Origin of the sequence: Ruminococcus sp. AF20-12LB (genome assembly GCF_003478985.1) — a bacterium.
Lineage (GTDB): Bacteria > Bacillota > Clostridia > Lachnospirales > Lachnospiraceae > Blautia_A.
Window position 1 is genome coordinate 133,392 of the sequence record NZ_QUGH01000004.1, and the last position, 57,671, is coordinate 191,062.

At 44.2% G+C, this 57,671-nt stretch carries 45 protein-coding genes and 1 riboswitch (1 of these 46 only partly in view); of the genes, 38 read left to right on the forward strand and 7 right to left on the reverse strand.

From position 1 onward, the window contains the following. Nucleotides 1-142: 142 nt before the first annotated feature. The 14 genes from DWX61_RS06735 to DWX61_RS06800 all read left to right on the forward strand — a co-directional run bounded on the left by DWX61_RS06735 (nt 143) and on the right by DWX61_RS06800 (nt 21,377). Nucleotides 143-1,345 carry an IS110 family RNA-guided transposase gene (locus tag DWX61_RS06735; protein ID WP_330674874.1) on the forward strand — a complete coding sequence of 401 codons (1,203 nt, stop codon included), beginning with the start codon at nt 143-145 and terminating at the stop codon, nt 1,343-1,345. 575 nt (nt 1,346-1,920) lie between these two features. After that, nucleotides 1,921-2,011, forward strand: a riboswitch (cyclic di-GMP riboswitch). A gap of 232 nt (nt 2,012-2,243) precedes the next feature. Further along, a complete protein-coding gene (locus tag DWX61_RS06740; protein WP_118624427.1) occupies nt 2,244-5,450 on the forward strand; it encodes a hybrid sensor histidine kinase/response regulator in 3,207 nt (1,068 codons plus the stop codon). A gap of 484 nt (nt 5,451-5,934) precedes the next feature. After that, complete coding sequence (locus DWX61_RS06745; RefSeq protein ID WP_118624429.1) at nt 5,935-7,035, forward strand: glycerol dehydrogenase; 1,101 nt, start codon at nt 5,935-5,937, stop codon at nt 7,033-7,035. 160 nt (nt 7,036-7,195) lie between these two features. Next, nucleotides 7,196-8,131: a helix-turn-helix domain-containing protein gene (locus DWX61_RS19205; protein WP_270427095.1), complete on the forward strand. Its 936-nt coding sequence runs from the start codon at nt 7,196-7,198 to the stop codon at nt 8,129-8,131. A gap of 87 nt (nt 8,132-8,218) precedes the next feature. Beyond that, nucleotides 8,219-8,731, forward strand: coding sequence for a DUF6106 family protein (locus tag DWX61_RS06755; protein WP_118624431.1), 513 nt, complete (start codon nt 8,219-8,221; stop codon nt 8,729-8,731). A 319-nt stretch (nt 8,732-9,050) separates the two neighbouring features. After that, nucleotides 9,051-10,337: an ABC transporter substrate-binding protein gene (locus DWX61_RS06760; protein WP_118624433.1), complete on the forward strand. Its 1,287-nt coding sequence runs from the start codon at nt 9,051-9,053 to the stop codon at nt 10,335-10,337. A gap of 90 nt (nt 10,338-10,427) precedes the next feature. Continuing rightward, nucleotides 10,428-11,327 (forward strand): carbohydrate ABC transporter permease, encoded by a 900-nt coding sequence (locus DWX61_RS06765; RefSeq protein WP_022426329.1) that lies wholly within the window; start codon nt 10,428-10,430, stop codon nt 11,325-11,327. Next, nucleotides 11,320-12,150 (forward strand): carbohydrate ABC transporter permease, encoded by an 831-nt coding sequence (locus DWX61_RS06770; protein ID WP_182433958.1) that lies wholly within the window; start codon nt 11,320-11,322, stop codon nt 12,148-12,150. The genes DWX61_RS06765 and DWX61_RS06770 overlap by 8 nt, the downstream gene beginning before the upstream one ends. A gap of 201 nt (nt 12,151-12,351) precedes the next feature. After that, entirely contained in the window at nt 12,352-14,376 is a 2,025-nt protein-coding gene (locus tag DWX61_RS06775) for a beta-galactosidase (RefSeq protein ID WP_118624435.1), read from the forward strand. A 76-nt stretch (nt 14,377-14,452) separates the two neighbouring features. Then, entirely contained in the window at nt 14,453-15,568 is a 1,116-nt protein-coding gene (locus tag DWX61_RS06780) for a phosphotransferase enzyme family protein (protein ID WP_118624437.1), read from the forward strand. Nucleotides 15,569-15,600: 32 nt separating this feature from the next. Further along, nucleotides 15,601-17,763 (forward strand): 1,3-beta-galactosyl-N-acetylhexosamine phosphorylase, encoded by a 2,163-nt coding sequence (gene gnpA / locus DWX61_RS06785; protein WP_118624439.1) that lies wholly within the window; start codon nt 15,601-15,603, stop codon nt 17,761-17,763. Nucleotides 17,764-18,099: 336 nt separating this feature from the next. Continuing rightward, nucleotides 18,100-18,960 (forward strand): alpha/beta hydrolase, encoded by an 861-nt coding sequence (locus tag DWX61_RS06790; protein ID WP_118513351.1) that lies wholly within the window; start codon nt 18,100-18,102, stop codon nt 18,958-18,960. Nucleotides 18,961-19,044: 84 nt separating this feature from the next. After that, nucleotides 19,045-20,034 carry a RelA/SpoT-related domain-containing protein gene (locus DWX61_RS06795; RefSeq protein ID WP_118513350.1) on the forward strand — a complete coding sequence of 330 codons (990 nt, stop codon included), beginning with the start codon at nt 19,045-19,047 and terminating at the stop codon, nt 20,032-20,034. A gap of 11 nt (nt 20,035-20,045) precedes the next feature. Then, nucleotides 20,046-21,377, forward strand: coding sequence for an MATE family efflux transporter (locus DWX61_RS06800; protein WP_118513349.1), 1,332 nt, complete (start codon nt 20,046-20,048; stop codon nt 21,375-21,377). Between the two features lie 124 nt (nt 21,378-21,501). Here the strand turns inward: DWX61_RS06800 and DWX61_RS06805 are convergent, their stop codons facing one another. After that, the gene (locus DWX61_RS06805) at nt 21,502-21,993 is read right to left on the reverse strand and encodes a DUF2798 domain-containing protein (RefSeq protein WP_118513348.1); all 492 of its coding nucleotides are present in this window, start codon (nt 21,991-21,993) and stop codon (nt 21,502-21,504) included. A 409-nt stretch (nt 21,994-22,402) separates the two neighbouring features. Here DWX61_RS06805 and eno point away from each other — a divergent pair, with 409 nt between their 5' ends. The 19 genes from eno (at nt 22,403) to rlmD (ending at nt 46,413) form a co-directional block, all read left to right on the forward strand. After that, nucleotides 22,403-23,698, forward strand: coding sequence for a phosphopyruvate hydratase (eno, locus tag DWX61_RS06810; RefSeq protein ID WP_118624441.1), 1,296 nt, complete (start codon nt 22,403-22,405; stop codon nt 23,696-23,698). A 272-nt stretch (nt 23,699-23,970) separates the two neighbouring features. After that, nucleotides 23,971-24,747 (forward strand): ABC transporter permease, encoded by a 777-nt coding sequence (locus DWX61_RS06815; RefSeq protein ID WP_118513373.1) that lies wholly within the window; start codon nt 23,971-23,973, stop codon nt 24,745-24,747. A 12-nt stretch (nt 24,748-24,759) separates the two neighbouring features. Then, nucleotides 24,760-25,497 carry an ABC transporter ATP-binding protein gene (locus DWX61_RS06820; protein WP_092072899.1) on the forward strand — a complete coding sequence of 246 codons (738 nt, stop codon included), beginning with the start codon at nt 24,760-24,762 and terminating at the stop codon, nt 25,495-25,497. A 146-nt stretch (nt 25,498-25,643) separates the two neighbouring features. Further along, nucleotides 25,644-26,387 (forward strand): nickel pincer cofactor biosynthesis protein LarB, encoded by a 744-nt coding sequence (gene larB / locus DWX61_RS06825; protein ID WP_118513346.1) that lies wholly within the window; start codon nt 25,644-25,646, stop codon nt 26,385-26,387. Further along, nucleotides 26,388-27,686: a nickel pincer cofactor biosynthesis protein LarC gene (gene larC / locus DWX61_RS06830; protein WP_118513345.1), complete on the forward strand. Its 1,299-nt coding sequence runs from the start codon at nt 26,388-26,390 to the stop codon at nt 27,684-27,686. A 135-nt stretch (nt 27,687-27,821) separates the two neighbouring features. After that, entirely contained in the window at nt 27,822-28,850 is a 1,029-nt protein-coding gene (locus DWX61_RS06835; RefSeq protein WP_118513344.1) for a LacI family DNA-binding transcriptional regulator, read from the forward strand. A gap of 408 nt (nt 28,851-29,258) precedes the next feature. Next, nucleotides 29,259-30,293, forward strand: a complete 1,035-nt coding sequence (iolC, locus tag DWX61_RS06840; protein WP_015524405.1) for a 5-dehydro-2-deoxygluconokinase — start codon at nt 29,259-29,261, stop codon at nt 30,291-30,293. An 18-nt stretch (nt 30,294-30,311) separates the two neighbouring features. Continuing rightward, nucleotides 30,312-32,243, forward strand: a complete 1,932-nt coding sequence (gene iolD / locus DWX61_RS06845) for a 3D-(3,5/4)-trihydroxycyclohexane-1,2-dione acylhydrolase (decyclizing) (RefSeq protein WP_118513343.1) — start codon at nt 30,312-30,314, stop codon at nt 32,241-32,243. Nucleotides 32,244-32,259: 16 nt separating this feature from the next. Continuing rightward, the gene (locus DWX61_RS06850) at nt 32,260-33,045 is read left to right on the forward strand and encodes a 5-deoxy-glucuronate isomerase (RefSeq protein WP_118513342.1); all 786 of its coding nucleotides are present in this window, start codon (nt 32,260-32,262) and stop codon (nt 33,043-33,045) included. Between the two features lie 95 nt (nt 33,046-33,140). After that, the gene (locus tag DWX61_RS06855) at nt 33,141-34,292 is read left to right on the forward strand and encodes an iron-containing alcohol dehydrogenase (RefSeq protein ID WP_118513341.1); all 1,152 of its coding nucleotides are present in this window, start codon (nt 33,141-33,143) and stop codon (nt 34,290-34,292) included. A gap of 119 nt (nt 34,293-34,411) precedes the next feature. After that, nucleotides 34,412-35,359: a substrate-binding domain-containing protein gene (locus DWX61_RS06860; RefSeq protein WP_118513340.1), complete on the forward strand. Its 948-nt coding sequence runs from the start codon at nt 34,412-34,414 to the stop codon at nt 35,357-35,359. Between the two features lie 237 nt (nt 35,360-35,596). After that, entirely contained in the window at nt 35,597-36,964 is a 1,368-nt protein-coding gene (locus DWX61_RS06865; RefSeq protein WP_243101091.1) for an MFS transporter, read from the forward strand. Nucleotides 36,965-37,100: 136 nt separating this feature from the next. Next, nucleotides 37,101-38,840: a cache domain-containing sensor histidine kinase gene (locus DWX61_RS06870; protein ID WP_118513338.1), complete on the forward strand. Its 1,740-nt coding sequence runs from the start codon at nt 37,101-37,103 to the stop codon at nt 38,838-38,840. Beyond that, nucleotides 38,840-40,426 carry a response regulator transcription factor gene (locus tag DWX61_RS06875; protein WP_118624443.1) on the forward strand — a complete coding sequence of 529 codons (1,587 nt, stop codon included), beginning with the start codon at nt 38,840-38,842 and terminating at the stop codon, nt 40,424-40,426. The genes DWX61_RS06870 and DWX61_RS06875 overlap by 1 nt, the downstream gene beginning before the upstream one ends. Before the next feature lie 15 nt (nt 40,427-40,441). After that, nucleotides 40,442-41,485 (forward strand): LacI family DNA-binding transcriptional regulator, encoded by a 1,044-nt coding sequence (locus DWX61_RS06880; RefSeq protein WP_118624445.1) that lies wholly within the window; start codon nt 40,442-40,444, stop codon nt 41,483-41,485. A gap of 708 nt (nt 41,486-42,193) precedes the next feature. Continuing rightward, entirely contained in the window at nt 42,194-43,207 is a 1,014-nt protein-coding gene (gene iolG / locus DWX61_RS06885) for an inositol 2-dehydrogenase (RefSeq protein ID WP_118513335.1), read from the forward strand. A 25-nt stretch (nt 43,208-43,232) separates the two neighbouring features. Continuing rightward, the gene (gene iolE / locus DWX61_RS06890; protein ID WP_118513334.1) at nt 43,233-44,132 is read left to right on the forward strand and encodes a myo-inosose-2 dehydratase; all 900 of its coding nucleotides are present in this window, start codon (nt 43,233-43,235) and stop codon (nt 44,130-44,132) included. A 160-nt stretch (nt 44,133-44,292) separates the two neighbouring features. After that, complete coding sequence (locus DWX61_RS06895; RefSeq protein ID WP_015524416.1) at nt 44,293-45,138, forward strand: class II fructose-bisphosphate aldolase; 846 nt, start codon at nt 44,293-44,295, stop codon at nt 45,136-45,138. A gap of 102 nt (nt 45,139-45,240) precedes the next feature. After that, nucleotides 45,241-46,413, forward strand: a complete 1,173-nt coding sequence (rlmD, locus tag DWX61_RS06900) for a 23S rRNA (uracil(1939)-C(5))-methyltransferase RlmD (protein ID WP_118624447.1) — start codon at nt 45,241-45,243, stop codon at nt 46,411-46,413. Here the strand turns inward: rlmD and eutJ are convergent. Together eutJ and DWX61_RS06910 are read right to left on the reverse strand one after the other, a co-directional pair. Then, nucleotides 46,410-47,234 carry an ethanolamine utilization protein EutJ gene (gene eutJ, locus DWX61_RS06905; RefSeq protein WP_118624449.1) on the reverse strand — a complete coding sequence of 275 codons (825 nt, stop codon included), beginning with the start codon at nt 47,232-47,234 and terminating at the stop codon, nt 46,410-46,412. The genes rlmD and eutJ overlap by 4 nt on opposite strands. A 58-nt stretch (nt 47,235-47,292) precedes the next feature. Further along, a complete protein-coding gene (locus tag DWX61_RS06910) occupies nt 47,293-49,425 on the reverse strand; it encodes a glycogen debranching protein (RefSeq protein ID WP_118624451.1) in 2,133 nt (710 codons plus the stop codon). Nucleotides 49,426-49,578: 153 nt separating this feature from the next. Here DWX61_RS06910 and DWX61_RS06915 point away from each other — a divergent pair, with 153 nt between their 5' ends. From DWX61_RS06915 to DWX61_RS06925, 3 genes are all read left to right on the forward strand, one after another. Beyond that, on the forward strand, nt 49,579-50,268 hold the full coding sequence (locus DWX61_RS06915; protein WP_147419612.1) for a Crp/Fnr family transcriptional regulator: 690 nt from the start codon (nt 49,579-49,581) through the stop codon (nt 50,266-50,268). Between the two features lie 100 nt (nt 50,269-50,368). Next, entirely contained in the window at nt 50,369-51,112 is a 744-nt protein-coding gene (locus DWX61_RS06920) for an ATP-binding protein (protein WP_118513328.1), read from the forward strand. A gap of 19 nt (nt 51,113-51,131) precedes the next feature. Continuing rightward, nucleotides 51,132-52,313, forward strand: coding sequence for a PP-loop family protein (locus DWX61_RS06925; RefSeq protein WP_118624455.1), 1,182 nt, complete (start codon nt 51,132-51,134; stop codon nt 52,311-52,313). A gap of 20 nt (nt 52,314-52,333) precedes the next feature. Here DWX61_RS06925 and DWX61_RS06930 read toward each other — a convergent pair whose 3' ends face one another. Next, a complete protein-coding gene (locus DWX61_RS06930) occupies nt 52,334-52,702 on the reverse strand; it encodes a hypothetical protein (RefSeq protein ID WP_118513326.1) in 369 nt (122 codons plus the stop codon). 338 nt (nt 52,703-53,040) lie between these two features. Here DWX61_RS06930 and pap point away from each other — a divergent pair, with 338 nt between their 5' ends. Further along, the gene (pap, locus tag DWX61_RS06935; RefSeq protein WP_118624585.1) at nt 53,041-54,513 is read left to right on the forward strand and encodes a polyphosphate:AMP phosphotransferase; all 1,473 of its coding nucleotides are present in this window, start codon (nt 53,041-53,043) and stop codon (nt 54,511-54,513) included. Between the two features lie 64 nt (nt 54,514-54,577). On the opposite strand, the gene sigG is transcribed toward pap, so the two are convergent. Both sigG and DWX61_RS06945 read right to left on the reverse strand, forming a co-directional pair. Continuing rightward, nucleotides 54,578-55,357 carry an RNA polymerase sporulation sigma factor SigG gene (sigG, locus tag DWX61_RS06940; RefSeq protein WP_118624457.1) on the reverse strand — a complete coding sequence of 260 codons (780 nt, stop codon included), beginning with the start codon at nt 55,355-55,357 and terminating at the stop codon, nt 54,578-54,580. A 266-nt stretch (nt 55,358-55,623) separates the two neighbouring features. Then, on the reverse strand, nt 55,624-55,878 hold the full coding sequence (locus DWX61_RS06945) for a YlmC/YmxH family sporulation protein (RefSeq protein WP_118624459.1): 255 nt from the start codon (nt 55,876-55,878) through the stop codon (nt 55,624-55,626). Between the two features lie 138 nt (nt 55,879-56,016). On the opposite strand from DWX61_RS06945, the gene nrdR reads away from it, so the two are divergent. Then, the gene (nrdR, locus tag DWX61_RS06950) at nt 56,017-56,466 is read left to right on the forward strand and encodes a transcriptional regulator NrdR (RefSeq protein WP_021976805.1); all 450 of its coding nucleotides are present in this window, start codon (nt 56,017-56,019) and stop codon (nt 56,464-56,466) included. A gap of 190 nt (nt 56,467-56,656) precedes the next feature. Here the strand turns inward: nrdR and gdhA are convergent, their stop codons facing one another. Further along, nucleotides 56,657-57,671 carry the 3' portion of an NADP-specific glutamate dehydrogenase gene (gene gdhA / locus DWX61_RS06955; protein ID WP_118513324.1) on the reverse strand. It continues 320 nt past the right edge of the window, so only the last 1,015 of its 1,335 coding nucleotides appear in the window; its start codon lies off the right edge, out of view; the stop codon is at nt 56,657-56,659.

The following is a 57,671-nucleotide window of genomic DNA, read 5'->3' on the forward strand; positions in this document are numbered from 1 at the left end:
TGATTGAGTTGCATCTTGGCGGATGTAAACAAAACAATCAAGCACTGGAGGTTCCAAATGAATTATACACAGAATGAAAAGATTGAGCAAGTAACAGATTCAACAATGGTTGTCGGAGTTGATATCGGAAGCCAGATACATTATGCAAGAGCTTTTGATAACAGAGGACGCGAACTTACAAAACGTATTTTTTTTTCATAACGATCTGGAAGGGTTCAATTTTTTCAACCTTTGGGTAGAGACACTTAAGACTGAGAATAAAAAGACTGCAGTTCTGATCGGCTGCGAGCCAACAGGTCATTACTGGTTTGCGTTTGCGAAGTATGTAAATGATCATCAGAAAAGATTAGTAATGGTCAATCCATTCTCGGTTAAGAAGATCAAGGAACTTGATGATAACAGTCCAAAGAAAACAGATTCAAAAGATCCAAAAACAATCGCAAAACTAGTTGTGGATGGGAGATATTCAATCCCATACATGCCAGAAGGCATTTATGCCGAAATAAGAGACCTGGTATACAGCCGTGACAGGATCATGAAGCAGCACAACATATCTGCAAACAGGATCCAGAGATGGCTTGCAATACATTTCCCGGAATATCTGGGATTATACACACGATTTGATGCAATAAGCGGCCTGGCAGTGCTTGAAAAAGCACCATTGCCAAAAGATGTGATCGCGCTTGGAGTAAATGGGATCCGAAAGATCTGGCATGATAAAAAGATGCGTGGCAGAGGAGTTACTGAAGATAGGGCAAAGACCCTGGTTGAAGCTGCGCACAACAGTGTTGGACTTGACGGAGGGATTGGAACAAAAAGTGAATTATATATGCTGCTTGAAGAGCATCGCTTATGGACTTCGCAGTTAGAATCCGTCAATAAAGTACTTGAGGAAATGATCCTAAAAGTACCACATGTGGAGAAGTTACTCGCCATTAAAGGAGTAGGGAGCATCACAATAGCAGGATTCATAGCTGAGGTAGGTGATATCAGACGCTTTGATTCACCGAAACAGATCCAGAAGTATGCAGGACTGGAACTGGTAGAAAACAGTTCAGGAAAGCATAAAGGAAGGACGAGGATCAGCAAACGCGGGAGAAGGAAACTCAGAAAGATCCTGTATCAGGTAAGGGTACCGCTGCTTGCAAGGAACAAGGAGTTCCGTGAAATCTATGATTACTATGTAACCCGTGTAAAGAATCCGCTGAAACGAAGGCAGGCAATGGTTGCCGTCAGCTGTAAGTTGATCCGAGTGTTTTATGCGGTATTAACGAAAGGTGTGGAGTATGACAGATTTAAAATGATGTCAGATATCCACCGAAAAAGCGACATAATAGCTGCCTGAGCAAAAAGTACTGTAAACAGGAAAGCGTCCGCCATCAATGGTGCTGTGAAACAGGAATGCAAAATATATAAGACAAAGTAGAGCCAGTAGCTGCATTGACATTTTCTATAGGGCAACGACCCTGCTAAAGGAGCATGAGCAGCACCCAACTATGGATAAGCAGAACGAAGGGATTTAGGATCCGTCAGAGGATGGTGATCCTGGTAGACATGAGAGGTTAGTTACTGTAGGTGGATTTAGGAAACAGGAAGGCCTTCATAAGAAGAAATAAAGACGTTTTATTTCTTGTACCTAAAATCATCAGAAATGGACTCCATGAAGTCACTTCATATCCAGAAAACTCTATTTTGGAGATATATGTAACTTATTAACTGTTCAGCAAAGTCAGTAAAATCAAGGATTTTTGTTGAACATGCACTAAAAAGAATAGAGAGGTTCTCACCCACTGCTTATTGCTTTTCGCAACCTCCACAGGGGAGTTACTTGATTCGGTTAAAATATATGTAAATTTTCCACCAAAATATTATTGACGTAAGAAAAACCACATGGTATTTTATTTTTGGAAAAAATGAAAATTATTTTAAAGGCAAACCTGTTGAAAGGCAGGGTCGCAAAGCCAGAAGGGACTAAAGTCAGAAAGCTTGACCATGTCAGCCGGTTGCCACTGTTTCCATATCATCATAATATATGGAAAAGATGTTTGAACAGAAGAGATTCCGATACCTTTTATACTATATAGATGTGTGATTTTAAAGAATATAGTAGGGACACTGGCAGATTTTGGCAGATGTCCTTTTTGTATGCAAAAATGGGTAACAAAACTAGCAGGGACAGGTTTTCTGTATACAGATAAAAGCAGGATGAAGAAGGCATAAGACGGAGAGAGGACTTTTATAAAATGAAAAATTATGAAGACAAAATATATTCCTTAGGTGAGACTGTAACGGGGCAGACACAGGCCATGTCACAGGCCGTACAGAAAACACTGGAAAATAATGGCGGGGTAGGTATAATGACAGGATCTTATGACCAAAACCTGTCTATTTTGTCTGTGGATAATCTGCTGTTGCATAGTACAGGATATACATTCGATACTTTCATGGAACAGACAAAAGGCTCATTGAGAAACTTCTTTTATGACGAGGAAGATATACTGGAGCGAGACCGTTTTTTGCAGCTTCACGGAACAGGGGAAGCACAGATCCTTGCAGCAGACGGTACAGTGAATAATGTACGGCTTTGTAAAGAGGATGCGACAGATGAGGCGGGCAGACAGATCTGGGTTATGTCCGTACAGGTCAACTGGGATCATATAAATTTGGCACTGCTCAATGAGGCTATCTGTTCCGGCTTCTGGTATTTTGACTGTGACGAAAACAGTGAGATTGTGAATGCAAACTGGAGTCATGAATTTCGAAAAATGCTTGGCTATCATGACACCCTGGACTTTCCGAATAAACTGGAATCCTGGTCAGATCTTCTGCATCCACAGGATAAAGAAAGAGTAATGGTGCAGCTTCAGGCGGCAATTAAGGATAAGACGAACCAGATAAAATACCAGGTAGAGTATCGTATGAGAATGAAGGATAATCAATACCAGTGGTTTCGGGCATCGGCAGAAGTAATACGCCGTCTGGATGGTTCTGCCAGCAGGATTGCCGGGATTTTTATTAACATTGATGGGGAGAAAAAAGAAATCATGCAGGCACAAAAATCTGCTGCTTTCCACCGGGCTTTTACGAAAGCAGATTTGTGCGAGTATTATGTGAATCTGGAAGCGAATACTTTTGATACCTTTAAGGTTGAACCGTCCCTGATGACCGTCTTTGAACAGAGTCATACGTGGGATGAATTGATCCGGCATTTTGTGGATTCCTATGTTGTGGAGACAGATAAGAAGGCGGTATCCTCTTTTTACGACCGTGGTTATATTGCAGAAAGGCTGAAGGGGCTGGAAACCGAATTGGCTTTAGAGTGCCGTATCACTCTGAATGGAGAAGAACGATGGGTCCGCAATGTGGTCATACGTGGCGAAATAGAGGATTCAGAATATGCCATGATCTTTCTGCGTGATATCACAGAGACAAAGGTAGAGAGCGCACGGCATCTGCAGATGGCAGCAGATAATGCTTCCATGGAGCAGCTGATCCAGAGCATAGTGCGTCTGGTTGACCGCTTTGTTGTCTGTGATCTGGAAAATGACAGATATGAATTCTACAATCTGAATGGACAGATGATATATAAACCTCTGGGATTTTATCATGATTTTCAGATGCAGGTTCTTGAAAAATATAAGACACTGGAACCATTGGAAGCTATAGATATCCTGATAGCCCCGGATAATATTCGGAAAAAACTGAAAAGTGAAAATGATATTTATAAGTTTGAGTATTGCAGCCTGGATGAAAAGACTTATAAAATCGCTTCTTATATTCCCTTGGAATGGAAGAATGGAAAGCTGGAAAAGGTATTGCTGGCATCCATGGATGTGACACAGGAGAAGAAAGCAGAGATTGAATCCCGTCAGGCACTGAAAGAGGCTTACCGGTCCGCAGAAAATGCAAATCGTGCGAAAACAGAATTCCTTTCCAATATGTCCCATGATATCCGGACACCAATGAATGCGATTGTGGGTCTGACAGCAATCGCAGGAGCAAATGTTGAGAGCCAGGACAGAGTCATTGAATGCCTCGGCAAGATCACAGAATCAAGCCGCCATCTGCTGGGGCTGATCAATGAAGTATTGGATATGGCACGCATTGAAAGTGGAAAAATGACACTGGCACAGGAAGATTTCAATCTGTCAGAGCTGGTAGATAATCTTATTACACTTACGAAACCGGTGCTTGATGAACATAAACATAATTTTGATATACACATCAATCATATTGAACATGAGGCTGTCTGTGGTGACAGCTTGAGGATTCAGCAGGTATTTGTGAATCTGATGAGTAATGCGATCAAGTATACACCGGATGGCGGGAATATTATTTTTTCCATAGAGGAAAAGCCAAATGGATTTTCAGAACTTGGATGCTATGAATTTACGATTGAGGATAATGGGATCGGTATGTCACCGGAATTCCAGAAAATCATGTTTGAGCCGTTCAGCCGCGCGGATGACCACCGGACAACCAGAGTCCAGGGAACTGGTCTGGGAATGGCAATCAGCAGAAATATTGTGAACCTGATGAATGGCACTATTAAAGTGGACAGTACCTTGCACAAGGGAACTAAAATCACAGTAACAATTTATCTGGAGCTTCAGGAAAAAGAAAAAGAACAGGACAGAGATCTGATGAATCTGCCGGTCCTGGTTGTGGATGATGATAGGACATGCTGTGAAAGTACAGTTGCAACATTAAAGGAAATCGGTATTATGGGTGAATGGGTTCTCTCTGGCAGGGAAGCAGTTGAGCGCTGTTATGCACGGCATGAGTTGAAAGATGATTACTTTGCTGTTATTTTAGACTGGAAGATGCCGGAGATGGATGGTATAGAAACTGCCAGACAGATCCGGAAACGGATAGGAAAAGAGCTCCCCATCATTGTACTGACATCCTATGAATTCAGCGAAATTGAAGAAGAAGCAAAGGCTGCAGGTGTAGATGCTTTTATTGCAAAACCGCTGTTCCGTTCCAGGCTGACGGCAACACTGCGGCAGTTTACTTCAGGAAGAAAAGAAAAAACAGCAAGAAATTATCTGGAGAAGCTGTCAGAATCAGACTACACGGGAAAAAGGATTCTGCTGGTTGAGGATAATGAGTTGAACAGAGAAATTGCTGGTGAAATTTTGCAGATGACAGGTGCAAAAGTGGAAACGGCAGAAAATGGGAAAATTGCAGTTGAAAAAGTGGAAGCTTCTCCGGAAGGATTGTATGATCTTGTTTTTATGGATATCCAAATGCCTGTCATGAATGGTTATGAGGCAACTGCAGCAATCAGGAGCCTTCCGGGTGAAAAGGGAAAACTGCCTATTGTTGCCATGACTGCCAATGCTTTTGCAGAAGATGTACAGCTGGCCAAAAATACAGGCATGAATGGACATATCGCGAAACCGCTGGATATGAATAAGCTGAATGATGTTCTGGAAAGCTGGCTGTAACTGATTTTCATGTGATCACAAAGTATATTACTAGGAACAGAGCAAACAGACAGAAAATTTTGAATCAGAATGAAGGATTTACAGTGAGTACTTCGTATGATTCCAGAAATAGCAGTTACAAGCGCCAATATACAGTAAAAGATGGAAAATTGCATATTCAGGAAGTATGCCAAATATCATAAAACACTGCACTTTGATCAAATCAATTAATTCCCCTGAAACATACCATGTTCCTTATATAGAAGTCGTAAGCTGTAAATTCCAAAACGATGCAAATTTGGGTGGCACTGCAATGTTTTCTGACATATGCAGGATAGTAGATTGACTGGGAGAAAAAGAAAATTGCTTAACAGCTTTTCAGATCAGGTGATGCTGTATAAATCCTCAAATACTCCTTGCAATAAAAAAATACAGCAATTATAATATAAATGCAAAAGCCGGATGCGGAGGCTGACTTCTGAAAACAAAGAAAGGAAATATAAAAATGGCGAAAATTTTAATCAGTCCGTCCAAATATTTACAGGGCGCGGGAGAAATGAAGAATCTTGGAACTTATGCTGCAAAGAGCGGAAAAAAAGCGTTGGTTCTGATCAGTAAAGGCGGATATAAAAGAATTGGTAAAACGATCGAAGAGAGCTTTGCTGAGAGTTCCTGTGAGGTGGTTTTTGATTATTTTAACGGAGAATGCTGCAACAGTGAGATCGATCGTCTGGTAAAGATCGTAAAAGATGAGCAGTGTGATCTTACCATTGGTATTGGTGGAGGAAAGATCTTTGATACAGCGAAGGCAGTTGCATATTATGCGGGAACACCGGTATTTATTTGTCCGACGATCGCATCTACAGATGCCCCTTGCAGTGCTTTGTCTGTTATTTATACAGAAGAAGGAGTTTTTGAAAAATATCTGTTTCTTCCGGCAAATCCGAATCTTGTTCTGATGGATACAGATATCATCGCCAAATCACCGGTTCGTCTTACTGTGGCTGGTATGGGAGATGCACTGGCAACATATTTTGAGGCAAGGGCATGCAAGAGAAGCGGAGCGACTTCCTGCGCGGGAGGTAAGACAACAGAGGCTGCCATGGCACTGGCTGAACTTTGCTTTAATACCTTGATGGATGAGGGTGTAAAAGCTAAGATAGCTCTGGAAGCAGGAGTATGCACACCGGCAGTTGAGAAAGTGATTGAGGCTAATACACTTCTTTCTGGAATTGGTTTTGAAAGTGCAGGACTTGCAGGTGCACATGCGATCCATAACGGATTTACTGTACTGGAAGAATGCCATCATATGTATCATGGAGAAAAAGTCGCATTCGGAACCATCACACAGCTGGTACTGGAGAATATTCCCCAGGAAGATCTGGAAGAGATCATCTTATGGTGCATTGAAGTAGGACTTCCTGTTACTCTGGCAGAGCTTGGAGCTGGGAAGGTAACTGATGAGCAGCTTATGGAAGTTGCTAGAACTGCATGTGCGGAGAATGATACACTTCACAACATGCCATTTGAAGTTACACCGGAAACTGTATTTGCAGCAATTAAAGCGGCAGATGCATATGGAAAATATTACCTGGACGAGGAATAAATAGATAAAAAGTAACTAGCTGATATAAATAAAATTGCAATCTGCAGAAACAAGAGTTATTAATTATTGTTATCCTGCAGGTTGCTTTTTTTTATGTATGGCTGTAATATAACAGAAAGATCAGTAAATATCGGAACAGAAAACATACGGAGGAATATCTGTGGCAAAAAAACGAAAACCCAAAATGGAGCTGCGATATTATAAGATGCCGGAGGGGAGTCCCATCCTTGCATTGCTCGGACAGAAGTGGGTCCAGAATTATGGGAACGATATCGATTATCTCCATTTTCATAATTATCTGGAAATCGGGTTCTGCTATGAAGGACAGGGATTTATGATACTGGGAGAGGATAAGGTACAGTTTCATGACCGGATATTTTCGGTGATCCCAGCCAATTATCCACATACCACAAACAGTGATATTGGAACTATCAGCCGCTGGGAGTATCTTTTTATTGATGTAGAAGGATTCCTGGATAAATTTATTAATAATTCAGTAAAAAGAGAAAAAATCGTTCAGCGGATCAACTCCAGATCGCTTTTTCTGAATGAAAAAGAAAACCGATCCATGGCAGGTAAGATCCTTAAGATTCTGGATATCATGCGGTATGGAGAGGAATTTTATCTGGAAGAAGCTAAGGGAGTTTTGGCATCGCTTCTTGTGGAAATCGCAAGGATAAACCGGGATTCAGGCGAAGAACGTTACAGCGAAGGCAGAGGGAAAGTCATGGATATGATCTCCAGGTCCCAGGATTATATTTCTGATCATTACATGGAGGATATTCGTATTGACGAACTGGCAGAATACTGTCATATCAGTGAAACTCATTTGCGCCGGATATTTACGACTTACATGAAGATGAGCCCGCTGGAATATATCAATACGATCCGTATTCAGGCGGCCTGTGATTATCTGAAAAAAACAGATCAGCCAATTGCAGATATAGCACATAAGTGTGGTTTTACCACCAATTCCACATTTAACCGGAATTTTCGCCAGGTTACGGGAATGACACCTCTGGAGTGGAGAAAACGTCCGGAGAACTATGAACAGCAGCTTCTTAAGTTTGACATCCATTCAGAGGAAGGCTGGTAAAACAACAAAACCAGATCTGTGGATCTGACACGACAGAATAGAAATATCAGACTGTATGCGGAGCAGGCAGATAGAAAGAGGTAAGAAATGTACGATTACAGGATTGTGGAGCAGGTCTCCAGAAAAAAGAAACATATGTCAGGAGCTCTCAGAAAAGTAATGGTGATCTTTGCGGCAATTTTTGTACTGATGGGTATCACGATCTCTCAGGCATTCATGCTTCCGGGATTTCTTCTGGCATTGCTTTATTTTGTTTATGACATATTCAGCCAGAGAGACTATGAATATACCCTGGAAAACGGACAACTGACTATAGATGTGATCTATGGCAAAAAATATCGCAAAACAGCTCACGTGCTGAATCTTGAGGAAATGGAAGTGACCGTACCTCACTATCATGAAAAAGTGGCAAAATATAAAAAGAATACCGGAACGGAGAAACTGAAAAAATACGATTATACTTCTTATGAAGATGATGTACCTTACTATACAATGATCATCCGGGAAAATGGACGCAAAATAAAACTTCTTCTTGATCTGACGGAGGAAATGCTGCATACGATGAAAACACAGTTTCCTGAAAAGGTTTATTTTGCATAATACATTCAAATGTTTGTGAAAAATGTATGAAAAACAATATGAAATTTTATGAAATAGAAACAAAAACCTTCTTTTTTGACGAAAAATGTTCGTATAATGTCGAAAAAGGAGGCTTTTTTTTACGTTCTGACGAACGCGAAAAGAGATAATCCTCAAAGGGCATATTTTTTATGGAAATACAGCGTGATAATAGTGCATAATCAATAAAATGGTTGAAATTGCATATTATATGAACGGTTCTGCAAACTATGGCCGGAATGCGGATGCTATAATCTACTCATAAGCAAACGGGAAATGCTTAATAAAGGAGGAAAAGTAAATGAAGAAAAAATTACTCGCAGTGTTAATGACAGGTATCATGGCAATGTCTTTTGTTGCAACAACTACAGCAGTATATGCAAAAGGTGATGATAACACACTGACCGTATGGGCATGGGATCAGAACTTCAACATCAAGGCTATGAATATTGCAGGTGAGCAGTATGCAAAGGATCACGAGGGATTCAAGGTTGATGTGGTTGAGACATCTTCCGACGACTGCCAGACCAAACTTACAACAGCAGCAAACGCTGGAGATTACAGCACACTTCCGGACATTGTTCTGATGCAGGACAACAGCTATCAGAAATATCTGAAGAGTTATCCGGATGCCTTCACAGATCTGAAGGATATGGATATCAACTGGGATGATTTCGGAAAACTGAAACAGTCCTACTCCATGGTAGATGACACACATTACGGAGTTCCGTTTGATAACGGTGCAGCAATTGCCTGCTATCGTACAGATATCCTGGAAGAAGCAGGATATACCATTGATGATCTTACAGATATCACATGGAGCAAATTCATGGAGATCGGAAAAGACGTTCACGAAAAAACAGGTAAATATCTCCTTACAAGTGAAGCAACAGGTGGCGATACTCTGATGATGATGATCCAGTCCTGTGGAGCAAACTTCGTAAATGATGACGGAGAGGCTTATATCGTTGGCAACGATGCAGCAGAGAAATGCGTAGATCTTTATGTGGATCTTGTAAAGAACAATGTTGTTAAATTAGTAAATAACTGGGATGAGTACATCTCCACGATCACAGGCGGAGAGGCTGCCGGTATCGTTAACGGTAACTGGATCACAGCTACACTGATGGGAACAGAGGATCAAAAGGGTCTGTGGCAGATCACAACAATGCCGAAGGTCGATGGCGTTGATACAGCTACAAATTATGCAAACAATGGCGGATCTTCCTGGTACATTACATCCAACTGCAAGAATGTAGAGCTTGCTGAGGACTTCCTTGCAAGCACATTTGGTTCCAGCACAGACTTCTATGATGCAATCCTTCCGGAAACAGGTGCAATTTCCTGCTACCTGCCGGCTGGTGAGTCTGAGGTTTACAATGAGCCAAGCGAGTTCTTCAATAACCAGCCGATCTTCTCAACAATTGTAGAGTACTCTTCACACATTCCGGAATTTACAAAAACTCCGTACCACTATGAGGCAAGAGAGTGCATCAACACAGCTGTTGTCAATATCGTAAATGGCACAGACAAAGAATCTGCACTTCAGGAAGCACAGGATACACTGGCATTCAAGATGACAGAGTAAAGCTGAAATATTAAAGAAATACAAAGCAGGGGACTGCATGCAGTCCCTTGTCTTATGTAAAGGTTTAGATGTTTGAAAGGAGGAGTTCCTGTGAATTCCAAAAAAAGTGGCATGTCTCTGGTAGCGAAACAGAGAGCGGCAGGCTGGATCTTTCTGGCACCGGCAACGATCATGATCGCTGTCATGAGTTTTTATCCGATGATCCGTGCATTTATCATTTCTTTACAGACAGGTGCCGGAGCAAACATGAGGTTTGCGGATCCGATCTTCAGTAACTATAAACGTATCATGATGGATAAGGTATTCCAGCAGTCCATCGTCAATACTTTCCTGTATCTTATTATTCAGGTACCGATCATGCTGGTCCTTGCGATCCTGCTTGCACAGCTTCTGAATAACAAGGATCTGAAATTTAAAGGCTTTTTCCGTACATGTGTATTTCTTCCATGTGCAACATCTCTTGTATCTTATTCTCTGATCTTCCGTTCTATGTTTGCAACAGACGGTCTGATCAACAGCATCCTGATCAAACTTGGAATTTTAACAACTGGCTATAACTTCCTGGGTAACTCCACAAGTGCAAAGATCGTGATCATCATCGCACTGATCTGGAGATGGACAGGATATAACATGGTGTTCTATCTGGCAGGTCTTCAGAATATTGAATATTCTGTATACGAGGCAGCAAAGATCGATGGTGCCAATGGCTGGAAGACCTTCTGGAAAATTACCGTACCACTTCTGAAACCGACAATTATCATGACATTTATTATGTCGATCAATGGTACACTGCAGTTGTTTGATGAGTCTGTCAACCTGACAAAAGGTGGCCCGGCGAACTCAACCATCACAATGTCCCATTATGTTTATAATACATGCTTCATCAACGTGCCAAACTTCGGATATGCGGCAGCAATGTCATTTATCATATTTATCATGGTAGCGATCCTGGCCTTTATCAATTTGAAAGTAGGTGATACACGTGACTGAGAAAAAGAATAAATCCGCAATTCAGAGAAGATTGATCCCTACATATATTTTTCTGATCATCGTATCATTTATCTCTGTATTTCCACTGTACTGGATGATCTCTGCGGCAACCAATACATCCACAGATGTATCCAGAGGCCGTATCCTTCCGGGTACATATTTTATGCAGAACTTTAAAAACCTGACTGCACAGCAGCCGCTGTGGAGAGCTCTTGGAAACTCTCTGTTTTATGCAGTTCTTACTACAGTGATCTGCCTTCTGATCTGTTCTATCGCAGGTTATGGCTTTGAGGTATATCATGACAGATGGAAAGACAGACTGTTTTCCACCCTGCTTCTTGCAATGATGGTTCCGCAGGTTGCAACGATGGTTCCTTTATTTAAGATGTTTTCCAAAGCAGGACTCTTAAATACAGCGGTAGGTTTTATTCTCCCGATCATCTCCACACCATTTATGATCATGATGTTCCGCCAGAATGCCAGAGCATTTCCTGTTGATATCATTGAAGCAGCACGTATTGACGGATTAAGCGAGGTAAGGATCTTTTTCCAGATGTTTATCCCGACTATGAAATCTACTTATGCAGCGGCAGCAGTTATCACATTTATGAATGCATGGAATTCTTATCTGTGGCCGAAGGTAATCATGACAGATAATAAGGCGATGACAATGCCGATGCTGATCGCCAATCTGATCACAGGATATGTAACAGATTACGGTATGCTGATGTGCGGTGTATTATTCTGTTCCATTCCGACTATGATTGTATTCTTTGTATTGCAGAAACAGTTTGCGGAGGGTATTACGGGAGCTGTAAAATAATCTTAACCGAATGTGGATTGCGAATACCCGCTTGACACAAAAAGGATGCTGCTGAAATCTTTAGGTATATTGTATAATATGCTTTAACTGGATTATGTAGCATCCTTTTCTTAACCAGAGCAGTTGTCTGGGATAAAGCTTCGCAGCGCAGCGGATGCTTTTGTCCGCTTGATGCGAATCAAATTATAAGGAGATAAAAAAATGGCAGAGCAGATCAGATATGACCATTATCTGCACGGCGGCGATTACAACCCTGAGCAGTGGCTGGACAGACCGGATATTCTGAAAAAAGATATCGAATATTTCAAAAAAGCCCATATCAATACCGTTTCCATGGGAATGTTTTCCTGGGCAGTGCTGGAGCCGGAAGAGGGAAGATATAATTTTGACTGGCTGGAAGAGGTGATCGATAATCTGTATAAAGAAGGAATTTATACGATACTTTCCACACCATCCGGAGCAAGACCGAAATGGATGGCAGATAAATACGAAGAAGTTCTTCGCATGGATTCGGACCGCACAAGAAGATTTTTCGGTGGAAGACATAATCACTGTTATACTTCTCCGGTATACAGGGAAAAAGTCTACAATATTAATAAGAAGCTTTCTGAACGTTTCGGAAAACATCCCGCAGTGCTTTTGTGGCATATTTCTAATGAATATGGCGGAGAATGCCACTGTCCTCTGTGCCAGGAAAAATTCCGGGAATGGCTGAAAGAAAAATACGGAACCATCGAAAATTTAAATTCCAGATGGTGCACAACATTCTGGAGCCATACCTATAACAGCTTTGATCAGATCGAAAGTCCTTCGCCAAAAGGGGAAAATGCTCTTCATGCACTTACCCTGGACTGGAAACGTTTTGTTACAGACAGGACTGTGGATTTTATGAAGCATGAAATTTCTGCGATCCGTGCAGGTGGTTCCGAGCTTCCGGCAACCGCCAATCTGATGTATGACTACAACGGACTGGACTATAAAAAATTTAAGGATGTTATGGATATTGCATCCTGGGATAATTACCCAAGCTGGCATAAAAAAGACAATTATACCACAGCGTTGGACGGAGCCATGCAGCATGATCTTATGCGAAGCATCAAGAAAGCACCGTTTCTTCTGATGGAATCCTGTCCCTCTGCGACCAACTGGAAGCCTGTCAACAAGCTGAAAAAACCAGGAATACATCTGGCTGCTTCTTTGCAGGCAGTTGCTCATGGTTCAGACAGTGTTCTGTATTTCCAGCTTCGTCAGAGTCAGGGAGCCTCTGAGAAATTCCATGGTGCGGTGATCGATCACTACGGTGGGGATGATACCCGTATTTTCCGCGAAGTGACAGAGGTAGGAGAAGCGTTGGAGCAGATCCGGGAAACTGCTGGAAGCGTGACGAAGTCTCCGGTGGCTGTTCTCTATGACAGGGAAAATGACTGGGCGCTGAAGGATGCGCAGGGACCTCGAAACGAGGATATGCATTATCAGGAAAATGTGCAGAAACAATATCGTGCCCTCCGAAGAAAAGGCTATAATACAGACATCATCAATATGGAACATGATCTGTCCCAGTACCGTCTGTTAACGGTACCGATGGCCTACATGTTTTATCACGGATATGCCGAAAAGCTACGCACTTTTGCAAAAAATGGTGGTACTCTGGTACTTTCCTACTGGTCAGGAATTGTAGATGAAACAGATAAATGCTATCTTGAGGGAACCCCTCACGGACTGATGGAGGCAGCCGGTATCCGTACGGAAGAGATCGATGCACTTTATGACTGGGAAGAAAACGTAGGTGTTCCGGAAACAGGAAATCATCTCAGACTTACAGAAAGCTATACCTGTAAAAATCTCTGCGAGCTTGCAAAGGTTTCCGATGCGGAAGTGCTGCTGCGTTATGGAAGGGATTTCTATCAGGGGTATCCGGTGCTGACTCACAAGAAATACGGAAAGGGCCATGTTTATTATGTGGCGGCAGATATGGAAGCGGCTTTTTATGAGGACTTTCTGGGAAGGGCAGCAGAGGAAGCAGGCGTGAAGATGCCGATTACATTTATACCGGAATGTATTTCTGTGACAACCAGAGAAAATGAGGATACGGAATATCTGTTTATCCAGAACTTCGGAGAAAAGACAGAAACAGTTTCTGTTCCGGGGGATTACGAAGTTCTCTATGGATCATCGGATGAAAATGTGGCTCCGCTTGCCACCAGGATCTTAAAGCGGAAAAAATGATCACAGCAAAAAGTATAAAGCATATTTGTTTTCGGACGGTATGCTTTTTACTGTTGTCTGGGAAAGAGAAGGTAAAATGAAAGGTACAGCAAAAGAAGAGATAAAAAGAATAGCGGATCAGTTTGCATTTACAGGAGAACTGGTTTCGTGCGGCCCTTGCGGAAGCGGGCATATTAACGGAACCTATATGCTAAGATATCGGATCGGAGAGATGGGGTCCATTAAGGTGATCCTTCAGAAGATCAATCGGGAAATCTTTCGGAAACCGGAAGAACTGATGGAGAACATTGCCGGAGTCACTGGGCATCTGAAAAAGAAAGTTCTTCAGAAGGGAGGAGATCCGGAACGGGAGGTTCTGAACCTGATTCCAACGAAAGAAGGGAAGGCATTCTTGACAGATGAAAACGGAGAATGCTGGAGAGCTTATATTTTTATTACCGATGCAGTAAGCTATGATCTGGCGGAAAAACCGGAGGATTTTTATGAAAGTGCAGTTGCATTTGGAAAATTCCAGGAAATGCTGGCAGATTATCCGGCAGAGACTCTGCATGAAACGATAAAGGATTTTCATGATACAAAGAAACGTTTTCAGACTTTGAAAAATGCCATAGAGAAGGACAGCTGCCATCGTGCCGAATCTGTAAAAGAAGAGATTGCATTTGCGCTTCAGCATGAGTACCTGGCAAATGTATTCGGTGAGCTTCTGGCAAAAGGTGAGGTGCCCCTTCGGGTAACGCACAACGATACGAAGCTGAATAACGTTATGATCGATCTGGAAACAGGAAAGGGAATCTGTGTAGTGGATCTGGACACGGTTATGCCGGGACTTGCCATGAATGATTTTGGGGATTCCATTCGTTTCGGGGCCAGCACTGCATTGGAGGATGAGAAAGATTTAAGCAAAGTATCCTGTGATATGGAACTCTATGAAATTTATGTAAAAGGCTTTCTGGAAAGCTGTGGAGATAAGCTTAGTGCAAAAGAGATCGAAATGCTTCCCATGGGAGCTAAGGTGATGACCTATGAATGCGGCATTCGCTTTCTTACTGATTATCTGGAGGGAGATCATTATTTTAAAATCGACCGGGAAGAACATAATCTGGACCGCTGCCGCACACAGTTTAAATTGGTGGCAGATATGGAACAGAAATGGGACACTATGCAGACGATCGTGAAAAAATATCAGAAATAAAAAACAGAGGTTTTTACAATGGAGGTAAAGCGATGAGCGAAACAAAAGGAAGAGTGACTATTCCGACAGATCTGGATGTGATTCCGGAGACACTGAAAATGCTGGACGAATGGGGGGCAGATGCCATCCGTGACTGTGATGGAACAGAATTTCCGGCAGAGCTGAAGAAAACCGGCGCAAAGATTTATGCAACTTATTATACCACCAGAAAGGATAATGCCTGGGCAAAGGCTCATCCGGAAGAAATCCAGCAGATGTATATCATGACATCTTTTCACACGGCAGTGTCGGATACTCTGGAGATCCATCTGATGGATCATCTGTATCCGGATATGCTGGCGGTGAATACAAGAGATGATATCAGAAGATGGTGGGAAGTCATTGATCGGACTACCGGGGAAGTTGTCAGTACAGAGGAATGGTCATACGATGAAAAAAACGGAAATGTTGTGATCAGACCGGCGAAAGGGTTTCATGAGTATACGGTAAGCTTTCTTGCATATATCATGTGGGATCCGGTACATATGTATAATGCAGTTGTCAATGACTGGAAGGATGTAGAGCCTCAGATCACTTTTGATGTGCGTCAGCCTGCAACACGTGCGCATTCTATGGATCGCCTCCGCAGATTTCTGGATTCCCATGATTATGTGAATGTAGTACGATTTACTACCTTTTTTCACCAGTTCACACTGATTTTTGATGAGATGGCACGGGAAAAATATGTAGACTGGTTCGGATATTCCGCTTCGGTGAGTCCATATATCCTGGAACAGTTTGAGCAGGAAGTGGGATATAAGTTCCGTCCGGAGTTTATCATTGATCAGGGATACATGAACAACACTTATCGGATCCCATCAAAAGAATTTAAAGATTTCCAGGCTTTTCAGAGACGGGAAGTGGCGAAGCTTGCAAAGGAAATGGTAGACATTGTTCATGAATATGGAAAAGAAGCCATGATGTTCATGGGCGATCACTGGATCGGAATGGAGCCCTTTATGGATGAGTTTGCTTCCATCGGGCTGGATGCGGTAGTGGGAAGCGTTGGAAACGGTGCGACCTTACGTTTGTTCAGTGATATTAAACATGTAAAATATACGGAGGGAAGATTTCTGCCGTACTTTTTCCCGGATACCTTCCATGAGGGAGGGGATCCTGTAAAAGAGGCAAAAGTAAACTGGGTGACTGCAAGAAGAGCCATCCTTCGAAGCCCGATCCAGAGGATTGGATATGGCGGTTATCTGAAGCTGGCTCTGGAATTTCCGGATTTTGTACAGTATATCAAGGAAGTCTGCCAGGAATTCCGTGTGCTCTACGACAACATCCGGGGAACCACACCGTACTGCGTAAAACGTGTGGCAGTTTTAAATTGCTGGGGAAAAATGCGCTCCTGGGGAAACCATATGGTACATCATGCCATCTATTACAAGCAGAATTATTCCTATTTCGGAATCATCGAGGCATTAAGTGGTGCGCCTTTTGATGTGTCCTTTATCAGCTTTGATGACATCCGTCAGGATAAAGATCTGCTGAATGATTTTGATGTGATCATCAATGTAGGTGATGCGGACACTGCGCAGTCCGGTGGCGAGAACTGGGCAGATCCGAAGATTCTTACAGCTGTGCGGAAATTTGTCTATAATGGAGGCGGATTCATTGGAGTGGGCGAGCCAGCGGCTCATCAGTGGCAGGGAAAATTCTTCCAGCTGGATGATATTCTTGGTGTAGAGGAAGAAAGAGGATTTAATCTTAATACAGATAAATACAACTGGGAAGAGCATAAAGATCATTTTATCCTGGAGGATACAGACGAAACTGTAGATTTCGGTGAGGGGAAAAAGAATATCTTCGCACTTCCGGATACAAAGATTCTTATCCAGAAGAATCAGGAAGTCCAGATGGCAGTAAAAACCTTCGGAAAAGGCAGAGGTGTTTACATCAGCGGACTTCCGTACAGCTTCTGCAACAGTCGTATCCTTTATCGTGCGGTGCTCTGGTCAGCCGCAGCAGAAAATGAGCTTTTCTGCTGGTTTTCTTCCAATTATAATGTGGAAGTACATGCTTATGTGAAAAATAAAAAGTATTGTGTGGTAAACAACACCTATGAGCCACAGGATACTACGGTTTACACAGGGGATGGAAAGAGCTTTGACCTTCATCTGGAAGCTAATGAGATTCGTTGGTATCAGATCTGAGAAAGCAGGATACAGGTTTACTGATAAAGAAAAGCTGTGAAATTGTCTGAGGGCGTTGACAGAGAAAAAACTTATAATATAATAAATCCATTCCAAAAGTAGGAAAACAAAGCTGTTACAATAGAGAAAATCTATTATAGCAGCTTTTTGTTATTGCTGACAAACAATTTTACTTACAAAGAGGAGGGATTTATGAACAAAAAGATCAAAACCCTGTTTTGCAGAAAAAGAGTGCTTTTTCTCCGAAAAATAAAAGCAGAAAAAGCAGTGTTGTGATAAAATAAAAGAAAAATATTTCAAAGATAAAATGATCAGAAGAAAAGAGGAAAATAGATTATGACAAAAGCAGAAAAAAAGACACTGAAGCTTCCGGCAGAGAAGCCTCAGTATATTACAGTAAATGATATTACTTACGCACAGGTGGATTACTGGTTCGGACATTGCAGGCGGGATCTGAAACTGGATATAATCTACCCGGAAACAAAAGATGGAAAAACTTATCCCTGCATCCTCTGGATCTGCGGAGGTGCATGGCTGATGATGGATAAATCCGCACATAATCTTTATCTGAGCAGACTGGCATCGGATGGATTTGTAGTGGCAAGTGTGGAGTATCGTACTTCCAATCAGGGCCCGTATCCGATGCCGCTGCAGGATGTAAAGGCAGCCATCCGCTATCTGAAGGCTCATGCAGACCGGTTCCGCATCAACAAAGAGCAGATAGGAGTTATGGGAGAGTCTGCCGGAGGATATCTTACATGTATGGCTGCGCTGGACAATGATCCGGCTCTGGATGTGGGAGAGTACCTGGAAGAATCCAGCAAGGTACAGGCTGCCTGCCCATGGTATCCGCCTACGGATCTTTCCGCATTTCCGTGTGAATCTGCAGAAAAATGTGCTTCTTCCGCAGAATCCCTTCTGCTTGGATTTAATTCTATGTTAAATAAAGAAATGGCATACCAGAGCAGTCCGGTTTCCAAGGTTACGAAGGATGCACCGCCATTTATGATCATTCATGGCAACTGCGATCAGGTCGTTCCTTATGTTCAGTCGGAAACTTTATATGTCCTTCTTGAAGAAAATGGCTGTGATGTCACTTTGCTGACACTGGATGGTGCAGACCATGCAGATATCCAGTTTTTTCAGGATGAGGTATGGAACCGGATTGCGGAATTTTTCCGTGAAAAACTGAAATAAATAAAAGACAGGAGCACAGATCATCCGGCAGTTGTTGTAAATATGTGATCCTGAAAAGACTAAAAGTAGAAAAGAGAAACACAAATGATAACATTAAACGATTATCTGTATTCCGGAGATACTCTTCTCCGGATACTGAAGAAATACATCCGGGATCTTAGAACAGAGGCGAAGGAAAAACACAACGAGATCGATCTGGTACACTGTAATTTTCTGATCCAGATCCAGGAGCTTCTGGAGCATAATGATTTCCTTACTGCTCAGTCTCAGAAAATCCGGGAATTTTATAAATACATGGCAGGGGAATATCCGTTTTTGGCGTTTACCTTCAAGGGAAGGATCAAATCTCTGATCCGTGCGGAGGAAAAATTTAATGGATATGTAGTGGAGTTTATTTATGACTATTACAAAGAACACGGTGAATATCCTTCCGTGTCACAGATCAAGGAGCGCTTAAGTTGTTTTCGGGATTTTATTGCGTACAGGATCGTTATCGCCATGCCCAGATGTCATCTGAAAAATGGAGAGAATGTCAGAGAAGAAGAGCTTCGTTATCTTTATGAAATTGCCAATATACTTCCGGGATTTCTGGAAGAAAGAGGATTTACCGCAGAGCCGGCCAGAGGGGTACAGGAAAGCACTTCTCCGTTGCTCAGTGAGGAGGTCAGACCTTATTACCGAGATTACATCTGTAACAACAGTGAGGATGATTATCAGTCCCTGCATATCACGTTTTATGATAACAGTTCCCGAAGCTATATGGAAGTACAGCTGCGGACCAAAGACATGGATGATGTTGCGGAGATTGGTTCCGCCAACCATTTAAGCTATGAGAAAAAACAGGAAAGTGAACGCAGGAGAAGGGACGCGATTCCCCAGGGGGAATGTATTTATTTTGACGAGGCCTATGAGCGGGGGATGCGGCTTCTTGGACTGGATCTTGCAAAACTGGATGTCAATATGTTTGGTGCGGTAAATAATAGCCTGATCAATGATGGCTGCGGACTGTTCCGCGGAAGGATGATTCTTCCTTATGAGCATCTTTCCCGTTTTCAGAATGATATCGTTGACTGAGGGAGGATGACATGAAAGACTTGACAAAAGGGAGACCTTCCACATTGATCCTGTCCTTTGCACTTCCTGTATTTCTGGGAAATCTCCTGCAGTTGACGTACAGCCTGGCAGATACTAGGATCGTGGGGAGCTTTTTAAAAGAAGATGCGCTGGCTGCAGTAGGGGCCACCAGTCCTTTAAGCGGGCTGATCATCGGTTTTCTGATGGGCCTTGCAAATGGATTTGCCATCGTCACTGCACAGAAATTCGGTGCAGGAAACAGGGAAGAAGTGCGAAAATCCTTTGCGCTGTCTCTTGTAATGGGCAGCGTGCTTTCTCTGATTCTGACTGTTTTGGGACTTTTGTTTCTGCATCCGATCCTGAGGTTCCTGAATGTTCCGGATCATTTGACGGGAATCGCCAGACAGTATATCTTTATCATTATTGCAGGTATGCTGGCAACATTTCTTTATGATACCTGTGCGGCATCTCTGCGTGCACTTGGGGATACGGTGACGCCCCTTGTGATCCTGGCAGTGTCTGTAACTTTAAATATCGCAGGAGATCTGTTTTTTATTCTGGTAGTAAAAGCAGGAGTTCAGGGAGCAGCCATTGCCACAGTACTTTCACAGACGCTGGCTTTTCTGGTGTGCTGGTTTTACATGATCCGCAGATATGAGATCCTACGGCTGAAAAAAGAGGATTTTTCTGATCCTGACAGAAATATGATGAAAAATATGCTGAGTGCAGGACTTTCCATGGGACTTGTGAATTCTCTGGTAAATCTTGGTACACTGGCACTGCAGACCTCCATCAACCGACTTGGAAGAGATATCATCGTGGCACATACAGCAGCCCGTAAGATTACGGAAATGTTTATGATCATGTTTGGCGTGTTCGGGCAGACTATGGCAATCTTCTGCGGACAGAACGCAGGTGCAGGGCGTATGGACCGGGTGCGCCAGGGAATCAGTCTTGCAGTTCTGTATACCTGCATCTGGTCCGTGATGACTGTGATCTTCAGTTTTACCATTGGAAAACAGCTGATCTATCTGGTCACAGGAAGCCACAATGAGACGGTGATCCTAAACGCCACCAATTATCTTAAATTCGATACGCTTTTTTATTTTGTAACGGCTGTGATCAGTGTACTCAGAAATGCTATGCAGGGACTTGGAGAAATGGTGATCCCGTTGACTTCCAGTGCGTTGGAGATGATCGGAAAAGTGGTGATCGCAGTGACATTGGTGCCGCTTCTCGGATATACCGGCGTGATCGTGGCAGAACCGATCGTGTGGATCATCATGGTGATCCCGCTGATCGTGAAGATCCTTAGGATGTCGGAATTAAAGAGAACAGTCTGAGAGATCCGAAAATCAGATGAGAAAGATCCGTGTGAAAAATAAAAAGCACATTGTATGGAATGAGCCGCCACCGGAAAGTATGACTTTTGGGGTGGTTCAACCATAGCAATGTGCTTTCTTTATTTTACATATTTGCTGTCGCTTCTTTTACATTTTGTTTTTCAGGAAAGATATGTCTGAAAATAAAACGTACGATCGGACCTGCATAGATCAGCTGCCAGAAGAATGCCATCGGAAAGTTAAAGGCGGTTGTTTGAAGCCATACAGCTACGAACTGATTTCCGGCATCCTTAAAGAGAATGGTTGCGGCAAGACTCATTAACGGGCACATGAAAGCAACAGAAGGAACGGAGATCGCAAGAATCTTGCTGAACGGATGGCAGTTTTTGAAATCTACCATGCGCATTGCACAACCAAAAGCAAGTTTGGATACAAGGAAGAAGTCAAGGATAAATGCAATCGGTCCCATGATCACCAGCTCATGAAAAGCGTCAAGGAACACATGGTTTGTCATACTCCCAGTGTTCAGAGAAATGTTGTAGCAGATCATGGCGTAAACCATGAAAAATACCATGATAATGGTAAAGATAACTTCCTGAAATTTGTTTTTTGGCATAAAAAATCCTCCTTTAAAATGATTAAGTGGTGATGTAAAACCGTAAAGCATGTGTTGTTCGTTAATCATTCAGGAGAATGTGCGTTTCCAATATATGACAGGATTTTGTCATAAACCATATTTAGTTTTAAGTCCGGCGATTATATTATCATAATCAGCGTAAGGATGTCAATATGTAAAATTTGCACATTTTTATTAAGCTTTCTGAAAATAGACGGAGCTGCTCTAATGAGAAAAAAATGACAATAACTCCCCTTGACCATAAAAGTTAGATACAGTAAACTTATATATGGTTAGCAGGTTCTAACTATTGCGTAAATAATTGTGGCGGGCCGTATCCTCTGGCAAAATGCGGCCCGGACAAATTTACGGACAGGGCGAAAAAGCCAGACAGGAGGATAAATATCAAATGGAATATTTAGAGATCGAGAAAGTCATTGGAAGAGAGATCATTGATTCAAGAGGAAATCCGACCGTAGAGGCAGAGGTTTATCTGGCAGATGGAACTATCGGAAGAGGAGCAGCTCCAAGTGGTGCATCCACAGGAGAATTCGAGGCACTTGAACTGAGGGATCAGGATAAGAGCCGTTTCGGAGGAAAAGGTGTTTCCAAGGCCGTTGAAAATATCAATACTGTAATTAACGATGCACTGACAGGAATGGATGCATCTGACATTTATGCAGTGGACGCTGCCATGATCAATGCAGACGGAATAAAGGACAAATCCAAACTTGGCGCAAATGCTATTCTTGCAGTATCTATCGCATGCGCACGAGCAGCTGCGATTTCTCTTGACATTCCCCTTTACAGATTTCTTGGTGGGGTGAACGGAAACAGACTTCCGGTTCCGATGATGAATATCTTAAACGGTGGTGCACATGCTGCGAATACTGTTGATGTTCAGGAATTCATGATCATGCCTGCGGGAGCACCGAGCTTCAAAGAAGGACTTCGCTGGTGCACAGAGGTGTTCCATGCACTTGCAGCACTTCTGAAAGAGAAGGGCCTTGCAACAAGCGTTGGTGATGAGGGTGGTTTCGCACCAGACCTTGGAAGCGACGAGGAAGCCATCGAGTACATTCTTGAGGCAGTAAAGAAAGCAGGATATGAACCGGGAAAAGATTTCGTTCTTGCCATGGATGCAGCATCCAGCGAGTGGAAAGGAAGCCAGAAAGGCGAGTATGTTCTTCCGAAATGCGGAAAGAAATTCACATCTGCAGAGCTTGTTGAGCATTGGAAGAACCTGATCGAGAAATACCCGATCTATTCCATCGAGGACGGCCTTGACGAGGAAGACTGGGAAGGATGGCAGATCATGACAAAAGAGCTTGGCCAAAAAGTACAGCTTGTAGGTGATGACCTGTTCGTTACAAATACAGAGCGTCTTGAGAAAGGTATTAGCCTTGGCTGCGGAAACTCCATTCTGATAAAACTGAATCAGATTGGTTCCGTATCCGAGACTCTGGAAGCTATCAAAATGGCACATAAAGCTGGTTATACAGCGATTTCCTCTCATCGTTCCGGTGAGACAGAGGATACAACCATCGCAGATCTTGCAGTAGCACTGAATACCTGCCAGATTAAGACAGGAGCTCCTTCCAGAAGCGAACGTGTGGCAAAATATAACCAGCTTCTCCGTATTGAGGAAGAGCTTGGTGATGCAGCAGTATATCCGGGATTTCAGGCTTTCAATATTAAGAGATAAGAAAAGTTTTCCATAAAATTTGTTTGTTACAAATAAGCCAAGAGTACCAAAGGGTCGGTATGGGAGAAATCCTGTTCCGGCCCTGGTTTTTTGACCGAATGCGGGATGCGACCACAGACAGATGGAAGAGATGCTGGATAAGTAGCATATTTTTCAAAAAGGCGCCCTTTGGAGCCTCTTTTTTTGGCGAAAATAAGGTTGCCAGATTTCTAAAAATAGTATATTATGATTTACAGCCGTGTGAAAAAATAAAATTGAATATTGGAGATGCTATGAAAGAATACGTAAATACTTTTATACGTTACAGGTTTCTTCTGGGAGAGCTTGTAAAAAAAGGAATCAAACTGAAGTACAGACGTTCCTATCTTGGTATCATCTGGTCTCTTCTTGAGCCGCTGCTTACCATGATCGTACTGACGATCGTATTCGGTACCCTGTTTGGAAACAAGGATCGGACATTTCCTGTATATATCCTGACAGGACGTCTTTTGTACACATTCTATTCCAGTGCCACAAAAGCGGCATTGAAATCAGTAAGAGCGAATTCGGCAATGATCAAGAAGGTTTATGTGCCAAAATATCTCTATCCGCTGTCAAGTGTGCTTTTTAACTACGTGATCTTCCTGATCTCGCTGATCGTGCTGGTTCCGGTAGGAGCAGTACTTGGTGTGGAGCCGACACTCTATATGCTCCAGATCCCGATCGCGTTGATCCTGGTATTTCTGCTGTCCTATGGCTGCGGAATGATCCTTGCTACGATTGGCGTTTTTTTCAGAGATATGGAATATCTGTGGTCAGTAGCGCTGATGCTGATCATGTATACCTGTGCGATCTTTTATTATCCGTCCAGACTGCTGAAAAGCGGTTTTTCATGGATCCTGAAATATAATCCGCTGTACTGTACCATCGATGTTTTTCGTTCAGGAATGTTCGGAGAGCCGATGAATCTTCATTATGCGGCATACGCACTGGTATTCAGTCTTGTGACGATCGCCATCGGAATGTTCTGTTTCAAGAAGAAACAGGATGATTTTATCCTTTATATTTAACAGGAGAAAAATATGGAAAAACCTGCAGTAGTTGTAGATAACGTAAGTATGAAGTTTAATCTCAGTAAAGAAAAGGTAGACAGCCTGAAGGATTACGTGATTAAATTCTTAAAAAAAGAAATTAAATATAATGAATTCTGGGCTCTTCAGAATGTTGATTTTGAGGTGAAAAAAGGTGACCGTGTAGGAATCCTGGGACTTAACGGAGCGGGAAAAAGTACTCTGCTCAAAGTAATTGCCGGTGTATTCAAGCCTACTGAAGGCAAGGTGGTCCGAAACGGACGTCTGGTCCCTCTTCTGGAACTGGGAGCCGGTTTTGATTCGCAGTATACAGGACGTGAGAATATTTTTCTGTATGGTGCGATGCTCGGATATTCCAAGAAGTTTCTGGAATCGAAATTTGATGAGATCGTTGAGTTTTCTGAGCTGAAAGAATTTATCGATGTCCCTATTAAGAATTATTCTTCCGGTATGAAGGCAAGGCTTGGATTCTCCATTGCCACACTGGTATCACCGGATATCCTGATCCTTGATGAAGTCCTTTCTGTAGGAGATGCCAAATTCCGGAAAAAGAGTGAAAAGAAAGTCTTAAGTATGTTTGATAAGGGCGTTACGGTACTGTTTGTATCCCATTCTTTGGAACAGGTACAGCGCCTGTGCAATAAAGCAATGATACTTGAAAAAGGAAAATTGATCGCATATGGAGATATTGATGAGATCTCGGCCAAATATGCAGAGATGATCAGATAAAGAACAGAAGGCGGCCAAAGTAGCTGCATAAATAAAAAACCGGACAGTAAAAGGTCCGAATGGCGGATAGCCAGACTATTTGCAAAAGTGCAGGCAAATGTCTGGCTATTGTGTTATTCTATTATAGAAAACAGGGAGGCAAAAAGATGACTTTACAGCAGATTCTTGAAGAGGTAAAAAATGGCCAGCTCTCTGTGGAGCATGCAGAGGGCCTTCTGAAAAAAGAGGGATATGAGGAAATGGATTATGCGAAACTGGATACTACCCGAAAAGCGAGGACCGGTTTTGCAGAGGTAGTTTACTGTGCGAGAAAAGCAGACGAACACCTTTTGAATATCTATCAGAAGCTTTATGAGGAAGATGGAGAAGTCTTTGGAACAAGGGCGTCAGAATATCAGTATGAACTGGTAAAAAAGGTTCTTCCCAATGTGGTCTACGATCCGATTTCCGGAATTTTGAAGATTGAAAAAGAGAAGGAGCATATCGGAAAAGTGGCAGTGTGTACAGCCGGAACAGCAGATATTTCTGTTGCGGAGGAGGCTGCCCAGACAGCAGAGTATTTCGGCACACATGTGGAGAGGATCTATGATGTGGGAGTTAGTGGTATGCACAGACTCTTTTCCAGACTGGATACCATCCAGGAGGCTAACTGCGTGGTTGCAGTAGCAGGAATGGAGGGTGCACTGGCAAGTGTTATGGGTGGTCTTGTGAAACGTCCGGTGATCGCGGTACCTACTTCTGTGGGATATGGCGCCAGCTTTCATGGATTGTCAGCGCTTCTGACAATGATCAATTCCTGTGCCAACGGAATTGCAGTAGTAAATATTGACAACGGATTTGGGGCAGGATATCTGGCAACCCAGATCAATCGGCTTGCGGAGGGGAAATAAATGAGAAACAAATTATATCTGGAGTGTACCTCTGGGATCAGCGGGGATATGACAGTTGCGGCCCTTTTGGATCTGGGTGCAGATCAGAAAAAACTGGTGAGAACTCTTAAAAGTCTGCCGGTAAAAGGTTTCGACATAAAGATCAGCCGTGTGATGAAATCAGGGATCGATGCCTGTGATTTTGATGTACTGCTGGATCATGATCACGAGAATCATGATCATGATATGAAATATCTGCATGGAGATGATGGGGATTTTCACGGTCATAATCATGAAAAACATCATCATGATCATGGGGGTTCCCGGCATGGACACCATCATCACGAGCACCGTGGCCTTAACGAGATCATGGAGATTATCGACCACACAGATATGACAGATCGTGCAAAATCCTATGGAAAAAGGATTTTTAAGATTCTTGCCGAGGCAGAAGCAAAAGCCCATAATGTACCGGTGAATCAGATCCATTTCCATGAAGTGGGTGCAGTGGATTCCATTGTGGATATTCTTTCAGTTGCGATCTGTATGGATGATCTGGATGTGGAGGAAGTGATCGTTCCAAGACTTTGTGAGGGTAGCGGAACGATTCGCTGTCAGCACGGAATCCTTCCGGTACCGGTACCGGCGGTAAGTAATATTGTAAGTGCTCATCAGCTGAAGCTGCATATCACATCGGTGCAGGGTGAACTGATAACGCCTACCGGAGCAGCCATTGTGGCGGCATTCCTTACATCAGAAAAACTGCCTGAAGATTTCACGGTGAGGAAGATCGGTATCGGAGCAGGCAAGCGCCAGTATGAGTGCCCGGGAATTCTCCGTGCCATGCTGATCCGGGGATCCGGGGAGGAGGCTTCAGGCAATGATACTTGTACGGAAACAGATACCATTATAAAGCTGGAATCCAACATTGATGACTGTACAGGAGAAACGCTTGGCTATGTTATGGAGCTTCTGTATGAGGCAGGAGCCAGGGAGGCCAATTACATGCCTGTATTTATGAAGAAAAACCGTCCGGCATGGCTGCTTACCGTTCTATGTAAAGAAGAACAGGTTTCAGTGATGGAGCAGATCATTTTCAGAGAAACAACAACCATTGGGATCCGTCGCCAGGAGATGGGGAGAACCATTCTGAAAAGAGAGAAAAGAGCGGTTACAACTCCGCTTGGGAAGGTAGAAGTGAAGGTCTGCACTTTTGACGGACAGGAATATTTTTATCCGGAATACGAAAGTGTAAAAAAACTCTGTGAAAAAACAGGGATTTCCTATAAAGAAGCATATCATATGGCTGTTCGGGGATAAGATCGGAGGGGCCGCGTATAATGCACTTACATATTGACACCTTTTCGAAAAAACTATATAAATGTATATAGAAAGATTATTGCCGAACAGAACAGTTGGCATTGATACAGTAAGGCAGAGGCAGGAGAAGGATTTATGGCGGTAACAATACAGCAGATTGCCGAACAGGCAGGGGTTTCCAGGGGAACCGTGGACAGAGCATTGAACCACAGAGGACGGATCAATCCGGAGGTGGCAGAGAGAATCTGCCGTCTGGCGGACGAGATGGGATATGTACAGAAAGAACGGAAACATTCCAGAACAGCTAAAGATGAAAGACTGAAGATCGGAGTGGTGACACAGCTTGCCAGATCTTCTTTTATGCAGGAAGTAAACCGTGGTATTGTGAAGGCGGCCCTGGAACTAAAAGAAAAAGGGATCCAGCTGATTCTGAAAGAGGGTCTTTCTGTTGATGAAGAGGAACAGCTGCAGGCCATTGAAGAACTGGAACAGGAAGGAATCAGGGGACTTGCGGTCATGCCTGTGGACAGTGAGGCTGTCCGGGAGAAATTGAATGCTTTGATCGAAGAGAAGAATATCCCAGTGGTAACCTTTAATTCTGATATTGTAGGAACGAGAAGAACCTGTTTTGTGGGAATGGATAACCGCAAGAGCGGACGTACTGCGGCAGGACTTCTTGGAATGCTGACAAGAGGAATCGGAAAGATCCTGATCATCACCGGATATTTCAGCAATCATGTTGATAATCAGCGGGTGGATGGCTTTGTGGAGGAAGCCAAGCGGGCTTTTCCTCATCTGGAGATCGCAGGTGTTCACGGAAGCTTTGATGAAGCAGCTGAGGTGGAGCACATTATAGAAAATGCCATGATGAATACTTCGGGGATCAGCGGGATCCTGGTGGTATCAGGAGGCCAGGAAGGAGTGGGAAAGGCATTTGAAAAACTGAGACTTGACCGCAGGCCCTACGTTGTGATCTATGATCAGACTCCGAAGAATGAACGGGCACTGAAGAATGATCATGTGGATTTTCTGATCGACCAGAATGGATATGTCCAGGGATATGAACCGCCAAGGATTCTGGCGGATATCCTGACAAAAGGACAGGAGCCGGAGAGAGAATATCTCTTTACAGATATCAAGATCAAAACGAAATATAACCTTTGAACATGTATTGTGCAAAGTATCATATAAAATAGTCTGCAGGATGAAAACTGCAGGCTTTTTTATATTACAGGAAATCTGTAAGATACTACGATATGAAATATAGATTCCGAGAAAACAACTGTCTGGATACATTTGATTGCGTGCTAATAGCGTGCCGAAAATATCAACACGCAAATGCACATGTAGATAATAGCTACTTTGAACAAAATAAAACTACAAAAATTGTATAGAATAACTGAAAAAAAGAAAAATGAAAAGAAGCACTTGCCCAAACTGTAAAACAGTGCTATATTAACATCATAAGAAACACGCAATAAAGCACGCTGAATAAAAGAAAAGCACGCAAAACAAAAAAGCACACAAAAAAAGAAGTAAAAAATAAACCATCAAACAAACGGAGGTAAGATCATGAAGTATATCGAATTTGATGAATCCAGACCAATGGACCTGGTGCTCCTTGGAAGAGTTGCCATTGATTTCAATCCTGCTTACAACGATCAGGTGAAGGAGGAGTTCAAACCCCTGAAGAAGGTACATATGTTTGAGAAATTTGTAGGAGGATCTCCTGCAAACATTGCTGTAGGTGTCACCAAACATGGTCTGAAAGCAGGATTCATCGGAAAGGTTTCTGATGATCAGTTCGGTGAGTATGTTGTGGATTATTTTGATGAGAGAGGAATCGATACCTCACAGATCACCAAATGTACAAACGGAGAGAAGCTGGGACTTACCTTTACCGAGATGCTTTCTCCAAAGGAAAGCAGTATCCTCATGTATCGTAACCGTATCGCAGATCTGCAGCTTCATGTAGACGACATCCACGAGGATTATATCAAAAATGCAAAAGCAATCCTCATTTCCGGAACTGCTCTTGCAGAGAGCCCTTCCAGAGAAGCAGCGATCAAAGCGGTTATGCTTGCTAAGAAAGTAAATACAAAAATCATTTTTGATATTGATTACAGAGAGTACAACTGGAAGAATGCAGATGAGATTTCCATCTACTATTCCATCGTAGCTAAGGAAGCTGACATCATCATGGGCTCCAGAGAAGAGTTTGACCTTACAGAGAAGCTGATCAAAGAAGGTATGACTGATGAGGAGAGCGCAGCTTACTGGCAGGCAAAAAATGCAAAGATCGTTGTCATCAAACACGGTATGAAGGGTTCCACAGCCTACACAGTTGACGGACAGAAGTTCAGTATCAAGCCATTTCCGGTTGAGGCAAGAAAAGGCTTCGGCGGCGGCGACGGATACGGCTCCGGATTCCTGTATGGACTGTATCAGGGCTGGGAGATCATCGATTGTCTGGAGTTCGGTTCTGCAGAGGCATCCATGATGGTTAAGAGCAACAACTGTTCTGATTCCCTTCCGGGACCGGATGAGGTTCATGCATTTATTAAAGATGAAAAAGAAAAATTCGGCGAAATGATCGCAAGAGTATAAAGAAAAGGAGTGGAAAAAATGGCAAAGACAGTAAGAATGACAACTGCACAGGCAATTGTAAAATTCCTGGATAATCAGTATGTTTCCATGGACGGAGTGGAGACAAAATTTGTAGAAGGATTTTTCACGATCTTCGGACACGGTATTGCTGTAGGACTTGGCGAGGCGCTGGATACAAATCCGGGACAGCTGAAGGTTCTTCAGGGAAGAAATGAGCAGGGTATGTGCCACGTTGCTACCGCTTTTGCAAAACAGAGCAACCGCAAAAAAATCATTGCATGCGCTTCCTCCATCGGACCTGGAGCTGCAAACATGGTAACAGCATGTGCAACAGCAACTGTAAACAACATTCCGCTTCTTGTATTCCCGGCAGATACTTTTGCATCCCGCCAGCCTGACCCGGTTCTCCAGCAGCTGGAGCAGAGCAGCAGCCTTGCCATCAGTACGAACGATGCATTCAAACCGGTCTGCAAATACTGGGACAGAATCACAAGACCGGAGATGGTTATGACAGCTCTGATCAACGCAATGAGAGTTCTTACAGATCCGGCTGAAACAGGTGCATGCTGCATCGCACTTTGTCAGGATGTTGAGGGTGAGTCCTTTGACTTCCCGGAGTACTTCTTCAAGAAGAGAGTACACAGGATCACAAGACCGGTTGCAGTAGAGGAAGAGCTTGAGGATGTGGCAGAGATCATCGCAGGAGCAAAGAAGCCGCTTATCGTTGTTGGTGGTGGTGTCCGTTACTCAGAAGCTGGAGAAGCTGTTGAGAAATTCTGCGAGGAATTCAAGATCCCATTCGGTGAGACACAGGCCGGAAAGAGTGCCTGCCAGTCCGGCAATCCATACTGCCTTGGCGGTATCGGTGTAACAGGAACCTATGCTTCCAACATCATCGGTAAAGACGCAGACGTGGTAATTTCTATCGGTTCAAGAATGTCTGACTTTACAACAAGCTCCAAGCATCTGTTCCAGAACGAGGATGTTCAGTTTGTAAGCATCAACAACTGCAGATTCCACGCATACAAGATGGATGCAGTAAAAGCTGTGGGCGATGCAAAAGCTACCGTAGAAGCACTTGCGGAGAAGCTTCGTGCAAGAGGATATAAATCTGCATATACAGATGAGATCGAGAAAGCAAAAGCTGTATGGGATAAAGAAATGGAGCGCCTTGGAAGTATTGAGTACACAGGAGATGATTTTGAGCCGCTGATCAAGGCAAGAGATCCTCGTACAATCCCGGAATATGTAAAGCTTACAAACGGAAAGATCACACAGACAGCAGCACTTGCAGCGATCAACAGAACTATCGACAAAGATGCAACCATCATCACAGCAGGCGGTTCCCTTCCAAGCTGTATGCAGCGTATGTGGAGAACAGACAAACGTGGCGGATATCACGCAGAGTACGGATATTCCTGTATGGGATATGAGGTTGCCGCTACCCTTGGTGTGAAATTTGCAGAGCCGGATAACGAAGTATATTGTGTAGTTGGAGACTCCAGCTTCCAGATGCTCCACAGTGAGATCATGACTATCATGCAGGAGAGACAGAAAGTCAATATCATGGTATTTGATAACTGCGGATTTGGCTGCATCAACAACCTTGAGATGAATCACGGAATCGGAAGCCTTGCAACGGAGTTCCGTTATACAGACGGCAAGAAACCGACCGGAGATCTGATCCCTGTAGATTATGCAAAGATTGGCGAAGGCTATGGTCTGAAGACTTATACTTGCCGCACTATCCAGGAACTGGTAGATGCTCTGGAAGATGCCAAAAAGCAGGAGATTGCATGCCTCTTTGATCTGAAGGTTATCCCGAAGACCATGACAGACGGATATGAGTCCTGGTGGGATGTAGGAATCGCAACAACATCTGAGAAAGAAAGTGTAAGAAAGGCCTGCGAGGGAGTTATGAAAGGCCGTGAAGAGGCAAGACTGTACTAATCTGGGAGGTAAGAAAATGAGTAAAGTATTTGGTTATCCTGAATATGACGAAAAAGGTGAAAAGATTCTTACAACATACGATAATGAGTACAAGGCCATGATGATGGACATCCGTGTTTACCGTATGAAGGCAGGGGAGACAAGAACATTTTTAAGAGAGGGTGAGGAGACAGCAGTTCTCCTCCTCTCCGGAAATATCACCTATAAATGGAACGGAAACGAAGCAGCAGCAACCAGAAAAGATGTGTTCACAGAGGGACCTTGGTGCGTTCATGGATGTACAGGAACTGAGATCGCAGTTGTGGCAAATGCGGAGTCACAGATCCTTGTCCAGTGCACAAAGAATGAGAAAGATTTCGGCGCAAGGCTTTACAAACCGGAAGACGCTCCATGGGGATATTCCAGCGTAGGAAAATTCGGAAACGTGGCAAAGAGAAGAGTAAATACGATTTTTGATCACGACATTTCACCGGAATCCAATATGGTACTTGGTGAGGTTCTCAATGACAGAGGAAACTGGTCCGGATACCTGCCGCACAGACATCCGCAGCCTGAGACATACTTCTTCAAATTTGATCATCCGGAGGGATTCGGAGCAAGCTTTGTCGGTGACCAGGTATTTAAGAGCACAGATGAGAGTTTTTCCGCAATTCCAGGAGGAGAGCTTCATCCGCAGGCAGTTGCACCTGGATATCAGATGTATACATGCTGGATGATCCGCCACATTGACGGAAATCCGTGGCTGCAGACAGACCGTTGCGAGGATGAGAGATATACCTGGCTTCATGACGCCGAGTTTTAAGGATGCGGAGATACTGATACTGGGTTGTAAATAGCAGGCAGTAGACCTGCTGCTATTATGAAAAAAATTGTACTGACTGAAGGGAGATTTTGACAATGGCAAGAGAATTTATTGTACCTGGAGAAATTATTTCCGGTTCCGGAGCACTGGACATGGCAGAAGACGCACTGAAACTCCTTGGTAAAAAAGCTCTGATCGTAACCGATAAAGTAATGATCGACCTGGGAAATTGTGCAAAAGTTGAGAAGGCGCTGACAAATCAGGGCATTGCATACAGCATTTATTCTGACATCTGCGGTGAGCCGACAGATACCATGATCGAAAAAGGCTTACAGATCTATAAAGATGAGAATTGTGACTTCCTGGTAGCTCTGGGAGGCGGAAGTCCCATTGACTCTATGAAAGCCATCGGCTCATTGGTAGTAAATGGTGGAAGCATTTCCGACTATATGGGAAAAGTGATCGATGTAAAGATGCCGCCGATGGCAGCGATCCCTACCACAGCAGGAACGGGATCTGAGGCAACACAGTTTACGATTATCACTGATACCAAAAAAGACATCAAGATGCTTCTTAAAGGCAAAGTTCTCATGCCGGATCTTGCAATTATCGACCCGCAGTTTACTATGACTGCACCTCCAAAGATCACAGCAGCAACAGGTCTTGATGCACTTTGTCACTGTGTGGAAGCTTATACATCCAGAAAAGCACAGACACTTTCCGATACTTTTGCAGTATCTGCAGTAAAGAGAATCTTTAAATATCTTCCGGTTGCATACAAAGACGGAAAGAATGAAGAAGCCCGTGTACAGATGTCTGTAGCTGCTCTTGAGGCAGGAATCGCATTCAACAACGCATCTGTTACCATTATCCACGGAATGAGCCGTCCGATCGGAGCATTGTTCCATGTAGCACATGGACTTTCCAATGCTATGCTTCTGAAAGAGTGCCTTACCTTTGCACTTCCTGGAGCATACGACAGATTCGGAGCTCTGGGACGTGATATCGGTGTGGCAGATGCATCTGATTCTGATCAGGAAGCAGCCGAGAAATTCCTGAAAGCAGTAGAGGCACTTGTAAATGAGCTGGATACTCCGACTCTGGAACAGTTCGGTATCAATAAAGAAGAGTTCTTCAACGTTATCGACAAAATGGCACATGATGCTATGGACAGTGGAAGTCCTCAGAATACCATGCGTGATGTAACAGAAGAAGAAGTAAAAGAAATCTACAGAAAACTCTGGTAAAATGCAAATGCAAACCTTGCGTTGCCAGATAAGAAAAGACTCCGGACCGGAGAAAAAGGCTCCGGAGTCTTTTTTCCCGTGGCAAATACAGCAGCAAAAGAAAAGGAGGCATATCCTTCGTGAGAAAAAAATATATCTGTATTCTGGCGGCAGTCATAGGATTTTGCAGCCTTTCCGGATGCGGGTCTTCTGCAAAGAAAACAGAAGAAGAGCAGGTAACGATCGGTGTTGTTACAAAATCTAAAAGCAGTGAATATTGGTTGTCTGTCTGTGACGGAATGAAAGATGCGGCAGAAAAATATCATGCAGATGTGGTGATTCTGTCCCCGGATTCCGAAACAGAAGAAGAGGTTCAGAAAAATATGATCCGGGATCTTCTGAAAACCGATATCCAGGCGATAGCAGTTTCTCCTATAGATTCCTATGAATGCGAAGATTATTTAAATTTTGCAAGAGAAAAGGGGATTTCTGTATATGCCTGTGATACTCCCATAGAGGATTCAGAAATCCCTTATATTGGTATTGACAATGAAAAGCTGGGTTATGAGCTGGGTGAGCAGCTTGCAAAGACGCTTGATCACAAAGGAAAGATCGGTGTGATCGCAGGTGATTTTAAACAGGCGGGTCACCGGATGCGTGTTACCGGTTTTGAAAAATATATGGAAAAAGAACCTGGGATCACCATTGAGATGGTTCGGAGCGGATACAGTAATATGCGGGTTTCCCAGAAGGATGTGGATGAGATCCTGGGGAAGTATCCGGATCTTAACGGAATCATGACCACAAGTGCAGTGACGGCTCTGGGGCTTTCAGAGGCAACTGAAGGACGGGAGATTTCCATTGTTTCCGTAGATGCTCAGGAAGATGCCTTGAAAGCGGTTCAGGATGGGCGCATCGTGGCGCTTGGTGCGCAGTCCGGCTATCAGATCGGTTACGAAACCATCCGGTATATTGTGAAGGATTTGGAGGGAGAGGGAACAGGAGAAGATGAGATTCTGGATTCCCAGGTGCTTACCGAAGAAAATATTGATACATATATGAAGGATAACAGACATTCTCATCCCTGATACAAGCAGGTTTCCATCCAAAAATAAAACACAAAACATAAAAATAGGACAAAAGAAGGATGTAGAGATATCAGAATCAGAAAAACTTTGGTACAGATTTAACAGTCAGGTAAAAATAATACCGAAAAAACTAAAATTTCTCATACTTTGATAATCCCGTATTTTCGATAAAATAGAATCATCAAAAGGAAAGCGAAAATAAAAAAACGAAAAGAAATGAAAGGGCGGGATAATAAGATGGAGAAGAAAAAACTTTCGGTATCAACAGGGCTGTGTTATGCTGGAGGAGATGTAGGGTGTAATATCGTGTTCGGAATGATCGGAACACTGCTGACGCTGTTTTACACAGATTATGTGGGGATAAGCGCAGCAACAGTAGGACTGGTAATGTTACTTTCCAGATGCTTTGATGGATTTTCCGATCTGGTCATGGGTGTCATTGTAGAGAGGACCAATTCCAAATGGGGAAAATCAAGACCCTGGCTTCTGTGGATGAGCATTCCGTTTGCGCTGTCAGCAGTACTGCTTTTCACAGTGCCGCGTACAACAGGGATGCTTCAGTTTCTGTATCTCTTTGTAACCTATAACTTTTGTACGACCATATGCTATACAGCGATCAATCTTCCATATGGAAGTCTTTCTTCAATGATGATCCGTGAATCATCAGAAAGAGATAAACTCAGTGTATTGAGAATGGGACTGTCACCTCTCGGAAAGATCGTTGCAGCAACCTGTACACTGCCGCTTGTTAAGGTTATGGGGAATGACCAGGCTGCATGGATCAAGGTTATGAGTGTATGGGCAGTGCTTGCACTTGCACTTCTGCTTCTCTGCTTCTTCAAATGTGAGGAGAAGGTTCAGATCGAAGCAAGAAAGAAAGATGAGAAGCTTCCGATTCTGACAATGCTGAAGGCGCTTTTTACAAATCAGTATTTCTGGGCAGTAATGCTTCTGTGGACAGTACAGAGTGTATCCTTTACGATCACAGGAACCATTCTTCCGTACTACTGCAAATATATTTTTAACAATGACACATGGATGTACAGCGCACTGTTCCTTACAGAAACATTGGTTCTGGTAGCGGGAATCTTTATCTGCTCACCGTTGATCAAGAAATTCGGAAAAAGAAATATCGCATTTGTCGGCGGATTTGTTGCACTTGGCGGACAGCTTCTGTTTTTCCTGAATCCATACAGCTTCAGTTTCATGGTTATGAGCTGTGTCACACGTGCCATCGGACTTGCTCCACTGAACGCAGTTGTATTCAGTATGGTTGGTGATGTAGTAGAGTTCGGACAGTGGAAAAACCATATCCGTCAGGAAAGCCTGATCTTTGCAGGCGGTTCCATCGGAACAAAAGTTGGCGCAGGTCTTGCCTCCGCAGTGATCACAGGTCTTTTAAGCAGTTCCGGATATGTAAGCTCATCTGCGGGAATAACTGCACAGCCGGAAACAGCACTGGAGATGATCGTTTCTCTTTATAAATTTGGGCCGATCCTCATTGCAGCAGTGATCATTGTAACGCTTTTCGGATATAAGCTTGACAAAATGTATCCGGCGATCATGCAGGAGCTTACCGAGCGCGAGGCACACGGACAGTTATAAATATTTTATTGTAAAACATATATTCAACCGCAAACAGGAAATCAGGCAGGGGTAGGATGCTCCTGCTGTTTCCTGCGTTTATGGGCATATAGCATAGAGGGAGGCGTATATCCGCTTTACGGAAGGGAGGAGTTCTATGTTAAAAAGTATCCGGGCAAAGATATTACTGGCGATCCTGGCAGTAACCATGTTTACTGCCTGTTCTCTTACGGTGGTATTTTATTTTCGGGCAGCAGGGATGATCGAAGAAAATTATTCAGGTATCCTGTACGGACGGATGCAGCAGACCATAAAAAATCTGGACGAATCCCTGAAAGAGATTTATTATGTGAATACGAGAACTGCCTGGGATACAGATATACGGAATAATGCGAAGGACTACAGCCGTACCGGAAATGAAAACAGCCTGGAAAAAATGGCCGGGCTTCTCCGGGAACACAGTCGGGAATATAAAGATATCAACTCCCTTTACTTTGTCTTTCCGGACAAAAAAATGGCTGTGACTTCTGAGGAATTTCCGGTAAACAAGCAGGGAATTTCAGAAGGACATATCGAGGAATTGGAAAAAATACAGGAATTGGATTCCTTTCCGGTTCTTGTGGAATCTCCGATCCATGAAGGCAGCAGCTTTCTTTCTGTGCTCCAGAAGGTAGAGGATGATAACGGAGAGATCCTGGGTTATGTTGTCGCAGATATCAGGGAACGGGCAATTTATTACGAATATCTGGAAGCTGTCAATGATGAAAAGATCACCAGAATAGTTCTGGTAGACAGAAATGATGAAATCGTGACATCCGGAGACTACAGTGACATTGGAAAAACATTTCCGGAGATTACGGATCATGATGTTCCAAATATGGAAGGCTATGCAGAAAAAAACGGTGTGATCTCTTTTTTCAGCAGAGGCAGCTTTTCAGATTGCGGCTTATATCTGGAAGTACCGAAAAAAGAAGTTTTAAGCGGACTTTCCGGGATGCGGCTCTTTCTGATCGGAATATTTGGTGCAGTTTTTGTGGCAGCTGTGCTGCTGGCACTGTGGCTCTCCAGAGTAGTCTGCGGCCCGCTCAGATCCATGACTGGCACTGTTGAGAAGGTTGGTGAAGGAGATCTGAGTCTCCGTACAGAAGTGACTACTGCTGATGAGATCGGAACCCTCGGAAAAGAATTCAACCACATGCTGGATTATATCGAAGCTCTGATCGCCCAGGTGATCGAAGAGGAACAGCAGAAAAAAGACGCAGAACTGGAAGCACTGCAGTATCAGATCACACCGCATTTTATGTATAATACATTGAACTCCATTAAATTTGCTGCATTTCTGAAAGGGGAAAAAGAGCTGGCAGGGCTCATCGGAGATTTTGTGGAGCTTTTGCAGGCCAGCATCAACAAAAAGGGAAGCTTCCTTTCTGTTGCCGATGAGATCCATATACTGAAAAATTACATCCATCTGCAGGATTTTCGCTATCAGGGAAGCTTTCAGGTGGAATATGAGATCTCTGAGGATGCATACCGGTGCTATATTCCGAGACTGATCCTTCAGCCGCTTGTGGAGAATGCTCTTCTTCATGGGATCGACATCAAGCGGCAAACAGGAAAGATCTGGATCAGCGGAAACGTAAGTGAAGGAAAGCTGATCCTCATAGTAAAGGATAACGGCAGAGGAATGACAAAAGAGCAGATCCGAGATCTTTTTAACAGCCATGCAAAAAAAACAAATGGACTTTCCGCAGTGGGGGTTCCAAATGTAAAAGAACGCCTGGAGCTTTATTACGGGACACAGGGAGGAATGGAATACGCAAGCAGTGGAAACGGTACGGAGGTCACGGTATTTCTGCCTGCGATCTATGATATGCCTGAAGAAGGGAGAAAAAATTAATGTACAGAACACTGGTGGCAGATGATGATTTTCTTGTAAGGAGCTATCTCAAAACCTTGGATTCCTGGGAAAAAGCAGGATATGAGATCGTGGATGATGCAGAAGACGGGGAGGAAGCTTATGGATTTCTTCAGAAAGAAAAAATCGATGTTCTTGTGACGGATCTTACCATGCCTGTGATGGATGGAATTGAGCTGATCAGAAAGATCCGTGAGGAAAACAGAGATATCTATATTATCGTGCTCAGCTGTCACGATGATTTTGAATATGTAAAAGAAGCCATGCGTCTTGGGGCGGATGAATATGTATTAAAGAACAGTCTGGATGAGGACAGTCTTTATGACACTCTGGAAAAATCAGCCCGACTGATCGAGAACCGCAGAAAAAAAAGCCAGGAACAGGCCCGGACGAGAAAGCTGATCCATCTGGGAAGTCACGCTCTGAAGTATTATTTTTTTAACGGACTGATCTCGGGAATGCTGAAAAATCAGGCACGTGAGGAAAAGCGTGTGGAAGCCGGAATCGCCGGGAAATATTTTAACAGTGCTGTGATCTGTATGTTTATGGAGAAATGGGCGGAGCGTGAAAGGCAGTGGACGCCGCTGGAAGTAGAACAGTACTCCCATCATTTTCGCCACAGATTGCTGGAACGTACGGAGGAGCTTCTTGGGACAGAAAGTGAATTTACGGAAGTGATCTATCTTGGCGCAGGAATCTTTTGCTGCTTTCTTGATCTTTCCGGAGATTGCAGGACATCGGCCATGCAGCAGAGACTGACAGAGTCTGCTGCAATCTGTTACAGACACTGCCAGGAGGAACTCTGGGATTTCGGCATCAGCGTCAGCAGTGTCTGCATGGGAGAAGATGGGATCCGTCAGGCTTATCAGCAGGCCAGAGAAATGATGAAACTTCATTTTTATGAGAAAAAAGAGATCCTTTATTTTGAAGGACGGAAGAAAGCGGACAGTGTTTTGCCGGAAAGTGCTGAGAAGCTGGAAGGGCAGATTTCCACGCTGAAGGCAGGGAAAGACCGAAAGAAAACGGAGGAACTCTGGACACAGGTTCTCGCTGACTGTCAGGACCGCTATACCGATGGAAGACTTCTGGTACAGTGGCTTAAGAAATTGAATCAGACAGCCGGAATTGAGAAAGAGCCCATTTGGTATGGAGATATCGAAAGTTTTGAGAAATTCAGGGAAAAGGGCAGTGCCTGTATTTCACAGCTTTTTGTGGGGGAAGAGGATGCTGTTCCGGAGGGGATCTCTGCTGCTGTGAAAAAAGCACTGGAGTTTATCCGGGAACATTATGAAGCGCCGATCAGCCTTCAGGATGCAGCAGATGCGGCGGAGGTGAATCCTGCTTATCTCAGTTATCTTTTCAAACAGGAGATGAAGATCGGTTTTTCCAATTATGTGCAGGAACTTCGAATCGACTGTGCAAAGAAGCTTCTTTCAGAAACAAACTGTAAAGTTAAGGATGTGGCATTGCGTTCCGGTTTTGGAGATTATCATTATTTTTCCAAGACATTTAAGAAGTTTACGGGCTTAAGTCCTGCGGAATACAGAAAAGAATCCGGATTATCATAGAAAGAGGTGCTTGGTATGGGAGTTACTATAAGGCAGATTGCGGAAGCTGCCGGTGTTTCCAGAGGTACTGTTGACAGAGCGTTAAATAACAGGGGCAGGATCCGGCCGGAGGTTGCTGAGAGGATCCGTGCCATCGCTGATGAGATGGGGTATAAGCCGAATCAACTGGGCCGTGCTCTATCCATGAGCAGAAATAATATTAAGATCGGCGTGATCCTGCAGGGTGCGGAAACCCCTTTTATGAAGGAGGTTCTGAAGGGAATCCAAGAGGCGTGCGCTGAGGTGGATAATCTTGGTGGTACGGTCCTGGTCCATAAGATCGAGCATCAGAATGCTGAGGATGTTATTCGTGCCATGGAGAAGATGCGGATGGAAGAGGTTAGTGGTATTGCAATGGTTCCTTTGGATGAGGAAAGTGTGAAAAGGGAAATTGACCGGTTTGTGGAGGAATTTCGGATCCCGGTGGTGACGTTTACTTCAGATGTGGAGGATACGAAAAGGCTTTGCTTTGTAGGGCAGAACGGTGTGCAGTGTGGCCGTGCGGCTGCGGGGCTTATGGGGGAACTGACCGGTGGAAAAGGAAAGGTTGCTGTGATTTCCGGCTATAGCACCAATACTTCTCTGAGCAGCAGAGTGACTGGATTCCGTGAGGAAATGGTGCGTAAGTATCCAGGGATTGAGATCATTGGGCCGGAGTATTGCTTTGAGGAGAATGGCCGGGCCAGGGAGATTACGGAAGGGATATTTAAGGAGGTTCCGGATCTTGACGGGATATATCTTACTTCTCATGGTGAGGAGGGGGTGTGCGAGGCGATTGCAGGAGAGGGAAAAGCTGGCCAGGTGAAGATGGTTGCCAATGATTTTATGGGGCGGAATTATGAGCTGATGAGGGAAGGATTTATTCATTTTCTGATCGGGCAGGATGCCAGGATACAGGGGTATGAGCCGGTGATGATTTTGTTCCGGCTGCTGTTTAACGGGGAAAAGCCGGAGAGGGAGAAGATTTTTACGGAAATATATATAAGGAATGAGTATACGATTCCGGAGGGGAGACACTGAAGTGGGGTGTCTCCTTTTTTTGTGCGGAGGGACGCCGCGGAAGGGGATGCTGTCTGGTCTGCGGCTTCGTCGGGGGCTGGCTTCTAGGACGCCGGAAATCTGCTAAAAGCGTTTTTAAAAAGTCCGAACTCGCGGCCTGCTGCCGCTCAGACAGCGGACTTTTGAAAAACAACGCAGCTTTCCACCGTCCAAGAATCAGCTCCCCTCCTGCAGAAGCAGAGCCAGACAGCATCCCCTTCCGCGGCTGGTGCTTCCAGCGAGAAAAAATGTCGTTTGACGATAGGGTGTGGGTCGTCAGCGCTGCGCTGGACGACTGCAAGGGCTGAGTTTGCGCCTGTTTGCCGGGAGAGTTGTGGGCATCGGCGCTGCGCTGGATGCTTGGAGGTGGTGGGGTGTGATGCTGCGCTGGATGCTTGGAGGAATGTGAGCTGTGATGCTGCGCTGGATGCTTGGTGGTGGGGCGTGGGATGATTAGGGTGATTGTATGGGGATGTGTTGGAGATGTTTTCGGTGAAGTTGACCTAAAAATATTACATATTGTGGCTAAAAATAGTTCTCGTCATTTTTAATAGAAAAAAGATGGTAATATTGTACAATATTAGGGGTTGCGATTTGTGTGTTGCGATGATATTATATTAAGCATAAAGAGCGTGTTCGGACACGCAAAGAGATTACATTGGGAAAATAAATCAAAAGGAGATCAAAACTATGATTAAAGTTGGTATTATCGGAGCAGGTAGAATTGGTAGAGTTCATATCACCAGTATCACAACAAGGGTGCCGGATGCGATGATCAAGACGGTTGCAGATCCTTTCTTAAATGATGAGACTGCTGCATGGGCTAAGAGCATGGGTGTTGAGCACACGACTAAGGATTATAAGGAGATCATCAATGATCCTGAGATTTCCGCAGTTCTGATCTGTTCTTCTACAGATACTCATTCTCCGATTTCTGTAGAGGCTATCAAGGCTGGCAAGCATGTTTTCTGTGAGAAACCGATCGATCATGACATCGCCAAGATCAAAGAGGTTATCGATGCTCTTGAGGGCACAAATCTGAAATATCAGGTTGGTTTTAACAGAAGATTCGACCATAACTTTGAGTCTCTTCAGCAGGCTGTTGCAGCTGGTAAGGTTGGTAAACCGGAGATCATCAAGATCACTTCCCGCGATCCTGAGCCGCCTAGCATTGATTATGTTAAGGTTTCCGGTGGCATGTTCTTGGATATGACAATTCATGATTTTGATATGGTTCGTTATCTTGCAGGCTGTGATGCTACAGAGGTTTATGTTCAGAGTGCAAATCTGGTTGATCCGGCTATTGGTGAGGCCGGGGATGTTGATACAGCTGTTATCACTCTTCAGATGGAGAATGGCGCTATTGCTGTTATCGATAACTGCAGAAGAGCTTCTTATGGCTATGATCAGAGAGCCGAGGTTTTCGGTTCTGATGGTATGGCTGCTATTTCCAATGACAGCCAGTCTTCCACAGTGATCAGCAATGCTGAGGGTGTTACAGGTGAGAAGCCGATGTTCTTCTTCCTTGAGAGATACATGGATGCTTATGGTAAAGAGGTTGCAGCATTTATTGATGCGATCGTTAATGACAAAGAGACACCTCTTAATGTTTATGATGGTCTGAAACCGGTATTAATGGGTCTTGCAGCTAAGAAGTCCAGCGAGGAGCACAGACCGGTTAAGATTTCTGAGATTATGGAATAATTCAAATAAAAAGGAGAATTGACCAATGTTTGATAAGAATAAAGTAAAGCTTGGTATTGCACCAATTGCATGGACAAATGATGATATGCCAGATCTTGGCAAAGAGAATACTTTTGAGCAGTGTGTCAGTGAGATGGCTCTTGCCGGTTTTACAGGCTCCGAGGTTGGTAACAAGTATCCGAAGGATCCTGAGGTTCTTAAGAAGGCTCTTGAGCTTCGTGGTGTTGAGATCTGTAATCAGTGGTTCTCAAGCTTCCTGATCACCAAACCGTTTGAGGAGGTTGAGAAAGAGTTTCGTGCACAGCTTACTTTCCTGAAAGCTATGGGTGCGAAAGTGATCGGCGCATCTGAGCAGAGCCACAGTGTTCAGGGTCAGATGGATACTCCGGTTTTCGGACATAAATATGAGATGAATGACGAAGAGTGGGATACCTTCTGCACAGGCATGAACAAGCTCGGTAAGATCGCAAAAGAGGAGTATGGCATTGCCCTTACTTTCCATCATCATATGGGCACTGTTGTACAGAGCCTTGCTGAGGTTGACCGTATGATGGAGAATACAGATCCTGAATATGTAAGTCTTCTTTTTGATACCGGTCACTTTACATACTGTGGAGAGGATCCTCTTGAGGTTGTAAAGAAATATGTTCACAGGATCAAACATGTTCATCTGAAGGATATCCGTCCGGAGGTTGTTGAGCAGGTTAAGAAAGAAAATATGAGCTTCCTTGCAGGCGTAAGAGCCGGTGCCTTCACGATTCCGGGAGATGGATGTATCAACTATGATCCGATCTTCAAGGTTCTCGAGGATGCAGGCTACGAAGGATATATGGTTGTTGAGGCTGAGCAGGATCCGGCTAAGGCTAATCCGCTTGAGTATGCGATTCGTGCAAGAAAATTCATTGCTGAGAAGACAGGCTTATAATTACGACAGGGAAATAGGTGCATGCTGATGTACAGTTAAGCGGAATAAAGATGTCCGCTTTGCATAGAAAAAGCGGTATCAGCCAGTAGTGCTTTGACACCGCTTTTTTCTGTAAGAAGATGCAAACAGTGTACGATAAACAGGACAGGAGGGCCAAATCATGGCACTTGTGAAAATGAAAGATCTGCTGAGACGTGCCGAAGAGAAAAATATTGGCTGCGGTGCTTTCAGTGTTGGTAATATGGAAATGGTAAGAGGTGCGATCCGTGCAGCAGAAGAACTGGATACGCCGATCATCCTTCAGATCGCGGAGGTGCGTTTGAAAAATTCTCCGCTTCACCTGATGGGACCGATGATGGTACAGGCTGCAAAGGAGGCTAAGGTGGATGTGGCTGTCCATCTGGATCATGGTCTTACTTTTGAGACAGTTGACAAGGCTCTGGAGCTTGGTTTTACATCGGTTATGCTGGATGCGTCTACGCTTCCTTTTGAGGAAAATATCGCCAGAGTAAAGGCCGTTGTGGAGAAAGCACGTAAATACGGTGCTACAGTTGAGGCTGAGCTTGGACTTGTGGGCGGAAGTGAGGATGGAAGCTGTGACCACGGTATCCGCTGCACAGATCCGGATGATGCGGTCGTTTACGCAAGAGAGACAGGTATTGATGCACTTGCAGTTGCCATCGGTAATGCCCATGGTAATTATCCGGTAGCGCCGACGCTTGCTTTTGATGTATTGGAGAAGATCCATGAGAAAGTGGATATTCCGCTGGTTCTTCATGGCGGCAGTGGTATCACTGATAAAGATTTCCAGAGGGCGATCTCTCTTGGCATCCGTAAAGTGAATATTGCCACAGCAAGCTTTAACAGCCTGACAGCTCATGTGGAGAAATATATGGAGTCAACAGACAAGCATAATTTCTTTGACCTCAATGAGGCTATGGTACAGGGTACTTACGAGAATGTGAAGAGACATATTCTTGTATTTAATGAACCGTATCAGGAGTAGGCCAAGGATTTTCTTGTAAAAAAAGAAAAGGTCTGATAAGATGTTCTCAGTGAAAATAACTGGGAACATCTTTTTTGTACCCATAAAAGAGGAGAGATAAAAATGGAACAGAAAGAGACTGTCTGTTCAGTTGCGAAGAAATGCGGCGGTTGCCGTTATCAGGGTGTATCCTACAAGGAGCAGCTTCGCAGGAAACAGAAAATTACAGAAGGTCTTCTGAAAAAATTCGGAAAAGTAGAGCCGATCATTGGAATGGAAGATCCCTATTATTACAGAAACAAAGTTCATGCAGCTTTTGGCCGTGACCGGAAGGGAAACGTAATTTCCGGGATTTATGAGGAGAAGAGCCATAGGATCGTTTCCGTAGATGACTGTATGATCGAGGATAAAAAAAGCCAGGAGATCATCCGTACCATACGTGGTATGCTGAAATCCTTTAAGATCAAGACCTATGATGAGGATACGGGATATGGACTTCTCCGCCATGTGCTTGTGCGGAGAGGCTTTTCCACAGGAGAGATCATGGTGGTATTAGTTACGGTTTCCCCAATACTTCCATCCAAGAATAACTTTGTAAAAGCTCTCCGTAAAGAGCATCCGGAGATCACTACGGTGGTTCTCAATGTCAATGACAGACAGACCAGCATGGTGCTTGGAGACCGAAATATCGTACTTTACGGACCGGGATTCATCAAAGATCGACTTATGGGACTGACCTTCCGTATTTCTCCATCTTCTTTTTATCAGGTAAATCCTGTGCAGACAGAAGTACTTTACGGAAAGGCTATGGAGTTTGCGGCAATGACAGGAAAAGAGAGGGTGATCGATGCTTACTGCGGCACAGGTACTATCGGGATCATCGCTTCCGGGAATGCCAGGGATGTCATTGGTGTAGAACTGAACCGTGATGCTATCCGTGATGCCAGAATGAATGCCAGGGAGAACAAGATCCGTAATGTTCGTTTTGTTCCGGGAGATGCAGGATGGTTTATGGAAGGAATGGCAGCAGAGGGAGAGAAGGTGGATGTTGTTCTCATGGATCCGCCACGTTCTGGAAGTGACCGTAAATTCCTTCACTCCCTTTTGACTCTTTCACCGGAAAAAATTGTTTATGTATCCTGCAACCCGGAAACCCTGGCAAGAGATCTTGCCTGCCTCACAAAGAGAGATTACCTGGTAAAGAAGATGCTGCCGGTTGATATGTTCCCGCTCACCGATTCAGTGGAGGTTGTTTGTCTTCTGGAGAATCGCAGGACCAGACCGGGAAGATCTTAGATTTTTGGCAGCTCACAGTGATATGCGATGCCAAGGGGCGTAACAAGAAGCGGATGGACCGGACGGTATACCGGAAGCTTCAGCTTCTTCTCAAAAACGGTGGTAAATTCCTTAAACATGGAAGAACCGCCAACTACATAAACAGCCGGAACCTGATAGCCCTTTAGAAATTTCTCGGTGATCACAGCCATTTTTTCTACAGTGGCCTTGATCACAGGGAAAATTTCGTCTTCTTTTTCCGGAGTAGTTTTCAATACTTCGGCTTCCTCATAAGGGATCTTATAGTGACCGGCGACTGTCATGGTCATATGGCTGCCGCCGGTAGCCTCATCATCGGTGTAGATAACTTTTCCGTCTTTCAGGATGCTGATACCGGTTGTGCCGCCACCCACATCCACAACAGCACCGTCTGTGATCTTAAGGACAGCAGCCGCGGCAGTAGGCTCGTCCACGATATTTGTAACCTCGAAACCGGCACCCTCCAGAACATAGCCGATGCTTTTGACACTGCCTTCAGAAACTCCCGGAGGGATGGCAGCAGCACCGTAAGTAAGTTCTGTGCCAAGCCTTTCTTCCAGTTCATTTTTAAGTCTTGTCACAAGCTGGACAGATTCATAGTAATTGACGATCACACCATCCTGGATCGCATGGGATGGTGCGGAAATTCCGGCTATGGGACGGTTATTCCGGTCAACAACGGCAAGAACGGTATTGGCAGTACCAAGGTCGATGCCTGTCTTCAGACGACCGCGGAATTTTTTACATTCACCTGTTTCTACAAGTTCTGCAAAATTAGACAAAGTTCTGTTTTTTAATTCCATTCAAAATACTCCATTTCTTTCAGACAGGGACAAAAAGAATTTGTCCCAGATATATATTTTAATAGTTGCGGCCGGTAAAGATGGCAACGGATCTGGGCCGCATGCAGAAATCGTGCTCAATGCGTGGTTCCTGGCCTTCTTCATAGAAATAACGACCTTCTCCGTCGCCAAAAGTATTGACACAGAGATACCATGCGCCAGGACGTGTAAGCTCCGGAAGTGTAACCGTCACATCTTCCCAGTATGCATTGATGACAATGTAGATCAGATCGTCGGCACCTTTGCGCTTGTCATAGCCTGCAAAACTTACAGCGAAGGTGTGTGCGTCTCGTGGAATCGTCACATCCTTTGCATCAACGTTGTGGGTGTGGATATTTTCCATACCGCACACTGCATTTGGAAGCTTACGGGAGATAACCGGATGATTTTTTCGGAACTGGATCATAAATTTGAAAAATTCGAAAAGATCATGATTTTTCTCAAGAAGATGCCAGTTGATCCAGGAAGTTTCGTTATCCTGACAGTAAGTGTTGTTATTTCCGTGTTTGGTGTTTCCGAATTCGTCACCTGCAAGGAACATCGGAGTTCCACGGCTGGACATGAGAACTGCACAGGCATTGCGGATCATGCGGAAGCGGAGAGAAAGAACTTCCGGGTTGGTGGAGTCACCTTCTTCACCACAGTTCCAGCTGCGGTTGTCGTTGGAACCGTCAGTATTGTTCCAGCCGTTTGCTTCGTTGTGTTTCTCATTGTAGGAATAAAGATCATACATGGTGAAACCATCGTGGCAGGTAAGGAAATTGACACAGGAGTTGTATCCTGCATAGTTGTCGTTGTGATCGGAATAAAAACCACCGTACAGGTCTCCGGAACCGGAAATGCTCCATGCGGCATCCCAGGCGTTCCAGAAATCTCCCTTCAGGAAGGAACGGAGACAGTCACGGTAACGGCCGTTCCACTCAGCCCATCTGCGGCTGGCAGGGAAAGAACCGACCTGATACAGTCCGCCCGCGTCCCAGGCCTCTGCGATCAGTTTGACATTTCGAAGGACCGGATCGTAAGCCAGAAGTTCTAGAAGCGGCGGATTGTTAAGAGGAGAACCGTCCTCATGGCGTCCCAGGATACTGGCAAGGTCGAAACGGAAACCGTCCACACGGTAGTTGATCGTCCAGTAACGTAAGCATTCCAGGATCATCTGCCGCACGATGGGATGGTTACAGTTCAGGGTGTTTCCACATCCGCTGAAATTGTAGTAATTTCCTTCCGGAGTCAGCATATAATAAACTTTATTGTCAAATCCTTTAAAGCAGAAAGTTTTTCCAAGTTCATTTCCTTCGGCAGTGTGGTTGAATACGACATCAAGAATTACTTCGATTCCATTTTCGTGGAGCTCACGGATCAGTTCTTTCAGTTCGGTTCCCTCACAGTTATGTTCTGCCTTGGAAGCATAGCTGGTGTTTGGGGAAAAGAAGTTAACGGAATTGTATCCCCAGTATTCCAGAAGACGCTTGCCGTTTACGGTACGGGCATTCATGTTCTCGTCGAACTCGAAGATAGGCATCAGCTCCACCGCATTGATTCCCAGTTCTTTGAGGTAAGGAATCTTTTCACGAAGACCGGCAAAAGTTCCCGGGTGTGTGACACCGGAAGAAGCGTCCTGTGTAAATCCGCGGACATGAAGTTCGTAGATGATCAGGTCACTGATCTTACGGGTGGACTGAGGCATGTCTTCCCAGTCGAAAGAATCGCGTACCACACGGGCGTGATAGCTTCCAATCTTCTGCTGTCCCCATTCGCGCTGACCGGCAACGGCTTTGGCATAAGGATCAAGAAGAACTTTTGTCTTATCGAAGATATGGCCTTTTTCCGGTTCATAAGGACCGTCGATGCGGTAGCCGTATTCCAGGTCTTCGATGTCCAGTCCCATGACGATCATGGAATAGACATCACCGATACGACAGGCATTGGGAAAAGGAAGAACTGCGAAAGGCTCCTCTTCTCCGGAGTGGAAAAGAAGAAGCTCGCAGGATGTACCGTGACGGGTATGTGTGGTAAAGTTGACTCCGTTGGAAAGGGGAGTAGCGCCATTTAATTCAAAAAAACCGGGACGTACAGGAAATCCCGCGATAATATCTGTGGGCCGGGATGTCAGTGTATTCTCAGAAAGCATAGTCTGATTCTGTGTTTTCATTTCCGGTATCCTCCTTGGTAGAATTTTTTACAAACAAAAAATATTATAACTGATTTTCAGAAAAAAGTACAGGCTGGGGTCTTATGAAGTTCGCAGGAGTTGACAGAGATTGCAGAAATATGGTAAAAACCTGTACAGAGATGAGGTGAAAAAGTGGAAGAAAAAAAAAGAGAAGAGTGGATGGCAGTTTTAAGAAAAAGCCGGCTCTGCAGAAATCTGGAAGAAACAGAGCTACTAAGCCTCATGGAGCGGGAAGGAACGGTACGGACTTATTCCAGAGGGAAGCGGATCTTTCAGGAAACAGACCGGCCGGATTCGGTTTATATGCTTCTTAGCGGAAGTGTGATCATTGCCAAAGAAACATTTTCCGGAAAAAGGATCCTTCTGGCTCAACTGGAAGATCCGGGTGCTTTGTTTGGGGAGGTTTATGCCTTTATGGGAAAATCTTCCTATGATATGTATGTGGAGACGCTGACGCAGACTTCTGTCCTGATCATGAGCAGCAGGATCTTTACGGACAGGGAAGAAAATAGTTTAAGCCGGAAACTGCGGGAAAATCTTCTTGAGGTTTTTGCCGGGAAGGCTTACAATATGAACCAGAAGCTTCGGATCCTGGGAAGTGGCAGTCTCCGTGAGAGGATCGTCCGTTTTCTTGTGGAATGCCAGGACAGTGAAGGGAAGATCCATATGAACCTGTCCAGAGAAGAGATGGCGGATCATTTAAACATCACCAGGCCGTCTCTTTCCAGAGAGCTGGGAAAGATGCAGGAAGAAGGAATCCTGGAACTTGACAGGCGTCAGATCCTTGTGAAAGATCAGGAAAAAATGGAGTTATATCTGTAAGGTAACATATGTTACCGAAGAATCTCCGGGATTTTTGTATGATGTCAGTGAAAACAAAAAAACATTTGCAGAAATATAAAAATCAGGGAGAGATGATATCATGATAAGAAAGATCGTACACATTGAGGAAGAGAAATGCAACGGCTGCGGTGCCTGTGCAGCTGCCTGCCACGAAGGGGCTATTGCCATGATAGATGGCAAGGCGAAACTGATACGGGATGATTACTGTGACGGACTGGGAGACTGTCTTCCGGCCTGCCCTGCCGATGCGATCCGTATTATAGAGCGGGAAGCCGCAGATTATGATGCGGAGGCAGTGGAAAAAAGAATGAAGCTTAAGAAAACAGAGGTTTCGATGCCAGAAGGGATGCCACACGTGTGTCCCGGAAGTATGGCAAGAAGTCTGAAAAAGAAACAGGAACCGCCGGTGCAGGCAGAGAAGAAAGAAGTTCCCCGGAATATAGGAGAACAGATAAGCCGTCTTGCCCAGTGGCCGGTACAGATCAAACTGGTTCCTGTCAATGCACCGTATTTTGAAAATGCACAGCTTCTGATCGCAGCGGACTGCACGGCCTACGCTTATGCAGATTTTCACGAGAAATTCATGAAAGATCATGTGACGCTGATCGGTTGCCCCAAACTGGATGAGGGAGATTACGCGGATAAGCTTACAGAGATCATACGGAATAATTCCATCCGGAGTATCCGTATTGTCCGTATGGAAGTTCCCTGCTGCGGAGGTATCGAAAATGCAGTGATCCGCGCCATGGAGCGCAGCGGAAAGATGATTCCATGGCAGGTAGTGACCATTGCCTGTGACGGCACGATCAGGGAGGAGCTGTAAGGAAAGGAATAAAAACAGCATGAGTGAAGAAACATTGGAGATTTCTTTTGATGAAATAGAGAAGGAACGGGAAAAATATCTCCTGGTAGATACCCGTGATAAAGTAACTGTAGAATATGGAATGATCCCGGGAGCAATCCCTGTTCCGGAACAGGAATTGGAAGAGCGGACAGAAGAACTGAAGGGGGATAAGATACCGGTCCTTTACTGTACAAGAGGGCTTTTCAGCCAGGAAGGTGCAGAGATGCTCCGGGAAAAAGGAATTCCCGCACTGAGCCTGAAAGGCGGATATACAGGATGGCTTTTTCAGCAGATGCAGAAAGAATCCGGTAAAGAGAACAGTGAAGAAGAGGAAAATGAAGCAATGGAACAGCGGAGGAAGGATATCGAGCTGAGTATCCGCAAAAAGTTCCATAAGCAGTTGTTTTCCAGATTTGCCAGGGGAATCAACGATTATGAGCTGGTGAAGCCGGGAGATAAGATAGCAGTCTGTATTTCCGGTGGTAAGGATTCCATGCTGATGGCCAAACTGTTCCAGGAACTGAAGCGTCATAACAAGTTTCCCTTTGAGCTGGTGTTTCTTGTGATGGATCCGGGATATAATGAGGCAAACCGTGCGGTGATCGAGCACAATGCCAGGCTTCTCGGGATTCCGATCACAGTGTTTGAGACTGAGATCTTCGATGCGGTTTATAATATAGAAAAATCCCCATGTTATCTCTGTGCTCGTATGAGAAGGGGCTATCTTTACAGCAAGGCAAAGGAGCTTGGCTGCAACAAGATCGCTCTTGGACATCACTATGATGATGTGATCGAGACGATCCTGATGGGAATGCTTTACGGAGCGCAGGTACAGACTATGATGCCGAAGCTCCACAGTACAAACTTTGAAGGAATGCAGCTGATCCGTCCCATGTATCTGATCCGGGAGGCAGATATCAAACACTGGAGAGATTATAATGACCTTCATTTTATCCAGTGTGCATGTAAATTTACCGATACCTGTACTACCTGCCGGACAGATGGTACCAGTGTTTCCAAGAGAATGGAGATCAAGAATCTGATCGCAGAACTTAAGAAAGTAAATCCTCATATAGAAAGTAATATTTTCCGAAGTGTGGAAAATGTTAATCTTCATACAGTTATCGCATACAAGAAAGATGGTGTGAAACATTCTTTCCTGGAAGAGTATGAGGACTGACAGATATAAATAAAAGCTGCTCAGGCATTAGCCCGGGCAGCTTTTACTTTTTCCCGCTGTCTGGTAAGATCATAATATTCATCAGAGATGATCCCGCGACTGGAAAGTGCTTCGTAGGTTTTCTGCTGTGCGGGGGTCATCTTCATTCCGATAGTGGAATTGACATCAGTCAGTACGCAGTTTGTTTTTTCTACCAGCCAGAAAAGTGCGGAATCATCATCAGGGATCATTTTCCAGATTTCATTTTCTGAATATGGCAGAAGGGACATGAGCGTTTTTAAGTGTCCATCCTGGATCAGTCTGTAATCCCCATCCGGCATAATAATACCATCCCCGTAGAGTTCTTTTTTCTGTTCCATTTTCTGCAGAAGTTCTTCTGTGAGTTTCATGATCAGCTCCTTGATCTTTATTATTTCAACAGTTTTCAGGTATTGCTTTTTTATGAAGTTAAAAAAATAACAATCAGCGTCTATTGTATGGAGCGATGACAAAAATGTCAAGAGGTTAAAAAGATTTTCGATGCTTATGAATGCTTTTGAGTTACTGTCCACTGGCAATATTCCGCGAAGCGTGTTACTGAGAACGGAGTGAACAGTAATGATTTTGGTTGTGCAATTTGTTTGCTTTTGTGAGGACTAAAGGTTAAAATTATGTAAAAATTATCGTAAAACAGGATCTTCCGTGGTATAATATGAATATTCAAAAAATTTAAGGAAGGACGATGCAGATGTTGAAAAACTGGAACCCGGAACAAATTCCGGAAAAAGAGGATATCAAAGTGCGTTTAAGCGCTGCAAGAACCAGATTATATGAATTGCAGATGGCTCTGAAAGAGCATAAGATTCCGGTGATCGTGCTGTTTGAAGGCTGGGGAGCTTCCGGAAAAGGAAGTACCATAAGTAAGGTGATCAAGAATATCGATCCTCGTTTCTTCAAAGTTGCGACTATGTCAGCGCCTACAGAGGAAGACCTTCGGAAACCATTTCTTTACCGGTATTTCAGGGAAATCCCGGAAGCGGGCAAGTTTACATTTCTGGATTCAGGATGGATGGATCAGACCTGTCGAGAACGTATGGATAAAAAACTGAAGGGTGACAATTATGCAAAACGAATTGACAGTATCCGGAGATTTGAACGTCAGCTGACGGATAACGGATATGTGCTCCTGAAATTTTTTATGCAGATTGACCGGAAAGAACAGGAAAAACGTATGGGTATCCTTCTGGAAAGTAAGGATACCAGATGGAGAGTCAATGAATATGATCTCTGGCAGAATGATCATTATAAGAAGTGCAGAAAGATTTTTGGCCAGTATATGCAGGATACCAATACATCTGCGGCTCCATGGTATATTGTCGATGCAGGTGACCGGAAGTGGGCAGAGCTGCAGGTGCTGGAGACCATGATCAGCAATATAGAGGTTGCCATGGAAAACAGCAAACATGCCGTGCCGATCCTACAGAATGTTTTTCCTCTGGTGGAGATGCCCAGATTGAGCGAGATTCCTCTGGACGGAAAAGAAGTGGGGGATGAAGAATACAAGGCAGAGCTTAAGGAACTGCAGGCAAAGCTTGGAAGCCTGCATAACCGTCTTTACCGAAAAAGAGTGCCTGTGATCATCACCTATGAAGGCTGGGATGCTGCCGGAAAGGGAGGAAATATCAAGAGAATCACCGAGGCTCTTGATCCCCGTGGATTTGAGGTACATCCTATCGCAAGTCCGGAGCCTCATGAAAAAGCCCGTCATTATCTGTGGCGTTTCTGGACAAGGCTTCCCAAGGATGGTCACATTGCCATCTTTGACCGGACGTGGTACGGAAGAGTGATGGTGGAACGTCTGGAGGGCTTCTGCAGCGAGAATGACTGGAGACGTGCATACAATGAGATCAATGAATTTGAGAAGGAGCTTTCTGACTGGGGCGCTGTGATCGTGAAATTCTGGGTCCACATTGATAAGGACACCCAGCTTGCCAGGTTCAACGACCGCCAGAGTAATCCTGAAAAACAGTGGAAGATCACGGATGAGGACTGGAGAAACCGTGAAAAATGGGATGAGTATGAAACAGCAGTAGATGAGATGCTTCAGAAAACCAGTACTGCTTATGCACCATGGCACATTCTGGAATCCGTAGATAAGAAATATGCAAGGCTGAAGGCGCTTCGGATCGTGATCGAAGAAATTGAGAAAGCGCTGAAATAAGAGATAAAAGCTGCAGCAGGATAATAGACATTCTGCTGCAGCTTTTTGTCTGAAAAGAGGTGGATCAATTTCTGAGATAATTTCGCATACTGCGAAGAGCATGTTTTTCAAGTCGGCTGACCTGAGCCTGGGAGATACCGATTTCATCAGCTACCTCCATTTGGGTTTTTCCCTCGTAGAAGCGGAGATCGATAATGTGCCGTTCCCGCTCTCCAAGCCGGTTCATGGCATCTCGGAGAGAAATATCCTCTACCCAGTTCTCTTCCAGATTCTTTTTATCACTGATCTGATCCATAACATATAGGGTATCTCCGCCTTCGGAATACACGGGCTCAAAAAGGCTTACCGGGCTCTGGATCGCATCCATGGCATAGACGATCATTTCCTTGTCGATACCGATCTCATCAGCGATTTCTGCAATGGTAGGTTCTTTGAGATGTTGTCGCATATAGTTTTCCCGGGTATAGATGGTTTTGTAAGCGATATCACGCAGAGAACGGCTGACCCGTATGCTGTTGTTATCACGGAGATATCTTCGGATCTCTCCGATGATCATGGGAACTGCATAGGTGGAAAATTTTACCTGAAGAGTGGTGTCGAAATTATCGATTGCTTTGATCAGGCCGATGCAGCCGATCTGAAAAAGGTCATCCGAATTTTCACTGCTGTTTTGAAAACGCCGGATCACGCTTAAAACAAGCCGCAGATTGCCTTTGATGTACAATTCCCTGGCTTCTTCATCGCCAGCTTTGATCCTTTTAAAGAGCTCCACCTTTTCTTCCTGATCGAGAACGGGAAGGGTTGAGGTATTTACTCCGCAGATTTCAACTTTATTCAGTGCCATCTTAGAATCCTCCTTGTCTTGTCGGTACATTAAGATGATTCTCAGAGGGCAATGGAAATATACTTTTTCAGGAAAAATATAAAAAATAAAGGGCCTTGACAACAAGGAGATATTTATTCGTTACTGTTCATTGGCGATATCCCGCGAGGTGTTTTTTGTGAGCAAAGGTCACGGAAAACCCGAGACATACCGCGCGAATTTATGCGATCAGCATAAATTCTGTGCATCGCGAAGCGTGTTACTGAGAACGAAGTGAACAGTAACATTTATTCTCCGGATAGCAGTCTTTCATTACGAAAATCGACAAGGATGATATCTTCGCCGATCTGGCGGATGCAGTCCCATGGAATGGAATATTCATTTTCTTTGGAAAAACACCAGCAAAATTTCCCGGGTTCTGGCATGATCAGGGATTTCAGGCGTGCGGTTTCACAGCAGAATTCCACATCAAGAGGGCAGCCAAGACTACGGCAGGTATGGATATTGATCACTTCTTTTTGTTTCAGCTCACAGATGCGCATAAATTCATCACCTGGTATGATTTTATGGAAAATCTGTAAAATTTATGCAAGTCCGATTATTGACACATTATATGCATTTATTTTATAATAAAAACGAATTTAGTAATGATTTACTGATCCGGAAAGGGGGAGAGTTCCGTGAGATGTCCGTTCTGTAACCAGGATAATACAAGGGTTGTAGATTCCAGACCTGTAGAGGATACCAATTCCATTCGCCGCCGCCGTCTCTGTGATGCCTGCGGAAAGCGTTTTACAACTTATGAGAAGGTGGAAACGATTCCACTGACTGTGATCAAGAAGGACCAGAACCGGGAAAGCTATAAACGTTCCAAAATTCAGGATGGTGTTCTTCGTGCCTGTTATAAGCGCCCTATTCCCATTGAGAGAGTGGAAGAGATGATCGATTCCATAGAAGGAGATATTTTCCGGTCAGAAGACCGTGAGATCAGCAGTACCAAGATCGGAGAGATCGTTATGGAACATCTGAAGGATCTGGATGCGGTAGCGTATGTACGCTTTGCGTCTGTATACAGAGAGTTTAAAGATGTCAGTACCTTTATGGATGAGCTGAAGAAACTGATCAATTAAGAGATTAAATGAACAGACCGCAAGTACAGGAAATTCCAGGCCGATTGTCAAAAGACAGTCGGCCTTTTTTGAAACATGAATGTTTGATTTTTCAAAGATCGTAAAAGTGGATATAAAAAACAGGAACCGCCTGGGAAAAATCCTCTGCGGTCCCTGCTATAAATATACGTTAATGATTCAGAAAACTTAATTAAACAATACCCTGAGCTTTCATAGCATCAACAACTTTTTCGAAGCCGGCGATGTTTGCACCTACAACATAGTTGTCTTCCATACCGTAACGCTTAGCAGCGTCATCAGCTTTGTGGAAAATATCGATCATGATGTTGTGGAGCTTCTCATCAACCTCTTCTCTTGTCCAGGAAAGTCTCATGGAGTTCTGGCTCATCTCCAGCGCGGATGTGGCAACACCGCCAGCGTTTGCGGCTTTACCAGGCATGAAGAGAACACCGTTCTCCTGAAGGTATGTTGTTGCATCAAGAGTAGTAGGCATGTTTGCACCTTCAACGACGTATTTGCAGCCATTTGCAACCAGTGTTTTAGCTCCGTCAAGGCCAAGTTCGTTCTGAGTAGCACATGGAAGGTAAATATCACATTTGATGTTCCAGATGCCAAGTCCCTCTGTGTAGGTAGCACCCTCAACACGGTCTGCATATTCTTTGATACGTCCACGTTTTACTTCTTTGATATCCTTTACGACGTCAAGGTTGATTCCGTTCGGATCGTAGATGTATCCGTTGGAGTCGTTCATTGCAACAACCTTGGCACCAAGCTGAGTAGCCTTTTCAACAGCATAGATAGCTACATTACCGGAACCTGTTACAACGATTGTTTTTCCTTCTACGGAATCATTGTGAGCTTTGGCGATCTCGTTGAGCATGTATACAACACCGTAACCGGTAGCCTCTGTACGGATCAGGGAACCTCCGAAGGAAAGACCCTTTCCTGTAAGGACACCCTCATAAAGGCCACGGATTCTCTTGTACTGTCCAAAGAGATAACCGATCTCACGTCCGCCGACACCGATATCACCGGCCGGAACATCTGTATCTGCGCCGATATATTTGCAAAGCTCGGTCATAAAGCTCTGGCAGAATGCCATAACCTCTCTGTCAGATTTACCCTTAGGATCGAAGTTGGAGCCACCTTTTCCACCGCCGATCGGAAGGCCTGTAAGAGAGTTTTTGAAAATCTGCTCAAAACCA

What these genes read in the sequence shown, in the direction of transcription:
- DWX61_RS06735 (WP_330674874.1), top strand. Translation starts at nt 143, where the DNA reads ATGCAAGAGCTTTTGATAACAGAGGACGCGAACTTACAAAACGTATTT.
- DWX61_RS06740 (WP_118624427.1), top strand. Translation starts at nt 2,244, where the DNA reads ATGAAAAATTATGAAGACAAAATATATTCCTTAGGTGAGACTGTAACG.
- DWX61_RS06745 (WP_118624429.1), top strand. Translation starts at nt 5,935, where the DNA reads ATGGCGAAAATTTTAATCAGTCCGTCCAAATATTTACAGGGCGCGGGA.
- DWX61_RS06755 (WP_118624431.1), top strand. Translation starts at nt 8,219, where the DNA reads ATGTACGATTACAGGATTGTGGAGCAGGTCTCCAGAAAAAAGAAACAT.
- DWX61_RS06760 (WP_118624433.1), top strand. Translation starts at nt 9,051, where the DNA reads ATGAAGAAAAAATTACTCGCAGTGTTAATGACAGGTATCATGGCAATG.
- DWX61_RS06775 (WP_118624435.1), top strand. Translation starts at nt 12,352, where the DNA reads ATGGCAGAGCAGATCAGATATGACCATTATCTGCACGGCGGCGATTAC.
- DWX61_RS06780 (WP_118624437.1), top strand. Translation starts at nt 14,453, where the DNA reads ATGAAAGGTACAGCAAAAGAAGAGATAAAAAGAATAGCGGATCAGTTT.
- gnpA (WP_118624439.1), top strand. Translation starts at nt 15,601, where the DNA reads ATGAGCGAAACAAAAGGAAGAGTGACTATTCCGACAGATCTGGATGTG.
- DWX61_RS06790 (WP_118513351.1), top strand. Translation starts at nt 18,100, where the DNA reads ATGACAAAAGCAGAAAAAAAGACACTGAAGCTTCCGGCAGAGAAGCCT.
- DWX61_RS06795 (WP_118513350.1), top strand. Translation starts at nt 19,045, where the DNA reads ATGATAACATTAAACGATTATCTGTATTCCGGAGATACTCTTCTCCGG.
- DWX61_RS06800 (WP_118513349.1), top strand. Translation starts at nt 20,046, where the DNA reads ATGAAAGACTTGACAAAAGGGAGACCTTCCACATTGATCCTGTCCTTT.
- DWX61_RS06805 (WP_118513348.1), bottom strand. Translation starts at nt 21,993, where the DNA reads ATGCCAAAAAACAAATTTCAGGAAGTTATCTTTACCATTATCATGGTA.
- eno (WP_118624441.1), top strand. Translation starts at nt 22,403, where the DNA reads ATGGAATATTTAGAGATCGAGAAAGTCATTGGAAGAGAGATCATTGAT.
- DWX61_RS06815 (WP_118513373.1), top strand. Translation starts at nt 23,971, where the DNA reads ATGAAAGAATACGTAAATACTTTTATACGTTACAGGTTTCTTCTGGGA.
- DWX61_RS06820 (WP_092072899.1), top strand. Translation starts at nt 24,760, where the DNA reads ATGGAAAAACCTGCAGTAGTTGTAGATAACGTAAGTATGAAGTTTAAT.
- larB (WP_118513346.1), top strand. Translation starts at nt 25,644, where the DNA reads ATGACTTTACAGCAGATTCTTGAAGAGGTAAAAAATGGCCAGCTCTCT.
- larC (WP_118513345.1), top strand. Translation starts at nt 26,388, where the DNA reads ATGAGAAACAAATTATATCTGGAGTGTACCTCTGGGATCAGCGGGGAT.
- DWX61_RS06835 (WP_118513344.1), top strand. Translation starts at nt 27,822, where the DNA reads ATGGCGGTAACAATACAGCAGATTGCCGAACAGGCAGGGGTTTCCAGG.
- iolC (WP_015524405.1), top strand. Translation starts at nt 29,259, where the DNA reads ATGAAGTATATCGAATTTGATGAATCCAGACCAATGGACCTGGTGCTC.
- iolD (WP_118513343.1), top strand. Translation starts at nt 30,312, where the DNA reads ATGGCAAAGACAGTAAGAATGACAACTGCACAGGCAATTGTAAAATTC.
- DWX61_RS06850 (WP_118513342.1), top strand. Translation starts at nt 32,260, where the DNA reads ATGAGTAAAGTATTTGGTTATCCTGAATATGACGAAAAAGGTGAAAAG.
- DWX61_RS06855 (WP_118513341.1), top strand. Translation starts at nt 33,141, where the DNA reads ATGGCAAGAGAATTTATTGTACCTGGAGAAATTATTTCCGGTTCCGGA.
- DWX61_RS06865 (WP_243101091.1), top strand. Translation starts at nt 35,597, where the DNA reads ATGGAGAAGAAAAAACTTTCGGTATCAACAGGGCTGTGTTATGCTGGA.
- DWX61_RS06870 (WP_118513338.1), top strand. Translation starts at nt 37,101, where the DNA reads ATGTTAAAAAGTATCCGGGCAAAGATATTACTGGCGATCCTGGCAGTA.
- DWX61_RS06875 (WP_118624443.1), top strand. Translation starts at nt 38,840, where the DNA reads ATGTACAGAACACTGGTGGCAGATGATGATTTTCTTGTAAGGAGCTAT.
- DWX61_RS06880 (WP_118624445.1), top strand. Translation starts at nt 40,442, where the DNA reads ATGGGAGTTACTATAAGGCAGATTGCGGAAGCTGCCGGTGTTTCCAGA.
- iolG (WP_118513335.1), top strand. Translation starts at nt 42,194, where the DNA reads ATGATTAAAGTTGGTATTATCGGAGCAGGTAGAATTGGTAGAGTTCAT.
- iolE (WP_118513334.1), top strand. Translation starts at nt 43,233, where the DNA reads ATGTTTGATAAGAATAAAGTAAAGCTTGGTATTGCACCAATTGCATGG.
- DWX61_RS06895 (WP_015524416.1), top strand. Translation starts at nt 44,293, where the DNA reads ATGGCACTTGTGAAAATGAAAGATCTGCTGAGACGTGCCGAAGAGAAA.
- rlmD (WP_118624447.1), top strand. Translation starts at nt 45,241, where the DNA reads ATGGAACAGAAAGAGACTGTCTGTTCAGTTGCGAAGAAATGCGGCGGT.
- eutJ (WP_118624449.1), bottom strand. Translation starts at nt 47,234, where the DNA reads ATGGAATTAAAAAACAGAACTTTGTCTAATTTTGCAGAACTTGTAGAA.
- DWX61_RS06910 (WP_118624451.1), bottom strand. Translation starts at nt 49,425, where the DNA reads ATGAAAACACAGAATCAGACTATGCTTTCTGAGAATACACTGACATCC.
- DWX61_RS06920 (WP_118513328.1), top strand. Translation starts at nt 50,369, where the DNA reads ATGATAAGAAAGATCGTACACATTGAGGAAGAGAAATGCAACGGCTGC.
- DWX61_RS06925 (WP_118624455.1), top strand. Translation starts at nt 51,132, where the DNA reads ATGAGTGAAGAAACATTGGAGATTTCTTTTGATGAAATAGAGAAGGAA.
- DWX61_RS06930 (WP_118513326.1), bottom strand. Translation starts at nt 52,702, where the DNA reads ATGAAACTCACAGAAGAACTTCTGCAGAAAATGGAACAGAAAAAAGAA.
- pap (WP_118624585.1), top strand. Translation starts at nt 53,041, where the DNA reads ATGTTGAAAAACTGGAACCCGGAACAAATTCCGGAAAAAGAGGATATC.
- sigG (WP_118624457.1), bottom strand. Translation starts at nt 55,357, where the DNA reads ATGGCACTGAATAAAGTTGAAATCTGCGGAGTAAATACCTCAACCCTT.
- DWX61_RS06945 (WP_118624459.1), bottom strand. Translation starts at nt 55,878, where the DNA reads ATGCGCATCTGTGAGCTGAAACAAAAAGAAGTGATCAATATCCATACC.